At 48.1% G+C, this 57,671-nt stretch carries 52 protein-coding genes and 1 pseudogene (1 of these 53 running past the window's edge); 13 read left to right on the plus strand and 40 right to left on the minus strand.

All coding sequences use genetic code 11. The features are described 5' to 3' along the window. The first annotated feature begins 433 nt into the window (after positions 1 to 433). From EKM94_RS07590 to EKM94_RS07605, 4 genes are all read left to right on the plus strand, one after another. The gene (locus EKM94_RS07590) at positions 434 to 637 is read left to right on the plus strand and encodes a hypothetical protein (protein WP_125599913.1); all 204 of its coding nucleotides are present in this window, start codon (positions 434 to 436) and stop codon (positions 635 to 637) included. A 223-nt stretch (positions 638 to 860) separates the two neighbouring features. Next, a complete protein-coding gene (locus EKM94_RS07595) occupies positions 861 to 1,076 on the plus strand; it encodes a hypothetical protein (RefSeq protein ID WP_125599916.1) in 216 nt (71 codons plus the stop codon). Between the two features lie 186 nt (positions 1,077 to 1,262). Next, positions 1,263 to 2,357: a YibE/F family protein gene (locus tag EKM94_RS07600; protein ID WP_125599919.1), complete on the plus strand. Its 1,095-nt coding sequence runs from the start codon at positions 1,263 to 1,265 to the stop codon at positions 2,355 to 2,357. Next, positions 2,357 to 3,214: a YibE/F family protein gene (locus EKM94_RS07605; protein ID WP_125599922.1), complete on the plus strand. Its 858-nt coding sequence runs from the start codon at positions 2,357 to 2,359 to the stop codon at positions 3,212 to 3,214. The genes EKM94_RS07600 and EKM94_RS07605 overlap by 1 nt, the downstream gene beginning before the upstream one ends. A 228-nt stretch (positions 3,215 to 3,442) precedes the next feature. Here the strand turns inward: EKM94_RS07605 and sdaAA are convergent, their stop codons facing one another. The 7 genes from sdaAA to EKM94_RS07640 form a co-directional block, all read right to left on the minus strand. After that, positions 3,443 to 4,369, minus strand: coding sequence for an L-serine ammonia-lyase, iron-sulfur-dependent, subunit alpha (sdaAA, locus tag EKM94_RS07610; RefSeq protein ID WP_125599925.1), 927 nt, complete (start codon positions 4,367 to 4,369; stop codon positions 3,443 to 3,445). A 16-nt stretch (positions 4,370 to 4,385) separates the two neighbouring features. Continuing rightward, complete coding sequence (locus tag EKM94_RS07615) at positions 4,386 to 5,036, minus strand: serine dehydratase beta chain (protein WP_125599929.1); 651 nt, start codon at positions 5,034 to 5,036, stop codon at positions 4,386 to 4,388. 163 nt (positions 5,037 to 5,199) lie between these two features. Further along, on the minus strand, positions 5,200 to 5,619 hold the full coding sequence (locus EKM94_RS07620; RefSeq protein ID WP_125599933.1) for a PTS sugar transporter subunit IIB: 420 nt from the start codon (positions 5,617 to 5,619) through the stop codon (positions 5,200 to 5,202). Positions 5,620 to 5,723: 104 nt separating this feature from the next. Then, entirely contained in the window at positions 5,724 to 6,554 is an 831-nt protein-coding gene (locus EKM94_RS07625) for an aldo/keto reductase (protein ID WP_125599936.1), read from the minus strand. A 420-nt stretch (positions 6,555 to 6,974) separates the two neighbouring features. Next, the gene (locus tag EKM94_RS07630) at positions 6,975 to 7,241 is read right to left on the minus strand and encodes a hypothetical protein (RefSeq protein ID WP_125599939.1); all 267 of its coding nucleotides are present in this window, start codon (positions 7,239 to 7,241) and stop codon (positions 6,975 to 6,977) included. A gap of 162 nt (positions 7,242 to 7,403) precedes the next feature. Continuing rightward, positions 7,404 to 7,937, minus strand: coding sequence for a GNAT family N-acetyltransferase (locus tag EKM94_RS07635; RefSeq protein ID WP_125599941.1), 534 nt, complete (start codon positions 7,935 to 7,937; stop codon positions 7,404 to 7,406). A 161-nt stretch (positions 7,938 to 8,098) separates the two neighbouring features. Further along, positions 8,099 to 8,551 (minus strand): MarR family winged helix-turn-helix transcriptional regulator, encoded by a 453-nt coding sequence (locus tag EKM94_RS07640; protein ID WP_125599944.1) that lies wholly within the window; start codon positions 8,549 to 8,551, stop codon positions 8,099 to 8,101. Between the two features lie 333 nt (positions 8,552 to 8,884). On the opposite strand from EKM94_RS07640, the gene EKM94_RS07645 reads away from it, so the two are divergent. Continuing rightward, positions 8,885 to 10,279, plus strand: a complete 1,395-nt coding sequence (locus EKM94_RS07645; protein WP_125599947.1) for an FAD-binding oxidoreductase — start codon at positions 8,885 to 8,887, stop codon at positions 10,277 to 10,279. 170 nt (positions 10,280 to 10,449) lie between these two features. Here EKM94_RS07645 and EKM94_RS07650 read toward each other — a convergent pair whose 3' ends face one another. The 16 genes from EKM94_RS07650 to EKM94_RS07725 form a co-directional block, all read right to left on the minus strand. Then, entirely contained in the window at positions 10,450 to 11,103 is a 654-nt protein-coding gene (locus EKM94_RS07650) for a TMEM175 family protein (protein WP_125599950.1), read from the minus strand. 41 nt (positions 11,104 to 11,144) lie between these two features. Beyond that, a complete protein-coding gene (locus EKM94_RS07655) occupies positions 11,145 to 11,576 on the minus strand; it encodes a GNAT family N-acetyltransferase (RefSeq protein ID WP_125599953.1) in 432 nt (143 codons plus the stop codon). Between the two features lie 300 nt (positions 11,577 to 11,876). Then, positions 11,877 to 13,628 carry a hypothetical protein gene (locus EKM94_RS07660; protein ID WP_125599957.1) on the minus strand — a complete coding sequence of 584 codons (1,752 nt, stop codon included), beginning with the start codon at positions 13,626 to 13,628 and terminating at the stop codon, positions 11,877 to 11,879. Between the two features lie 354 nt (positions 13,629 to 13,982). After that, positions 13,983 to 14,996 (minus strand): hypothetical protein, encoded by a 1,014-nt coding sequence (locus tag EKM94_RS07665; protein WP_125599960.1) that lies wholly within the window; start codon positions 14,994 to 14,996, stop codon positions 13,983 to 13,985. Between the two features lie 48 nt (positions 14,997 to 15,044). Beyond that, positions 15,045 to 15,983, minus strand: a complete 939-nt coding sequence (locus EKM94_RS07670) for a sce7725 family protein (RefSeq protein WP_164511157.1) — start codon at positions 15,981 to 15,983, stop codon at positions 15,045 to 15,047. Further along, entirely contained in the window at positions 15,980 to 16,696 is a 717-nt protein-coding gene (locus EKM94_RS07675; protein WP_125599963.1) for a hypothetical protein, read from the minus strand. Before EKM94_RS07675 ends, EKM94_RS07670 begins: the two co-directional genes overlap by 4 nt. Before the next feature lie 56 nt (positions 16,697 to 16,752). Further along, positions 16,753 to 17,265 (minus strand): acyl-CoA thioesterase, encoded by a 513-nt coding sequence (locus tag EKM94_RS07680; protein ID WP_125599966.1) that lies wholly within the window; start codon positions 17,263 to 17,265, stop codon positions 16,753 to 16,755. Between the two features lie 147 nt (positions 17,266 to 17,412). Further along, a complete protein-coding gene (locus EKM94_RS07685; protein WP_125599969.1) occupies positions 17,413 to 18,747 on the minus strand; it encodes a replication-associated recombination protein A in 1,335 nt (444 codons plus the stop codon). 160 nt (positions 18,748 to 18,907) lie between these two features. Further along, a complete protein-coding gene (locus EKM94_RS07690) occupies positions 18,908 to 19,186 on the minus strand; it encodes a hypothetical protein (protein ID WP_125599973.1) in 279 nt (92 codons plus the stop codon). Positions 19,187 to 19,679: 493 nt separating this feature from the next. Continuing rightward, positions 19,680 to 20,522, minus strand: coding sequence for an SDR family oxidoreductase (locus tag EKM94_RS07695; protein ID WP_125599976.1), 843 nt, complete (start codon positions 20,520 to 20,522; stop codon positions 19,680 to 19,682). A gap of 193 nt (positions 20,523 to 20,715) precedes the next feature. After that, complete coding sequence (locus tag EKM94_RS07700) at positions 20,716 to 21,258, minus strand: hypothetical protein (protein WP_125599979.1); 543 nt, start codon at positions 21,256 to 21,258, stop codon at positions 20,716 to 20,718. Continuing rightward, entirely contained in the window at positions 21,251 to 22,441 is a 1,191-nt protein-coding gene (locus EKM94_RS07705) for an AAA family ATPase (RefSeq protein ID WP_225422185.1), read from the minus strand. The genes EKM94_RS07700 and EKM94_RS07705 overlap by 8 nt, the downstream gene beginning before the upstream one ends. Positions 22,442 to 22,574: 133 nt before the next feature. Continuing rightward, entirely contained in the window at positions 22,575 to 23,582 is a 1,008-nt protein-coding gene (gene asnA, locus EKM94_RS07710; protein WP_125599981.1) for an aspartate--ammonia ligase, read from the minus strand. A 405-nt stretch (positions 23,583 to 23,987) separates the two neighbouring features. Further along, positions 23,988 to 24,200: a hypothetical protein gene (locus EKM94_RS07715; RefSeq protein ID WP_125599982.1), complete on the minus strand. Its 213-nt coding sequence runs from the start codon at positions 24,198 to 24,200 to the stop codon at positions 23,988 to 23,990. 222 nt (positions 24,201 to 24,422) lie between these two features. After that, the gene (locus EKM94_RS07720; protein WP_125599983.1) at positions 24,423 to 24,713 is read right to left on the minus strand and encodes a hypothetical protein; all 291 of its coding nucleotides are present in this window, start codon (positions 24,711 to 24,713) and stop codon (positions 24,423 to 24,425) included. A gap of 39 nt (positions 24,714 to 24,752) precedes the next feature. Then, entirely contained in the window at positions 24,753 to 27,290 is a 2,538-nt protein-coding gene (locus tag EKM94_RS07725) for a M1 family metallopeptidase (RefSeq protein ID WP_125599984.1), read from the minus strand. Positions 27,291 to 27,600: 310 nt separating this feature from the next. Here EKM94_RS07725 and EKM94_RS07730 point away from each other — a divergent pair, with 310 nt between their 5' ends. Then, positions 27,601 to 29,817: a BspA family leucine-rich repeat surface protein gene (locus EKM94_RS07730; protein WP_125599985.1), complete on the plus strand. Its 2,217-nt coding sequence runs from the start codon at positions 27,601 to 27,603 to the stop codon at positions 29,815 to 29,817. A 137-nt stretch (positions 29,818 to 29,954) separates the two neighbouring features. Here EKM94_RS07730 and EKM94_RS07735 read toward each other — a convergent pair whose 3' ends face one another. The 7 genes and pseudogenes from EKM94_RS07735 to EKM94_RS07765 all read right to left on the minus strand — a co-directional run bounded on the left by EKM94_RS07735 (position 29,955) and on the right by EKM94_RS07765 (position 38,240). After that, entirely contained in the window at positions 29,955 to 30,950 is a 996-nt protein-coding gene (locus EKM94_RS07735; protein ID WP_125599988.1) for a LacI family DNA-binding transcriptional regulator, read from the minus strand. Between the two features lie 52 nt (positions 30,951 to 31,002). Continuing rightward, positions 31,003 to 31,869: an ROK family protein gene (locus EKM94_RS07740; protein WP_125599991.1), complete on the minus strand. Its 867-nt coding sequence runs from the start codon at positions 31,867 to 31,869 to the stop codon at positions 31,003 to 31,005. Further along, positions 31,866 to 33,350, minus strand: coding sequence for a glycoside hydrolase family 32 protein (locus EKM94_RS07745; protein WP_125599994.1), 1,485 nt, complete (start codon positions 33,348 to 33,350; stop codon positions 31,866 to 31,868). The genes EKM94_RS07740 and EKM94_RS07745 overlap by 4 nt, the downstream gene beginning before the upstream one ends. After that, positions 33,343 to 34,965 (minus strand): annotated as a pseudogene (locus EKM94_RS07750) (ABC transporter substrate-binding protein). The gene EKM94_RS07745 and the pseudogene EKM94_RS07750 overlap by 8 nt, the downstream one beginning before the upstream one ends. A gap of 22 nt (positions 34,966 to 34,987) precedes the next feature. Continuing rightward, positions 34,988 to 35,875, minus strand: coding sequence for a carbohydrate ABC transporter permease (locus EKM94_RS07755; protein ID WP_125599997.1), 888 nt, complete (start codon positions 35,873 to 35,875; stop codon positions 34,988 to 34,990). A gap of 10 nt (positions 35,876 to 35,885) precedes the next feature. Continuing rightward, on the minus strand, positions 35,886 to 36,797 hold the full coding sequence (locus tag EKM94_RS07760) for an ABC transporter permease (protein ID WP_225422187.1): 912 nt from the start codon (positions 36,795 to 36,797) through the stop codon (positions 35,886 to 35,888). 399 nt (positions 36,798 to 37,196) lie between these two features. Next, the gene (locus EKM94_RS07765; protein ID WP_125600001.1) at positions 37,197 to 38,240 is read right to left on the minus strand and encodes a zinc-dependent alcohol dehydrogenase family protein; all 1,044 of its coding nucleotides are present in this window, start codon (positions 38,238 to 38,240) and stop codon (positions 37,197 to 37,199) included. Positions 38,241 to 38,691: 451 nt separating this feature from the next. Between EKM94_RS07765 and EKM94_RS07770 the strand changes: the two genes are divergently transcribed. The 3 genes from EKM94_RS07770 (at position 38,692) to EKM94_RS07780 (ending at position 41,609) form a co-directional block, all read left to right on the plus strand. Next, positions 38,692 to 38,883 carry a hypothetical protein gene (locus EKM94_RS07770; protein WP_125600004.1) on the plus strand — a complete coding sequence of 64 codons (192 nt, stop codon included), beginning with the start codon at positions 38,692 to 38,694 and terminating at the stop codon, positions 38,881 to 38,883. A gap of 723 nt (positions 38,884 to 39,606) precedes the next feature. After that, the gene (locus EKM94_RS07775) at positions 39,607 to 41,373 is read left to right on the plus strand and encodes an oleate hydratase (RefSeq protein ID WP_125600007.1); all 1,767 of its coding nucleotides are present in this window, start codon (positions 39,607 to 39,609) and stop codon (positions 41,371 to 41,373) included. Positions 41,374 to 41,417: 44 nt separating this feature from the next. After that, entirely contained in the window at positions 41,418 to 41,609 is a 192-nt protein-coding gene (locus tag EKM94_RS07780) for a hypothetical protein (protein ID WP_125600010.1), read from the plus strand. A 165-nt stretch (positions 41,610 to 41,774) separates the two neighbouring features. Here EKM94_RS07780 and EKM94_RS07785 read toward each other — a convergent pair whose 3' ends face one another. The 3 genes from EKM94_RS07785 to EKM94_RS07795 form a co-directional block, all read right to left on the minus strand. Next, entirely contained in the window at positions 41,775 to 42,347 is a 573-nt protein-coding gene (locus tag EKM94_RS07785; protein ID WP_125600013.1) for a TetR/AcrR family transcriptional regulator C-terminal domain-containing protein, read from the minus strand. Between the two features lie 597 nt (positions 42,348 to 42,944). After that, positions 42,945 to 43,130, minus strand: a complete 186-nt coding sequence (locus tag EKM94_RS07790; RefSeq protein ID WP_125600016.1) for a hypothetical protein — start codon at positions 43,128 to 43,130, stop codon at positions 42,945 to 42,947. Positions 43,131 to 43,149: 19 nt separating this feature from the next. Continuing rightward, complete coding sequence (locus tag EKM94_RS07795; RefSeq protein ID WP_125600019.1) at positions 43,150 to 44,034, minus strand: LysR family transcriptional regulator; 885 nt, start codon at positions 44,032 to 44,034, stop codon at positions 43,150 to 43,152. 131 nt (positions 44,035 to 44,165) lie between these two features. Here EKM94_RS07795 and EKM94_RS07800 point away from each other — a divergent pair, with 131 nt between their 5' ends. Both EKM94_RS07800 and EKM94_RS12410 read left to right on the plus strand, forming a co-directional pair. Continuing rightward, positions 44,166 to 44,456 carry a hypothetical protein gene (locus EKM94_RS07800; RefSeq protein ID WP_125600022.1) on the plus strand — a complete coding sequence of 97 codons (291 nt, stop codon included), beginning with the start codon at positions 44,166 to 44,168 and terminating at the stop codon, positions 44,454 to 44,456. A 509-nt stretch (positions 44,457 to 44,965) separates the two neighbouring features. Beyond that, a complete protein-coding gene (locus tag EKM94_RS12410; RefSeq protein ID WP_164511158.1) occupies positions 44,966 to 45,136 on the plus strand; it encodes a hypothetical protein in 171 nt (56 codons plus the stop codon). 124 nt (positions 45,137 to 45,260) lie between these two features. On the opposite strand, the gene EKM94_RS07805 is transcribed toward EKM94_RS12410, so the two are convergent. Next, positions 45,261 to 45,488 carry a hypothetical protein gene (locus EKM94_RS07805; RefSeq protein WP_125600025.1) on the minus strand — a complete coding sequence of 76 codons (228 nt, stop codon included), beginning with the start codon at positions 45,486 to 45,488 and terminating at the stop codon, positions 45,261 to 45,263. 1,286 nt (positions 45,489 to 46,774) lie between these two features. On the opposite strand from EKM94_RS07805, the gene EKM94_RS07815 reads away from it, so the two are divergent. Continuing rightward, positions 46,775 to 47,539, plus strand: a complete 765-nt coding sequence (locus EKM94_RS07815; protein ID WP_225422186.1) for a hypothetical protein — start codon at positions 46,775 to 46,777, stop codon at positions 47,537 to 47,539. 391 nt (positions 47,540 to 47,930) lie between these two features. Here the strand turns inward: EKM94_RS07815 and EKM94_RS07820 are convergent, their stop codons facing one another. The 3 genes from EKM94_RS07820 to EKM94_RS07830 all read right to left on the minus strand — a co-directional run bounded on the left by EKM94_RS07820 (position 47,931) and on the right by EKM94_RS07830 (position 50,762). Continuing rightward, the gene (locus EKM94_RS07820; protein WP_125600032.1) at positions 47,931 to 49,205 is read right to left on the minus strand and encodes a tyrosine-type recombinase/integrase; all 1,275 of its coding nucleotides are present in this window, start codon (positions 49,203 to 49,205) and stop codon (positions 47,931 to 47,933) included. Then, positions 49,198 to 49,404 (minus strand): DUF3173 domain-containing protein, encoded by a 207-nt coding sequence (locus tag EKM94_RS07825; protein WP_003575700.1) that lies wholly within the window; start codon positions 49,402 to 49,404, stop codon positions 49,198 to 49,200. The genes EKM94_RS07820 and EKM94_RS07825 overlap by 8 nt, the downstream gene beginning before the upstream one ends. 77 nt (positions 49,405 to 49,481) lie before the next feature. Beyond that, on the minus strand, positions 49,482 to 50,762 hold the full coding sequence (locus EKM94_RS07830) for a replication initiation factor domain-containing protein (RefSeq protein WP_125600035.1): 1,281 nt from the start codon (positions 50,760 to 50,762) through the stop codon (positions 49,482 to 49,484). A gap of 747 nt (positions 50,763 to 51,509) precedes the next feature. Between EKM94_RS07830 and EKM94_RS07835 the strand changes: the two genes are divergently transcribed. Continuing rightward, entirely contained in the window at positions 51,510 to 52,877 is a 1,368-nt protein-coding gene (locus tag EKM94_RS07835) for an IS1380 family transposase (protein WP_021730603.1), read from the plus strand. Positions 52,878 to 52,958: 81 nt separating this feature from the next. On the opposite strand, the gene EKM94_RS07840 is transcribed toward EKM94_RS07835, so the two are convergent. The 3 genes in view from EKM94_RS07840 to EKM94_RS07850 are tightly spaced (at most 53 nt apart) and all read right to left on the minus strand, a layout consistent with a single transcriptional unit that may run on beyond the window. After that, positions 52,959 to 55,880 carry a TrlF family AAA-like ATPase gene (locus EKM94_RS07840; protein ID WP_125600040.1) on the minus strand — a complete coding sequence of 974 codons (2,922 nt, stop codon included), beginning with the start codon at positions 55,878 to 55,880 and terminating at the stop codon, positions 52,959 to 52,961. A 53-nt stretch (positions 55,881 to 55,933) separates the two neighbouring features. Further along, on the minus strand, positions 55,934 to 57,145 hold the full coding sequence (locus EKM94_RS07845) for a GIY-YIG nuclease family protein (protein WP_125600043.1): 1,212 nt from the start codon (positions 57,143 to 57,145) through the stop codon (positions 55,934 to 55,936). After that, positions 57,138 to 57,671: the 3' portion of a DEAD/DEAH box helicase gene (locus tag EKM94_RS07850; RefSeq protein WP_125600046.1), read on the minus strand. The gene runs 1,419 nt beyond the window's last position; 534 of the gene's 1,953 nt are visible here — the last part of the coding sequence; the start codon falls outside the window, past its right edge; its stop codon occupies positions 57,138 to 57,140. Before EKM94_RS07850 ends, EKM94_RS07845 begins: the two co-directional genes overlap by 8 nt.

Here is a 57,671-nt window from a genome sequence, read left to right on the forward strand (position 1 = left end):
TAGAGACCGACTCCTGACACTTATTTTTTTCGTCGAATTTAAGGTTACCAGAAGATGGTTTCTATGCCTACATAAAAAGCCCCAAAATTCCGAAAAAGTTCGGAATTTTGGGGCTTTTATTTTTGAAACTAGAATTGTGTCCTAGCCTCATTTCACCACTGAGCCGCGCAGTCCCAGCCGGTTACTAGGCAGAATTGAGCTTATCGGCAATCGAAGTTGGATATCTAATGAGGTGGTTTTGCAAGATTGAGGTCAAATAATTGCACTCTTTTAAGATGGTACGGCAATACCAACTGATTCAGATAATTATGTCTACCAATTTGAAAAGCATTGATATGGTTGTAACTATTCCAAACCAACTTTGGTTGAACCCGTCGCCCGCTTCAGATACTTCATCAGAACCATGTTTCCATTCATCAGGTGGACTGTAGTGATGCCACCAATTCAAGGCTGGCAACCCACTAACCATAGCCGTCAATTGCGCGGATCCCCATCAATTGGCGATAGCTTGCCAATTGGTGTGCGCGCTCAAATGACTGTTATAACATTGAGCGGCTATGACGTTAAAACGTGTTCCCTACCTATCCGGTTGCTGGACAGAATTGAGCCTATCCGCCATCAAGACGTAGCCATTTGACGAAGTGATTTTGCGAGCTAGAGGTCAACTAATTGCCCCTTTTGGATTGGGATGGCAATGCCAACGGGTTTGGATTTGTTGGCTGGTACAGTTTACATTGTTTTGGACATCTTTACCTGTTCCCTAAACAATCCTTAAGTGGAACTCGACCAATTCAGTTAGTTCACTGAGAACTAACTTTGTTCATCAGATAGACTGTACTGGTGTCACCAATGTAAAAATGATGACCACTAACCACGGCAGTCAATTGCGTGGTTCCCCATCAATTGGCGATAACTTGCCAAATGGCGTGAGTGCTCAAGCGGCCGTTAAAACGTTGAGTGGCTGGAGCGGAGAAATTCGGGGTGAGATCGCCGTGAAATTGGACTTAGTGGCTATGCCACTTAGACCAAGGCTCAGCTTTGAGATTTTCGGCGCCCTTCCGAAAAGCTCAAAGTGACGCCCACAGCGAGCTCACCCCGAATTTCGCAGCGCAAGCCGCGGCCATACTACTTTCGCCATCCAAGCATACATAGGTTCAGTTTTATCCCCAACTGCGAAGCGATGATTTGCAGGTACCCGCCAATTGGCGTATAACGAAATAATTAGAACGATTTACGAACGCTAGCTCAGATAGGACGCACAAATGAAATTAACCAAGAAGCAAACCATGTTGTTACTCATCGCCATTCTAGGAATCATCGCCACGTTTTGGGCCTACCAGCACCCACTGGGCCAGGGCACGTTAGCGCAAGTAAAGCGGGTCCAGTCAGTTAGTCACCAGGCGGAGACGGATCAATATCAGAACAAAGACACCCAATTCGAACAACGGCTGACACTCAGGATTCTCAATGGGTCCCATCAAGGTCGGACCTACCAAGTACTCAATGATTACGACGCCTCGCAATTGGTCAATCAGCGCTATTATCACAACCAGCGTGTCTATGTCCAATTTTCCCATCAGGGTAAAGCAACGATTCTCACCGCGAAACGAGATTGGGTCCTGATTCTGGCGCTGACTTTGACGGCCTTGATTTTAGTGGCGATCCTCGCGCAGAAAAGTTGGTTGATTCTGCTCTCAGTGCTGGCCAACTGTTTGCTGTTCTTCGTGACGCTTCGCTTAGATATTTGGCGTAATGGCACGGCCACGATTCTACTGTATAGTGGGGCGGCGATTGTTTTCGCCACGGTGACCTTCATCATTTATCAAGGCTGGCGGCGCAAAATGGCCATCATGCTGCTCAGCACGATCAGCGCGTTGCTGCTAGCTTTTGGACTCAGCTACGGAATCATGCAGGCAACCAAGGAACGCGGGATCACCTACATGGCCGTTGCTTATGCGACCCAAAGTCCACGTTCACTTTTCCTAGGGCAAACCTTATTGGGGGTGTTGGGCGCGGTCATGGATGAATCAACGGATATCGTCACCAGTTTGAGTGAGCTCTGGCAACATAATCCCCAACTCACGCGGCGACAACTTTGGCACAGTGGCCTGACAATTGGCCGGGAAATCATGGGACCGCTGATCAATGTGCTCTTCTTGATATTTATGGCCGCGGCGTTGCCGATGACCATTCTTTTCTTACGCGACAACAATTCAATCAGTTATACCTTTGAATTTACGCTGTCCCTCGGGGTGCTGCAAAGTTTGATTTCGGCGATCGGGATTGTTTTGACCGTGCCGCTGGCGACATTGGCGAGCTTTCTTTTGCGACCAATGACCAAGGAGGTGCAGGTTTAATGAGTACAATGACCGCACTGCTTCTGGTTTTGCTCGCCTTGATTGTATTGGTGGGTGGTACTGCCGGGCTCAAAAGTTACCTGAGTATCTTGATCAATTTCTGCCTGATTTTCATGGCGGCGTGGCTGATTGCTGGCGGCGCGAATATTTGGTTGATCGCGGCGATTTTCGTCCCCTTGAAATTGGCAACGATTGTATATTTGGGCACCAATGAACAAAAATTGGCCGATCAAGCCTTTCTCAGTTCGCTTTTGGTCACGGTGATCATTGTTCTGCTGATTTTCGCATTGACTTGGCTGGGTCAGGCCGTTGGTTTAGGAAATCAAGATGACGAGGATTTGATTGGGTTAGCGACGGCTCCTGGCATTGACTACTTACTGATCACAGCGCTGGTGGCAATCTTCAGCACACTTGGCGCGATTTCCGAAGCGGCGGTAGCAATGAACGCCGGCTTGCTGGAATTGCTGCGGCAAACGCCAACGATCACACCTGCCGCCTACCAGCACAGCGCCCAACAAATGGGACAGGATATCCTTGGCACTGCGATTAACACGATTTTGTTTGGCTTTTTCGGTAGCAACTTGGCGCTCTTCATTTGGTACTTGCGGCTAAATTACAGCCTCACCCAGTTGCTCAACGACAAATTATTCGTCCAAGAAGTCTTGGTGCTGCTGGAATCCATTATTGGAGTGTTGCTGATTGTGCCGCTGACCACCTGGCTGATCGGGTGGCGGAAAAACTATGAAGCGAAACGGCGAAACAATAAAACGACGCGGCAAAACAATAAAGCGACGCGGTCACAGCAACCGACGGTGACCTCAAAGCAACCGCCAGACACGCCCCATCAAGAACCGTGACGCTTGCCCTTGACTGTTTCGCAAGTCGCGACGATTTGAAAATCCCAGCCAAAGCACTAATGAAGGCCATGGCAAAACAGCCTTGTCCTCAGTAAAATCTGTAGACAAGGCTGTTTTTTTGAACTGACCATTGTAATTGGACACTGCTGACGACGCGCGAACTTGACTGGTTATCGGCAGTCTCCATTCGGCAGCAGGTCAACTTGGCGGCTGACTATGGTTGTTTCGCTAGCTTTCCCGGGCCGAATCATTGTTTTCATCATCAGGATGAATACTCACGTCTTGACCGAAAATTTTCATTTTCAAGGCGATCCCGGTCGGTGTCGCGGCCAAGCCACCTAATCCGGTCTCTCGCAAACTAGCGGGCAGATTCTGCCCGATCCGTTTCATGGCTAGGATCACTTCATCAGCCGGGATCTGGCTGGTCAACCCAGCCAGGGCCATATCGGCTGCCGTTAACGCATTGACCGCGCCCACCACATTCCGCTTGATGCAAGGCACTTCAACTAGGCCGGCGACGGGATCGCAGACTAGCCCCAGCAGGTTAGACATGGCCATGGCAAATGCCTGGGCCGCCTGTTCCGGGGTGCCGCCAGCAAGCTCCACGGCGGCCGCGGCACCCATGGCCGAGGCGCTACCCACTTCGGCCTGACAACCGCCAGTGGCCCCAGCAATCATCGCCTGATTAGCCACAATCATTCCAAACGCCGAGGCGCAGAAAAGAAAGCGGATCTGATCATCTCGCTGTAAGTGCAGCCGCTCGGTGACCACGCTAAGTACGCCAGGTAGCGTTCCCGCCGAACCAGCTGTAGGGGTGGCACAGATAATCCCCATCGCCGCGTTAACTTCATTGGTGGCCACCGCATTTTGCATGGCCAGCAGCATCGTGTCCCCAGACAAAGATTGGCCTTTCTCCCGATATTTCTTCAACAAAACCGCTTCGCCACCGCTGATCCCCGTGGCTGAAGTCACCCCCGCGCCACTGGCACCCTTGATGGCCGCCTCGTGCATGACTTCCAGGTTTTTGCCCATGGTCGCCCAAATAATTTCCCGGCTACTATGGCTCAATTTGATTTCCTGTTCAATAATCAATTCGGAAATCGGCTTTTGCTGAGCAGTCGCAGCCGCCAGCAAATCCGCAATCGTTTCATACATAATCTTTGCCCTATCCTTAAAGTGAAATCAAATCTTGACTGATCCGCCGCGCTTGTTCCAGTTGCTCTGGGAAAGGCTTGTCCAACAGATCTAGTTGATAAATATGGTGACGTCCGCGCATCAAGGTCACCCGGGGCAACCGATAATTCGCCCCGAAAATCTGATCCAACGCCTGACCAATTTCTTGTTCTGCCTCTACATAGATCAAGGGCAAGCTCCCCTGAGGCTCAAAAATCAGCCCATTGAAATCGATCTTCCGAATTTCAATCGCGCCGCCGCCGACAGAACAGCCCCACACGGTCAAATACTTCTCGCTATTGGCCAGAGTAATCGCTGCCGTATTTGGATGCCCAATCGGACTGGCATGCTGATCTTCAATAAAAGCAATCTCGATACCCTGCCGCCGCGCCAGATCCACCGCGTTAGGAACCCGCCGATCCGCCGGGTCAAAGCCTAAAACGCCAGCAATCACCGCATAATCGGTTCCATGGCCCCGATGGGTTTGCGCGAATGACTCGAAATAGCGAACCCGGACGGTTTTGATCGGCGCGTGAAACAACCGATTCGCCACGTGACCGATGGCCACCGCGCCGGCTGTATGCGAACTGGAGGGTCCGATCATGATCGGACCAATAATATCAAAGACACTGCGATAGCGATTGGTCATTGTTTTCCCACCTATTTCCGTCCATTTAACGATACTGCTATTCTACACTAAATCTCTTCCTGAGCTTAAATGAATTTACTGAATTTTGCAAAAAAGCCATTCGCGCAGAAAAAAAGAAAGTTGATTGCTCAACTTTCTGATTGTAACTAGTTTGAACCTGGCATTAACGCGGCGATTGGTCAACAACATCCAGGGCCGGCACGCGCGGCTTAGTGTTACGAATAATGGTTTGCAGCGCCAGTTCGCCGTTCATCGTCCCAAACATGCGCATATCCAAGTCAGCCACTGGAATACCAACAGGTGCCAATGTTTTCCGCAATACCGGCGTCCGATAGCGAACCTGCGGACAAACGAAGACCTGATCGACATGAGGTTGAAACATGGTCGCGACATTGCGCCAATCCACCAATTGCTCGCTACCATAGCCAATCAAAATCGGATAGCGCTGGCTTAGGCTATCATAATCTGCCAACAAAGTTTTCAAATCATCGAAATGAATGGTTTCTGGATCAGCCGCGTGAGCGATATGACTGCAAAACAGGCTTGAAGTTGCCCCACCAGCACAGCAAATAAAAATCAGCATGACCAAAACTCCCTTGCGTTCAATACGTTCATCTTAACGCAAATCACGGCAATAAACGAGAGCTAGGTCAGATTTCACTGTCAAACTTTGACAAGCCCCAGCATCTAAAACTCTTCATAGACGGCGGGATCCTGATTAGTGGTTCGCCCGTTGGCTCGCGTCAACCCGTCGATTGCCGCCATATCAGCGGCCTCAATCGTAAAATCAAAGACCTGTAGATTGCCAGCCTGTCGCTGGGGATTGGCTGATTTCGGAATCGGCAAAGTCCCATGTTGCAGTTGCCAGCGCAAAATCAGTTGACCGACATTTTTGCCGTATTTACTGGCCAAGGCCTGCAACTGCGGATCTTGTAACATGACACTAGCGCGACCTAAAGGACTCCAAGCCTCGGTCAAGATGCCATGAGCCTGATCATAAGCGCGCTGTTTCGCCTGATTGAAATAAGGATGCAACTCAATCTGATTAACTACCGGCAATTCACCGGTTTCCGCCTGCAACCGCTCCAAATGTTCAGGCAGAAAATTACAAACACCAATTGAGCGTACCAAGCCGAATTTCTTCGCTGTCAGCAAGGCCTGCCAAGCCTCTACGTACTGATCGCGACGCGGATTCGGCCAGTGTAGCAAATACAAGTCAAAGTAATCCAAATTACTGCGATACAGTGATTCCTGTAACGCCGTAATGGCAAGATCGGTTTTGTAATAACGCCCGGGCAGCTTCGAAGTTACCAGCACTTCCGACCGAGGTAGACCCGCGCGTTTGATCGCCGCCCCGACCGCGCCTTCATTCTCATAATTGTAGGCGGTATCCAACAAACGATACCCCTGCTGTAACGCTGAAACCATCGCCTGAACACCGGAAGCACCAGTCAGTTGATAAGTCCCAAAGCCCACTTGCGGTAGCCGCCACCCATCACGAAGCGTATAAAATTCCATCAAACCATCCCCTATAAAAATAGAGTGCGGAGCGAGGATGGGTGGCTGTGAGCATTAGCCTAGCAAAGGTTTTGGAAGCCGCTTTTGCTTCCGGAACCTTTGCGTAGCTAAGCGGAACAGCCAATCCTCGCGCAGCACGTTTCAATATCAGAGTGCGAACCAGCCCGGGTAGCTTCTGAGCATTAACCTAGCTAGGATTTTGGAGGCGGGTTATGCCTCCGAAAGCCTAGCGTAGTTAAGCGGAAGAAGCTGGGCTGGTGAGCACGTTTCAATATCAGAGTGCGGAGCGCAACGGGTTGACTTCGAGCATTAGCCTAGCAAAGGTTTTGGAAGCCGCTTTTGCTTCCGGAACCTTTGCGTAGCTAAGCACAGAAGTCAGTTGCGCGCAGCACGTTTCAATATCAGAGTGCCGAACCAGCGCTAAAGCGTGGGTTCCGGTTGCAGGTCGCGATAGCTGACCACGATATGCGAATTGTACTGTTCTTTCTGAAATTCAGACGTCCGGTCTGAATTTGAGATATCAATCAGGCAGGAATAGCGGTACTTCTTGGTGATTCGTCCCCGCACCACATGCCCCAACAATTCTGAATAGAACGGCAAAACCTGATTCTCATGGAATTGCTTATTTAAGTCATTTTCTTCGTATAACCCGATTTTATATAGCGGCTTATTCACTGGACTCGCCATAATCTCACCTTTCCCTAGTAGTCATTCCCAGCGCGATTATTGGTCTAGTCGCGCTACTAACAAATAATAGCTTACCTTCATTATACACTATTTGAGTCAAGCTCGCAGATGATGGCTGTTCAGGTTAGATCAAGGGGAATTGGTCCAGGTCAAAAACAACGATTATAATTGATTATCCCCACCGTCCAGTGATTTGAGTAAGACTAAATCGGTTTGCGCGTCATCGCCCAGTTGAAAGACATGTTGCCCCACTTGCTGGAAACCGATTTTCTGATAAAAGGCCCGGGCGGCATCATTATGCTCCCAGACACCCAGCCATAACGCCGTTTTGTTCAATTGTAACGCTTGCTTCTCCGCTTGTGCGATCAACTGACGGCCGTAACCGTGACGTTTATAACGCGGCAAAATGTAAATTCGCTCCACCTCCAAGGCATTGGCAGCAACTCGCTCGGTCTGGGCAGTCCCAATGTTGAGTTTCAAATAACCCACCGTGACGCCTTGCTCTTGCAAAAAATAGAAAAACGAATTCGGATTATTCAGTTCTGCCGTCAACGTCGCTGGCGCATAGGCGTGATCTAAATATTCCTTCAAATCTTCGGCCTGATTCGCCGCGCCAAAGGTATCCGCGAAGGTCACGCGACTTAAGTGTTGTAATTCCGCTAAATCTTTCAAGGTACATTGATGTAAATTTGCCATCTTTTTCCCACTTTCGTTTGTCGTAAATTGTCAATTGATTATCGGGCTCGCTCGCGCTCGCTTAGATAACTTTGAATAAATCATTCGTTGCTAAACCGGCCGCAAATCGGTGATTAAACGGTGCCAAAATTCAGGCAAGTTGCCACTAACCGATCGACTAACTAATAATCCCGCGTCTGTCCGCGCTTAGCGTTCTGCCAAAGTGGGCGAACGTTGGCCAGCAGCTGATCCAGGCTGGCTTCTAGCGCCGCCGTCTGCTCCGGAGAAAAATCCTGCAGAGCCGTTGTTTCAGACAGCAGATTTTCCCGCTGAATCAAAGCGGCCGCCTGCTGTCCAGACGCAGTGACAAACAGCTGCCGATTTTTCTGATTGGCGGCGTCCCTACGCTTTTCAACCAGTCCAATCTGGACTAATTTTTGAAGCGCGCGGGCGGCGGTGGTTCGATCAACTTTCACCTCTGCCGCTAGCCGTTCAAGGATAATGCCTGGCTGCTCCGCGATGCGCACCAAATACAGATATTGCCCGCGTGTGAGCGCCAACGACTTAAATTCCAAGTTCGCCACCGCATCAAAAATCCGCGCCACTTCACCGATTTTCCTGAGTACTGCTGTCATTGTCCCTACCACCTTTCCAAGCTAAAGCCAAGTTTAAAATATTTTTGTTGTAATTGCAACAAAAATAATCTTCTTTTTGGAAATTCTATCAGCCGGTAAACTACCACATAATCTTTTTTTGCAACGGACGTCGCAAAACTGACTTCCGCGCCTTGCTCGTCAGGACTCCTGTAACCGTAGCCCACCTCCATGATAACCGCTAGGCTAATGCTCAGGAGCTACCAGAGTCGGTTCGCACTCTGGTAATTCTTGACAATCGGTGTCAAGGTGCTAAAGTGACCATAACCAAATAATGATAAGCTGACAGAACCCTGCCTGGCTCAGGAGGATTTTATGGTTAAATTCAATGCTTACACGAGTGAAGAAATCATCAGTGATCTGCGCCAACACGTAACGGCCACCGCCGTTCATAGCGACGTTACCACATTAAAGGCTCACGAAAACGATCAATACGGCGTCCAGTTGGCTAGTGGCCTGCCCCTGGCTTACATCGAGGCGACTTCTGCCGCCGACGTTCAGGGCGTCTTGCAAACGGCTCGGCGTTTTCATATTGCTATTGTCCCGGAAACGACAGCGACTAGCACTGTCTCTGGCTCTGACGCGATTGCCGGGAGTTTCGTGTTGTCCCTGGCCAAAATGAACCGGATCAAAGAAATCAATCCCGTTGACCAAATCGCGATTGTTGAGCCCGGCGTGATCAACGGTGACTTGGACAAAGCCGCTCGGGCCCAAGGTCTCTTTTACGCCCCTGACCCTGGTTCCAAACCAATTTCATCGATTGGCGGCAATGTCTCGACCAACGCTGGTGGCATGAGTACCGTTCGTTATGGCGCAACAAAGGATTCCGTGCTGGGTCTAACCGTTATTCTGGCTGATGGGCGGGAATTGAAACTGGGCGGTCGCTCGTTAAAACAAGCTTTTGGCTACGATCTAACGCAGCTCTTTGTTGGCTCTGAGGGCACCTTGGGGATCATTACCGAAATCTCGGTACGGCTGTTTCCCATTCCCTTAGGCGGCGCCATCACCGGTCAGGCTTTCTTTAAAGATATGGGCGCATTGGCTGACGCGGTCGCTAAACTACGCGGATCTGGGGCCTACCCAGCAATGTTGGAAGCGCTGGATGCGCCAACCGTGGCAGCTTTAGACCGTTATGAAGGCACCTACTACGCAGAAAACAGTGGCGCCATGCTGATTCTACGACTAGACAGTTATAATGACCTGATTCTGGCCACCACAAAGCAGATTCTTGAGGAAAACGGCGCCCAAAACTTAGCGCTGACCACCGACGCCACCCAAGCCGCGCAAATCATGAAATTGCGCCGCGACATGTTGCCAGCGGTCTTCGCCAATGGGCAACACGTGATGGAAGACATGGCGGTTCCTTTATCGAAACTGGCCGAGATGATCGATTATATTCAACAAATCGCGACCCAATTAGACCTGACGATCTACACCGCCGGCCATGCTGGGGATGGCAATGTTCATCCGACAATTGTTTGGCCGGCTGATGAGCCTGAGGTGCCCGCCACCGTTATAACGGCGCTCCAGTTAATGTTTCGCAAAGCGTTGGCCTTGGGTGGCACCATTTCCGGTGAACATGCGGTGGGATTATTGAAGAATCAATGGAACAATGAGGAACTGGGTCCGGAAGTCGATTTGGTCCAGCACCAAATCAAAGCCCTGTTTGATCCGATGAACCTGCTTAACCCGCAACGAAAAATCAATTGATTTTGATAAGCGGCGGACCGTTAAACAGCGCGGAATACTTAATCTGTTCGAATAACCGTGAAGACAACAAAAGCGCAGTCAAAATATGACTGCGCTTTTTTGCGTTATAACGGCGTTACATCGTTTCGACGGACAGGCTTCGAGCAGTATCTCGTGACATCATTGCGACCTCACTTGACTCGGTCGCTGGGAAAAACGAACGAAATAATGGGCAACGCTAAATAGAAAATCATCGCCACTGTGGGCTGAATGAAGGCCACACCAATCAAAGCAATGTTCAAGAGAAAACCGCCGATGATCCGCCAACGGGTAATTTGGTCAAAGAACGCTCTGGCCGCGCCGGTCTTCCCAAACAATTCACGGTTGGTATGATTGACCATCAGCCGGCGCAACATATTGATCACCAGGTAATCCAGCCCCATATTGGCCACTGCTAAATTCGTCGGTTGTTGCATCAGCCACTTGGTTAAGAGCGGTAACAGAGATAGCGCCGCCAGAAACGCGAAATTCATTAACAAGAATTTCTTGTCAGCCCGGGGCAAAATGGCAAAGGTCTGATGATTTTCATACCAAAAGTTCGCCACCATAAAGAAACTAATCAGGAAGATCAAAATCGCGCGCATAAAGAGCCGGTAACTGCCGACGGTATTATTGGGTAGCGGCACTTCCAAGACCATCACAGTAATGATGATCGCGATCACCGCATCGTCGAAAACGTCCAAATGATCCTTCAACTTAGGCCCATCATCTTGATGCAATTCCTTGAGCTTGCGATGGACCTCCGCCATTTCTTGATCACTCGTATTTGATTGTTCCTTTTTCATGACTTCGCCCCCAAATAATGTTCATGATCATCAGGCCAAACTCATGGTCGAATTTTACGCCAGTGATCTGGGCTGATTTGTTGATAACCTTGCCGGGAGAATATCTGCTGCCCACCTGCTGGCTGGGATGTGTTGGCGGACCAAACCTTGATTTCTGGAATTTGCGCTTCAATCAAGCGCAGGACCTGTCCACCAATTCCCTGTCGCTGAAACGGCGGCAACAGCACTAAGGGGCGAATTTGCGCTCGTTGACCGGTTTTGTCTCGCTGAAGTTGACAATAACCGATTCGCTGCGACCCTCTTAGAATGAAGTAGTAACAATTCTGTGGGTGGCGAAAGCGCCAATGGATCTGCGCCAATGAATCCACGAATCGCAATTCAGCCTGACTTGGCGCGGCGAAAACTTGTTGTTGCATTTGCCAAACTGTTCCTAATTCCTCTTCCCGCACCATCCTCAAGGTGATTTCAACCATACCAGGCCCTCTTTTCTATCGCTAGTATAGCGCGGACACCGCCACAACCGATACTAAAAAGGCTTTTTGCCCCTGCAATCAGTAATGAGGTTGTACCTTGCTTAAGTTGACCTTTTCCGGAATCACTGCCAATCTTTCAGCCTTCGTTGAAGAGGCGCAAAAATAGCGCCACCGCCCTGTTTCACCATCGCAGCTGCGACTTCCGAGCGGTGACGCTATTTTTTTATTTCACCTTATTGGCTAGGTAGAAAACGATCAGCACCCGCAAACCTTTGCCGCAGGAGCGGTGGCTTAGCGTCATTATTTCTTTTTCCGTTTCTTAGACTTCTTTTTTTTGAAGGAAACAATCTTGTGTGGATTCGACTTTGGCTCAAACGCTGGTTGCCCTTCATCCTCGTCCTCAAAGTCATTTTGGAACAACCCGAGCTGGGCTTCATAATCTTGATAGGCCTGGGGATCATTGATATTTCCATAGTCCACAGGTACCAACATCAGAAACAATGTCGCTTTCATTCGCTGCTCATCGTCAGTTAAATAGGCCTTCAACTTAGTAGCGTCGCGCTTGATGATTTTCGCTATTTGGCGGCCGTGGGGATTAAAATCATTTGCTTCCAGAAAATCGTAAAACGCAGCCATAATTGGGCTAACTGCCTTTACCCCATCTGGGCTCAAATTGGCAACCGGCAACAAAACGCGGGAAAAGAAATTCCAACCAGTGGCATTCATTCCCGCTAAAGCCTCTGGGGTATAACGGTTAACTAAGGTGTCGAGCTGCTGAATCAGCGCAGGCGCCATGGAACGCTCCGTTTGTGTCAAACCGTTATCTGGAAGGAACAACAAGAATTCATCAATCAGATATTGACGGACCCAATAGCGGCGTTCGTCCTCAAGAGCCATGATTTTTGTTTCGAGTTTCTTCGGCATTTTTTTAAGCGTCATGCGTCCGTAACCATCATCCCTCACCTGTAAATGGTTATCAGCAATAAGTTTATCCAATTGATCGGTTAGTTGATCGATCATCAACTTCGGTGGGAAATTCGGTTGTAGCCTCTGCATTTCAAGATCATCATCGTCGTCTGTATCGTCCATATCATACTCGTCAAGTAATGAAGATACATCAACGTTCGTGAGAAGCTGGCTGTAGAAAAGTTGAATCATATCTAGGGAACTATCAGGTACGCCCTTGGTTTGCTTGAGCTCATAGGGGAACGGTTCCCTCCCAACCCCATTTTGCAAGTCTTTGAAGAACTGCTTGTCCCAATGAGCCCCCTGATCCGCTAGCACTGCGGCGACCGCCTGCGACCAATTGGCATAAACTTGGCGAATCAATGGCTTTTTTAAATTATAATTACGGCCAACTAGATAAAGCAACAGATACAATGCCCGACAAAATTTCTCTAATTTCGGCTGTGACTTTGCTGGAATTACAGCCAGAATTGCGGCCTCAACTTCGGCAGCACTGGCTTGAAAAGGCGTTTGCGCCGGACGCTGTGCGAAATATTGGAAAAACTGAGTTACATTCTTCTTAGCGTGAGTTCGCTCCGCTTCTGTCATCATGGTTTGCATCAACGAATCGTCATCAAACAGCGCCAACCACAACGGTAAATAATGTTTCGCCAGCTGGGCGCCTTGTTCAACGGAATCTGATGTGGTTTGCGCCTGCGTTGACGTCACCAACGCATCTAACTTGAGGTCCACCCCAGAGCTCTGACTCGCCGCCAGCAAATCCTTTTCACCTTTCAAACGCACCGTGAATTGATTGAGCGCCGGCCAGCGAATATAACGCAGGTAGGCCAACACTAAGCCAGGAAACGCCTTGGCATCCGCTTTCTTCGTTCCACCATCCGGAGCGTAATTGAAACAAAGCGCGTCCATTTCTTCAACGGAAAGAAGATCCAATTGCTCGTTGAATTTCAACATCGCCGTCAGCGATAGCGCGGCAATGATCTCCTCCGCCTCATGCTGCTCATACTTATAAAGGCCAGCATACTCAGAACTCTGGGCGAACGCTTCCCACTGATCGATGACTGTTTGAAAATCTGGTTTTAGCATAATATCCTCACTGATCCTTCGAATTATTTTGAAAAAACTTGAGGCATTCACATTATCACATAAACGGCTATTCCCAATTCGCCGCCTTAGCCTTGCTGGATTACTGACGTCTCCAGCTCAGTCAGTGCTCCTGCCTAGAAATCCGGTCAATCTCTCAATTGATGATCTGACAACTCACAAGCTTATGACTCCATCATACCGCAAAGATTTCTGAGTGCAAAGCAACTTAACGTGAAAACCGAATAACGACCGCCAAAAAAACACCGTCTGAACCGATATTTACGGAATTCAAACGGCGATGGGAATGGTGTCATGACAATCATTTGATTTCACAACGACTCTAGTTGCCTCACTTCAAAACGGTAACTCCTCATCACGAGTTTCCGCTGCCGCGAACAGCTCGGCATTATCTTCACCGCTTAAACGCCGTATTTCCGCGTCAACGTACTCGTCATCATCATGATCGGACCAATCAGCGCGACCCTCAATTCTCTTGACCGCGCGGGTAAAGGCCGTTCGAGGATTGGCAGGCAGGCGATGAAGGCCACCGCCCTGCGCCAAACCTACCTGAAGTTCGTGATAAAATTTGTTCCACCAAGTCCCGCCATGATCTTTCAAAACATGATTAACGGCTTCAGACCAGGCAGCTACCGCGCTGCTCATGGCTGACGCGGCCAAATTATAATTGTCATTGATCAAATAGAGGAACAAATACAGACTCAGACAAAACTGACGCCGGGTTTCAGCGGCGGCAGCCGGGTACATGTTCTCAATCACCGCGCTAACTTGCTGCTTGGGAGCTATCAAGGCGTTGCGCCTTGTCCGCCGCTGGATTTCTTGGAAGAAACGTTGCAGGTCATTGGTTGCTTGTTGTTGCTGGTCTACTAGGATCGCGGCAATCAGGGGATCTTGGGCGAATTGGGCCAGCCAATTCGGTAGATACGTAGTCACTAGTGGATCAACGTTCTGCTGGCGAACTCGAGCGGCCAAGCAGTCGCCTAACCGACGATCCACGGCTAAACTTTGACTGGCGGCTAGCTCCTGCTTATTAGTTTTGAGCCAATCACGGATCGGCACCAATAAGGGTGACTGCTGATAGCGCAACATCGCCCTGAGCACCTGGGGAAAAGCCTTGACCTGTTTGCGGAACAACGGCTGCGGTTGGAGGTTCAACGCTAATTCAAGTAGCTGTTCGAACGTTAACTCATCGAAAGCACAGCCAAACTTTTGCGGCGCGCCTTCAAATAGGAACGTCACGATTTGAGCAACTTGTTTTTGCTCGTTGCGATGTAGTTGGCGATAATCCAAACTTGCTGTGAACGCGGTTAGATAGTCGTCAAATTCTGATTGATTGAAGATGGCGGTCATTGGGTCCCAACTCCATTTCTGAATAAATAAAAGAGAACTGCCACATGTTCAGCCTAGCGGATTCACTTCATGTCGCGCACTTGTCAACAGCCGTCCCATCAGTTGCCAGTGATGCATCAAACTGAGTTGCTTAACGATGCCCAATCCAGGAAACTTTTGTTGGGTGTGGTAGGCTAGTAAAGCTGATAAGGCTGGTGTTTGATTCAACCCGCGCAAATGTTCCGGCGCCCAAACGGCCAGCTTGGCCAAGGCTTCAAAGAATTTTTGCTTTTGCCCGGACATGGTGGCGTTGCTGTCGGAAACAAAATGGTGGACGCGTAAGCTGCCATCTGCTGTGACGTAGACGAGATGGATGGCGATGGCGCGGGAAGGCATCCCCTTATCGAAATAGAAACTGCCGCTAATGCCGTAGTCACCGAAACCCCAACGTTCCGGAATCGTTTGCCACCAATTAGCCGGCGCGAAAAAAGCATCGGGCAAGCTAGCATAGTCCTCGACGCGACCGACAAACGGCATCGGGTCGGTCAGCGTCAAAGCCTTCGTCCCCGCCAGTCGCCGCAAGCGGGCTTCATCTGGCACCAAAATTCCACTGACTTGTTGAAACACATTAGTCGCCGCATACGCGCGCAACAATTCATAATTCGGCGCGATCAACAAACTCCGCTGGCCTGGACTAGTCTGCAAGAAGTCATGGCTAAAGTCCGGCGCCAAAATCGCGCTGGGGTAATAAAAGGGCAATTGGCTAAAATCGGGCAGCGGATATAGTTTCTCACTGTTCAAGCCGTAAACACTGACTTGCGGGTTGGCGACCACGCTGAAGGGGTGCTGGGCCGTGATCAAAGCCGTCACTGTTTGTTGCAACTCCCGGGAATCACGGACCGGTTCAATCAAGGGGACGATCTGCGGCGCTAGTTCGCCATTGGTGACCAGCGCTTTTAAGCCCCGCAAATCATACATGCGGCCGCGTAGATATGGAAAATATCTCATAGCCGCGCGCCGAGATCAGGATGTTGCAATTGGCGGTACTGCAACTGTAACGCTTGATATTCCGCGTTGCGCGCGTCCAACTCTTCTTGCAGCGCCGTCAATTTCTGATCCTCCAGTTCTTCGTTGAAACGATCGAACAAGTTGGCTTCGGGTTGGTAAACATCGTAGCCCACCTGGGATCGCTTGCGTAACTCCTTATACAACTGGTCATCAGAATAAAGTTGTAACCCCTTGGCCACCCGTTTGGCCTTGTCAACCTCGCGAAACAACGAACTGATGAAGTGACTGGTCAGCGCCTGTTCGTCAACTTGTAAGTCTTGATACTGGGCCTTTTTCACCACGGTTAAGAAGCCTGGTGCCCGTAATGTTTGCGGCGCCAGATCAACGGCCTGCTGGTCAAAAGCGCGATAGCTCAAGACGCCCACTTTGCTGGGAATCTCCGCGGCCACTTGCTCGTAAAGTTTTTGCGGGAGAACGAAGTAATTATAGTGACCGATGAAGGACAGCTTGGCTTGCGAATGGAAGTCTGCCTTGGTCACTTTCAATTCGTAGCAGCGCCACTGGACCTCGCCATTGGCCAACTGTTGATAACTTAGGGTGTCGACGATCCCTTGATCCGCGGGCATCGCCACTTCTTCCACCACATAAGCGCCCTGCTCCAAGCAAAATTGATACAGGGTCGCTTCTAATTGTAAAGTTAATTTTGTTTTCATTACAACGACCTCCAGTGTTGTCTGCCTAGTCACAATGCCAATTGCGTGCGCTAAATTTAACGCTGCCACGGCAGATCTAGACTGATTTGTTGACGGAAAGCCGCCTGCGCTTGTAAATGGACACGCCGTTCTGCTTGACGTTGCGCGTAGCCTTGGCAAAGCGCTTGATACTCCTGATTATCGCCGGTCACCACCAAGCGGGGTAAGACCAAATCACGTTCAGTCACCACAAAGGTCGCAAAGCAAGTTAGCCCTAAGAAGCGCTGGCCTGTTTGTAAATGTTCGCCGATGATTTTCGTGAAAACTTCAATCGAACGGTGACCGATCCCCGTCACATATGACTCCGCGCACAGCGAGTCTTGCAAGCGAAAGGGCTGAATGAAATCAACGCAATCAATGGCCGCCGTGACGGTTTCCACCCGGGCCACGCGTGAGGCGGGAATCGAGGCGTTGTCGTCAACGATCGCCAAGATCTTCCCGCCAAAAACGGTTTCGTGTTCGTTGAGATCCGCCGTGAAAACTCGGTGATTACTGATCGATAAAGTTTGGGCAACACTGATGGTCGTCATATTTTTCCCTCTGTTCTGAAATTGGTTGGCTGGCTTCGCTAATGATTTCCCTCGTCGGCACCTCAGCGTCCCAGCATACGACTAGTGGCGGTGCTTGATCGTCACCAGTGGTAACGACGGGACAGTTGCTTTCACGTTGTCGGTTGGTCACGTTGTCGGTTGGTCATGTTGTTGGTGCCACTGCTGGATATAGGCTAGCCGCTTTTTGAAACGGACCTCGTTACCTTGCTCCGTTGGCTCATAATAGTGGTGCCCTGCTAGTTCCGGCGGCATGGTTGTCATCGTCGTTAATTTATCGGCATTGTCGTGGGCGTACTGATAATGATCGCCGTAACCGAGATCCGCCATTAATTTCGTCGGCGCATTGCGGATCTGCAAAGGTACCGGCAGATTGCCTGTCCGCTTGATTTCTTTTTTCGCTTGGGCATTGGCGAGGTAAACCGCATTGGATTTCGGCGCGGTCGCTAAATAGATCACCGCTTCCGTCAAATGGACCTCGCATTCCGGCATGCCGATCTGCTGGCAAGCCTGAAAAACCGTCACGGCCAAGGTCAGCGCGTGGGTGTCCGCCAGCCCGATGTCCTCACTAGCAAAACGCACTAAACGGCGGGCAATATAAAGGGGGTCCTCACCGCCGGCCAGCATCCGCGTCAGCCAATAAATCGCGGCGTCCACATCACTGTTGCGCATTGATTTATGCAACGCCGAAATAATATTATAGTGTTCTTCGCCGTGCTTATCATAGCGCAAGGATTTCGTGTTGATCAACTGGTCTAACGCCGCGCTGTCCAACCGAACTTGTTGGTGACTCTGATCCGCGTTAAGCACAGCCATTTCTAACGTATTCAAAGCCACTCGCGCATCGCCATTGGCAAACTCCGCCAACATTTGTAAAGCCTCGGGCGCCACGCTTACGCTCAGGCCAGGAAAACTGGTCGGCTGAGCGATTACCCGTTCAAGTAATTGTTCAAGATCTGCTACCGTCAATGATTTCAGCACGAAAACCTTGCACCGAGACAACAGCGCCGCATTGATCTCAAAGGAAGGATTCTCCGTGGTCGCGCCGATCAAAATAATACTGCCCTTTTCCACGAATGGTAGAAAGGCATCTTGTTGGGCTTTATTGAAGCGATGGATCTCATCCACAAAGACGATTGTGCGCTGGCCGATCTCCCGATTGAGCTCCGCTTCTTCCATGATTTTACGAATATCCTTGATGCTGCTGGTAACCGCGCTGAAATTAATGAATTGCGAAGACGTTTGCCGGGCGATGATCCGCGCCAAAGTCGTTTTTCCCACACCGGGAGGCCCCCAGAAAATCATCGAACTCAGTTGATCCTCATCGATCAATTTACGCAACAGCTTACCGGGACCGAGTAATTGTTGCTGTCCCACGAAATCTGCCAATGTATCTGGGCGCACGCGATTGGCTAAGGGCGTATTGTTATCATTGGCGCCATCGAACAAGGAGGCTTGTTTCATTCTAATCACCTAACTTATCAAAACCTAACTGTTACTCAATCGCTACCATGATTGTAACATAATGTCGAACCGGTGTTTGCCTTAATGCGACGTGAATCCGGCTGTTTCTATGATGCTCGCAGCTTGCGCTGCGAAATTCGGGGTGAGCTCGCTGTGGGCGTCACTTTGAGCTTTTCGAAAAATCACCGAAAATCTCAAAGCTGAGCCTTGGTCTAAGTGGCAGAGCCACTAAGACCAATTTCACGGCGATCTCACCCCGAATTTCTCCGCTCCAGCCGCTCAACATTATAGCAGCCGCTTGAGCACTCACGCCAATTAGCAAGCTATCACCAATGGACGAAGAGGCACGCAATTGACGACCATGGTTAGCAGTTACAATTTTTAAATTGGCAACACCAGAGCAGTCTGTCTGATGAAAAAACGCAAGTTCTTGATGCATCAACCGAATCAGTCGGACTTAACTCAAGTATTGTCTAGGGAGCAGGTAAAGTCAGTCAACCTACACATGGTGGCCCGACCGACTAATCCAAATCAGTTGGTGTTGCTGTACCACCTCAAAAATGTGCGATTGTTTGACCTCTAGCTTGCAAAAGCACTTCGTCAAATCCTTCGCCTCGATTGCAGATAGACTCAATTCTGCCTAGCAACCGGTTCGGGCCATGCGGCTCAGCAGTGACGTTATTCTTAGCGGTTTACCGCTTAGAATAAGGCTCGATTTTGAGACAAGCCGCGGTTTTTGCGGATTGGCTCAAAACGATGCCCACTGCGTTCCAGCCGCACAAATGGCCCGAACCGGTTGCGCTCACGCGCAACACCCACTAAAACCTGCAATCAAGCGCAGGTTCAAAAAAGCATGGTCGCCAACTGCCGATCATGCTTTTTCGTATCTTGTTTATCCTGAGCTTTTGTTCCGCCATAAGGCAGCGGCCCGATTAATTCGTTGTTTCAGGTCGCAGGGGTCCGTAGAAATAAGCGGCGGTGGCGCCACCATCGATCAGGAAAGTGGCCCCGCTAATGAAAGCTCCCGCCTCGCTCATCAATAAATCGGCTACGTTCGCTACTTCATCAGCGGTTCCGGGACGACCCGCCGGCGATTTAGCAAACATATTTTTGTAAAAATCACCGCGTGGACCATTGAACTCATCCAAGGCCAGCGGTGTGACAATGATTCCCGGCGCGATGTCATTCAAGCGGGCGCCCCGTTGACCCCATTTGACAGCTTCGGCCATCACGCGTTTCTCATTGCAGCGTTTGGCCAATTGGTAAGCGTGCAAGGAATCGCGGACTTGCCCTGGCTGTAACAAAGGCAATCCCAAGAGCTCCTCGGTCGGCGTCAACGCGAGCTGCTCATCTTCCGCCGCCGTTAGCGCCGGCATGCGATGGCCCGATTGACTGGAGATCGTCACGCCAACACCGCCGGGAGCGATCACCTGACCAACTTCTTCCAGCAAGACCGCCGTGCCGTAAAGATCGACCTGTAAAATCGTCTCGATCGACGCTTGGCTCGGTGAAACACCGGCCGCGTTGACCAAGGACTTGATCACGCCAAACCCCTGGGCAGTCGCGATCAACTGTTTGATCGACGTTCTTGACCCCAGATCAAGTGCCACCGGCAGCGCATCAAAGCCCGCCTCGTTCAGGATTTTAGCCATCGCTTGGGCATGAGCCAACACCTTGTCGCCTAAAATAATTTTCTTGCCTACACCCATTCGCCGGGCAATCGCCAGTCCGATTTGACCAGCGCCAGTTACAATCATGACTTCTCTTGTTTTCATCTCATGTGCCTCCATCGTTTTTTCACCTTAACAATGAACTTAGGTTACTCCCTTAGAGTAAGACGAAGGCAAGCGCTTGGTAGAGAAAATTTTTAAATAAATAATGAAAGCCCACCGTCATTCATGCGCAAATGAAATCAGTGGGCCTTATTAGCTCTCGTTGAATTTGAGAATCACAGAAACAACAGCTGATCTATCTAGTCGCCCTAAGATCATCACGCAACAGCCTGACCAACGTTTTCTCAATTGGATCAGAGGTGATTTGCCCATAGCGAATAATTGTTTGAACTAATTCCTCTGGACGTTGTTGCCAATATTGATAGACCACAGGATAGCTCTTAATATTCCCATGATTCAATTTCAAGGTTTGCTTGACATATTCACTGGGCTTACCCGCTTGCTTCGCGAAACCACGATATTGACCCTGCTGAATAATATAAAGAATCTCGATCTCCGGACGAGTCCAAAGTGTCTCAATTTGCGATATTTTCTGCCGATAGGGAAATGAGAGATTGAAACGTTCCTGACGAGAATCGATAATCCGATACAGATGAATCTGCCGATCAAATTCGTGGTTCAAGTATTTATTCTGAAACTGTTTCGCTGACCGCGTTCGAATCACTGCATGTTCAAGTAACTGCTCACGTTCAAAAAAACAGCAATGCTGGTCGATCAAGACATCTAAAATCGCGTGTTCCGCAGCACCTTCAGCCAGAAGTGCGATCCATTCATTCATTTTGATGACCCTGTTTCATTTTTTCGCGTAAATCCAGATAAGCTTGATAATTCGGTGCTGTTCCACCCAGATAATCTGACATGACCACTTCCGCGCGATTGAGATCCTGTCGATCCGCAATCGTTGAATAGCGCGCCGCCGATATTTTACTTTGACGGCGGACCAAATAGATTTGATCTCCGCGGGCCAAATCATCAAGCAAGTCAGCATAATGCGTACTGAAAATCAAGGTTGCCTGATGCGGGTTAGCGTTGACATCTGTAAAAAATGAAATAAAGGCCCGCACGATCGCTAAATTAAAGTGATTTTCCAATTCATCAATGAAGATGATCCCACCGGTTTTAAGCGCCTGTTGGACATATTGAAACAGCGTTACTGCTTTTGCCGTACCCGACGAAAGATAATATTCAATCGTTGCAAAATTACTGTCGGTTATTTCATGGTCGCTCTCCTTGAATTTCAAGCGATAAAAAGCCTGACCACTCTGATTGCGCTCAATTCGCAAGTAATCAATGGTTGGATCCAAATAGGTTAACAGCGCACTGGGTACCTCATTACTCCCGTATGCCACCAAGTTGATATCCGTAAACATCAAGTTATCATAGATCGGCTGAACGCGATAATTCCGCTCAACGATCAATGAGCGCAAGATCGAATCATCCGGTGCCAACAAGGAAAGCGCAGACGCTTCTAAATTTTGCCGATCCAATAACGTCTTGGCTTGCTTGAAATCAAATAATGTTTTTCGGGATAATCCGCTCGTTGCTTTCTTGACAAAGATCTGTTCAGAGCGGATGATCCACGCTTGCGGCTGATCCAAATCCGGCGCCAAAACTAGCCGATCTAAAAAGAGCCGCTGATCGGTCCCGTAGAAATACACATCTAGCTGAATCGACTGCTCTCCTAATAGCACTTCTGGCAAGTGAGTCTGGGCGATTGATTGACGATTAAGCAGGAGCTTCAGTGTCCCCAGAATCAATTTCATCGTCAACGTCTTACCCGAGGCATTTCGACCAGTCAACGCCACCGCCCGATTTGCCCAGACACGACCAAATAAGTGACGCAGATCTTGTTGCTGATCTGCGGTCACGCGTTGCTCGTTAACAACTGAAAAAAGCGGACCGTCTTCGATCAGCGGATGATGATAAACGGCCATCTCTAAAAAGACTAACTGCGCTTGCAAAGCATCAACCCCTTTCTAAATTAGTATAACATAAAATAACCACTTCAAACGAATTGGGCGTTTGAAGTGGTTATTTTTTAGCGGTTCCCATTAAAATTCCGACCGCCAACGACACATACGCGTTCATAAATTTCTACAAGATCTGGATCCGCTTCGCCGCACATTGATCCAACATCGCTTGCGGCCAAATACTCGCTTGAACCTCGCCCACATGCGCTTTGCCCAGCAACAGCATGCACAACCGCGACTGCCCGATCCCGCCGCCGATGGTGTATGGTAATTGGTGGTTTAACACCATTTGATGATATGGGAATTCCAAGCGTTCTTCTAAATTCAGCTCCCGCAATTGTGACACCAGCGAATCCTGATCCACCCGAATGCCCATGCTGGAAATCTCCAAAGCCATTTGCAACGGCTCATACCAAAAGAGAATATCGCCATTCAATTGCCAGTCGTCATAATCCGGCGCGCGATCATCATGGCGTTCACCATTGCGCAGGCGACCGCCGATCTGCATGAGAAACACACACCCCAATTCGCGACAAATCGCATTTTCGCGTTCCTTATCATTGAAATCAGGATAGCGATCCGCCAATTCCTGCGTCGTCACGAAATGGATCTGCTCGGGCAAATGATGGACAGCTTGCGGATAGCGATACCAAACTTCGTGCTCCATATGCTTGATCACTTTAAAAATCGTCTGGACCGTTTCCTCCAGGGTGGTCAAAGTCCGCTCGTTTTTGGCGATGATTTTCTCCCAATCCCACTGGTCAACGTAAGCCGAATGAATATTATCCAGCTCCTCGTCCTTACGAATCGCGTTCATATTGGTGTACAAGCCTTCGTGCATTTTGAAACCATAACGCTTCAAGGCGACCCGTTTCCACTTCGCCAAAGAATGAACGATTTCGATCCGTCGATCCGGCAGATCCGCCATAGTAAAATGGACCGGCTCCTCCACACCGCTCAGATTATCGTTCAATCCTGTCGCCTGGTCAACGAACATCGGCGCCGATAACCGGGACAGATTCATTTCCCGACCAAACTCATCCTGGAAAGTCTCCCGAATAAAACGAATCGCTTTTTGCGTTTCTGGAATCGACAATTTGGGGTCATAGGCCGTGGGGATCACTAATTTCATTACATTTTCCTCCTCGATTTTTCCATAAAAAAAGTCTCTCATCCCTAAATCTAGGGACGAAAGACTTCGCGGTACCACCCAAGTTGCCTGTTCACGAACAGACCACCTCAATAGTGTACAAACATACACCACCGATGGTAACGTACCGGCAACGGCTCGACCTACTTTGATCCTCGGATCATTTTGACGAGCAACTAAGCAAGTGTTTTTCAAACGGGGCAGGCACTGGTTGGGTTTTCACTATTCCCAATTCACTGTCAGGCTGGCGAGTTTTACTTGTCTTGCTTCTTGTTTTTTGTTCTGTGAATTTAATCTTACCAGATTCGTCTGAATTGTAAAGCCCCTTCACCAAAAATAATCTGGCGCCGCGACAGAGTGTGAGCCGACCTGATCAGCTTCTGAGCATTAGCCTAGCAAAAGTAGCTTGGCCGCAGCTTGCGCTGCGAAATTCGGGGTGAGCTCGCTGTGGGCGTCACTTTGAGCTTCGCAAAACCCGCGAATCTCAAAGCTGAGCCTTGGCCTAAGCGGCAGAGCCGCTAAGGCCAATTTCACGGCGATCTCACCCCGAATTTCTCCGCTCCAGCCGCTCAACGTTTTAACAGCCGTTTGAGTACTCACGCCGGCTGGCAGGCTATGGTCAATTGATGGGGAGCCACGTAATTGACGACCGTGGTTAGTGGTTACAATTTTTAAATTGGTGACACCAGTGCAGTCTGCCTGATGAACTGAGGCAACTTCTTGATGAATCGGCCGAATCGGTCGTTTTCCATCCAGGGATTGTTAAAGAAATAAGCAGAGACTGTTCAGCCCACGTAAAATGTCCCGATCTCTTGATCCAATTCAGTTGGCATTGCCGTCCCACCTCAAAAGTGGGCGATTGTTTTGACCGCTAGCTTGCAAAACCACTTCGTCAGATACCCAACTTCGATTGCCGATAGGCTCAATTCTGCCTAGCAACCGGCTGGGACTGCGCGGCTCAGTGGTGAAATTGTCCTTGGCGGCTTTGCCGCTTAGGACAAGGCTCGATTTGAAGACAAGCCGCGCACTTTGCGGATTGGCTTCAAACGATGCCCACCACGTTCCAGTCCGCATCAGCAGTCCCAGCCGGTTGCGCTCACGCGCAACACCCACCAAAACCTGCAATCTAACCGGACACCAACTCACACAATGTTATTTAGCAACAACGGTCGCCACAGCAGCATTGACCGCTGCCTGTTCGTCTGCAATCAAGGCGACGCGACTTTCGATCACTTTGGTATCCATCTTGATTTCCCGCATCAAGCCGGACTCGTTGATTTTCGGCTCGAAGAAAGCCTTAAATTCAGCCAGCCGCTCTGGGGTACGGAAAGCGCCTGTGGTCACCATGATGTAGGTTGGGAATTCCATGTCGCCGCCAACGGTTTTTTCGAGCCAGGACCATTCGTTGCGTAACCAGTCCCAAGCTGCCTGTTGACCAGCCTTGTTATTCAAAACATTGCTGTACCAAGCTCGCAGGTCTTGCGGTTTGATGGTGTCCGCATCTTCAAAGGCGGTGACCAGCCGGGCGATCAAGTCCGGATCCGTCGTCTTGGTCAACGCGAAGCACAGGCTGCTCTTGTAGCTGGCGTCAGCGGAATGACGATAATCCGCTAACAAGCGGTCGAAGAGTGCCGTCGAGCCGTAATGGACCACTTCATTGGTCAAAATATACGGCCGTGTTTCTGCCGGCAAGGCACTTAAGTCAGCTGAATTGGCCGCGAAAATTTCGTGGGCCGCCACAATGGCTTGCGGATTTTGCGCGTATTGAGCCGCATCCAAAATAAATGGTCGGGTCATTTGGTCATCGATCGATTCACCTGCTTGAGCCGGCCAGCCTAAGCGCGCCATTTGTCCAGCGCTCAACTGATCAACAAACGCTTGTAAGTTTTTCTCAGCGGCGGAGTCTGGTTCAACGAATTTCTTGAGGTTGTTCACCACTCGGTATAAGGCCGCGTTGGTCAGGCTGGCAGCGCTGTTGGCGAATTTTGGCAAAAGGGGCACTAAGTCAGCGTAGGAAAGCTGACGTCCTTCCGCGAGTAACCGTAAGTCTTGCAAAATCTGTAATTGCGAGATTGGGTCCATGGCTGGCGCCTGTTGCAAAAGATCGGCCAATAACGTTTGACCATAGTTGACGATAAAGTGAGAATTGTTCCCCACATTCAACCGGAACGGCTGACCCGCCGCGGCGCGCAGGCTGGCATAATCGCCGAGCACAACTTGCTTTTCGGTCATGATCGTTGGTGCGGCGTCGTAATTGCTGTTCAATGGAATTTGCCATTGGCGGCCAGACGCTTGGCCAGCGCCAATGAAGAACTGTTGTTGACTAATGGTCAATTGTCCAGCAACCACGCTGGCGCTGACCACTGGATAGCCTGGTTGTTCCAGCCAAGACTGCATGATCGCGCCAACATCCATGCCTGAAGCCGCGCCTAAAGCTGCCCACAGATCGGCGCCAGTGGCGTTGCCATATTGATGCGCGGCGAAATAATTCTTCAAACCAGCCCGTAACGCCTCATCGCCTAACAGCGCTCGAACCATCACCAACATCCGCGCGCCCTTCGCGTAAACGATCGCGCTGTCGAATAAGGAATCGATCTCAGCTGGATCTTCCACCTTGACATGGACGGATTGCACACCATCCGTGGCATCCCGCGTCAAAGCAGCCGGCACATCGGATTTTTGGAACAATTCCCAAACATGCCAATCTGGTTCGATCGCGTCGATGGCCACGTATTCCATCATGTTGGCGAAACTTTCATTCAACCACAGATCGTCCCACCACTTCATCGTTACCAAATCGCCAAACCATTGATGGGCCAATTCGTGAGCGATCACAGTCGCCACCAATTGCTTCATCTGTAACGCGGTATTATCTGGATCGATCAACAAGTAGGCTTCCCGATAAGTCACCAGCCCCCAGTTTTCCATTGCGCCGGCGGAAAAGTCAGGTAGGGCTAACTGCCAAGAATGGGGTAGTGGATAAGGTGTTTGATAGAAGTCTTCGTAAAACTCGATCGACCGTTTGGCAATATCCAAAGCGAAATCCAGTTCTTTGGCCGCATGGGCTTTGGTGCCGAAAACGCCGACTTGAACGCCACTCTTGGTCGTCGTCAATTTACTTTGTAACTCACCAAACGCGAACGCAACCAAGTATGTCGACATTTTAACCGTGGTCGCAAAATAATGGACGCCATTTTCCACGCGCAGTTCCGGCATGTTGCTCAAGGTGGTCTCCCCTGGTCGCTCGTCGTATTTGATGGCCAAATCAAAAGTTGCTTTAGCTTCGGGTTCATCCACACAAGGGAACGCCTGCCGAGCGGCGTTGGTTTCAAATTGAGTGCCAATGATCTGTTCCTTGACGCCGTTCAATTCATAATAGGAAGGATAGATGCCCATCATCGTGTCGGTCAACGGCGCGGTATAGGTAATCGTCACAGACACAGCGCCGGCTTGCGGTAATTCGATCCGCAGAGCATCATTCTTTGGATCAAGGGTGAATGGGACTGCCGCGCCGTCTGCAGCAACAGTAGTCACCGCCAGATCCTTCTGATGGATCGCGATTTGCGCCGCGCTGGCCTGACCGCTGATCGTGGTTTTCCCGCTGATCACCTTCGTACCGCGATCGATGTCGAGATAAATTTGATAATGGTCCGGTTGAAATGCCTGATAAAAACGCGTTGTTTCTGCCATAATTGCCTCCAATAATTATATTTGATGAGAAAAATTAATAGATTCATTATACAACTTTCCACATGAAGTTACAGCAAATCAGACTACTTCTTTCGTGGGCCCTGTCAAGAAACCATAAGCGAAGCACACATTTGTCACTAATTCTAATCAAATGATCTCGTCCTGTGCTGTCAGCCCCGCCGCGCATTAATCTTTACTTTCAGCGCCGCGTTTGTTATCTTTACCTTGAAGGTATGATGTCTAGCCATGTTTCAGTCAAACATTTGGGGGAAAGTTCAGTCATCGGCTTGAGCACAAACAGGAGGAAACCATGAAAATTAAACAGCAACCACCACCCGCTGGCCGGCAAACGGTCGCCGTGAACAAACCACGACGATTGCTTTTTGTTGGCTGGTTTTATTTTTGCGGATTGGTGTTATCCAATTCGATCACTGTGCCAGCGGCCACGATTTTGGCGGCGACAGCCACGACGCCACCATCAGAAGTTGCAACAGTCAACACCCAGCCTCACAGCAACGCCATTTTACAATCAGTTGAATCTATCGCTGACAGCAATCAACTTGCGGCAACTCCGATGACAACGGACCCAGTTCCGATCACCTCGGTTACGGCGACAGCGGCAGACCTTGACGAACAAGCGCAGGTCGGTCAGGATGACAATGGCGCCACGGAGTCCACCGCTGTGCCGGCCACCGAAACGTCCACACCAGCGACTCCGGAAATAGACCAAATTTCACCAGCAGCAGGCCAAATTTCAAAAGCAGGAACCTTCGGAACGGTCGCTTGGCGTCTGGAGGATCAAGCCGGAACATTGGTGCTTGTCCTAGGTGCTGGTGAACTAGGCGAGATTGCTTTTGATTACAATAATACCAATCCATCCGAGCGTTCCCAATTACCTTGGCTAAGCTCCCAAACTGCTATTCAAAAAGTTGTTTTTGAGGGTCCCGTGACCGCCCATGCAACAGCTGATAGTACGGGTACCTTTCGCAGTTTGGCCGGCCTTTTCGATAATATGAAGTCTCTGACCGTCCTTGAAAATATTTCACATTTACAAACAACCCAAGTCAATGATCTGAGCTATCTCTTCAATGATTGCGCGTCACTGCCAGCAATCGACCTGACCCATTTTGAAACCAGTGCCGCTACCGATTTCTCACAAATGTTCTCGGGTTGTTCGCGCCTAACAAGTTTAGATGTCTCACCTTTGGATACTAGTGCCGCTACTTATATGCCTGGTATGTTCGCAGGGACCAAGACCTTAACCGAAATTGTTGGTTTAGACAAATTGAAAACTGCTCGGGTCACGAACTTCAGTGCCATGTTTGAAGGGTGTTTCAACTTAACAGAGTTAGATATCACGCAATTCGATTTCGGTCAGGCTGCGGCGATTTATAGCATGTTTACCAACTGCACCGAGCTCACAACACTGGACTTGAGTGCTTTTGACACCCTGTCTAACACACCGACGCAACCCTATTCATTGGATCAAATGTTCTCAGGGTGCTTAAGCTTGACCACATTAGATCTTCAACCCTTTGTGGATAAGCCGCTAGGTTATTTGTCATATACCTTCTCTGATTGCGCCAGCCTAACGACACTGGATCTCTCAATGCTAAAGACGGCTGCTGTGACTAGCTTTGAATCCACTTTTGCCAATTGCACCAGTTTGAAATCGATAAATTTGACCGGTCTGGATACGAGCAGTGCCACGACCATGGCAACGATGTTTTTAAACACCAATTCATTACACCGACTGAACCTCAGCCACTTCCAGACGGAAAATTTGACTACTGCGATGGGCATGTTCGCCTCACTAGATTTAGGCACAGGTGAACCCACTGGCCCGAGCCAACTGGAAGATTTGGACATTTCGGGGCTGACCACCACGCAATTAGACGACGATGGACTGGATATGATGCTGACTGGCCTCATTAATTTAAAAAAATTGAAGCTTGGCGCAGCCACCAAATTAACGCGCGCCGTTGACTTGCCGGAATCCTCGGGACGAGAAGGCAAATGGCAACAAATTGACGATGACGCGGCAGTTTTCGCCAATGTGGATTTGATGGACCTATACAACGACCCGCCACGGGCAGCGACCTATGTTCCTTGGGGGCAAGTGCCTGATGAAGGTGACGGTTCTGAGACTCCAGGTGGCGGCGGATCCGAAAACCCCGATGACGGTGACGATGAGAACAATAATGGCGAAAAACCTGACGACGGGGATGACGGCGACACGATCGCGCCCGAGCCTGATGATGATCAAGATACCGAGAATGATCCCGGTGATGACGGGACTGATCAGGACAATCAGGCTGATTCTGGCGATGACACGGTGGATCCCGAACGGCCAGTTTTACCAGCGACGGGGGCCGAATCCGGGGTGCGGGATCGACTGCCGCAGACTGCCGAGACCAGCAACAGGCGGGCTCAGCAACTGGGCATGCTGCTACTGAGCGGGGTCCTGTTAGGCTTAGGCGTCATGGTGTTACCGCGGAGAAATCACAGATCAACGCGCCCGCATTAGTCTCAAGCACAAAAGGGCAAGCGTAGTCTACTTGAAATAACGCTAGACCCTTTAATACGAGAGTAAAAGACCAGCTCAGATGAGCTGGTCTTTTGCTGGTGCTACTATTGATAACCGTAACCGTTGGCGCTTGCCCCTTACCTCAGGTCAATTTGCCGTGGTCTCGTTGTGCCCCCGTCCTCGAAATGCACCGGTAAGACCGTACGTTGCGGCACGGTTTGACCTTCGATCACCGCAATCAAGAGCGCCACCGCCTGCTCAGCCATTTCCTTGACTGGCTGCGCAATCGTCGAGACCAGATAATCAGCGCCATCATTGATCCGCTGACCATCAAAACCAATAACCTGAATATCTTCCGGGATTCGATAGCCCTGGCCGCGCAAAATCCTGATCACATCTAAGGCCATCCCATCATTGATCGTAAAGATTCCATCAATGGTTGGATGTTGCCGAATCAGCGCCTGCACTTGCTGCACCAAATTAGGCCAAGTAATCGGCTCTAGCATATCGAGGACCTGGTAACTGAGACCACGTTCGTTACACTCGATTTCAAAATATTTCCGCCGACTTTTCGTTTCGTTGGGCGTTTCCTGATAACCGCCGATATAAGCGATATTCTTACAACCACGCGCGACCAGCTCTGAAACCGCCATTCTGCCGCCAGTGGAATTGTCCGCTGTCACATAAATGACGTCCTCGGTAAAATAGCGATCGATACTCACAAATGGCAAGTTACTCGAAATGTATTTATCAATGTCAGAATAAGTGATGCCGATGATGCCATCAACTTTATTTTGCGCCACCAACTGAATATAATCTTTTTCCTTCTCGGCGTTCCCATCCGAATCGCACAAATACATTTTGTAATGCCGAGCTTCAAGACTTTTTTCGACCCGAAAGGCAAATTCAGCGAAGAAAGGGTGCCAGACACTGGGCAAAATCAAAGCAACGGTCTGCGTTCGGTTGGTTTTCAGCCCCCGGGCGTAAAAATCGGGTTGGTAGCCCAATTCCGCAATGGCTGCCTCAACTTTTTGTCTGGTGGTAGCCTTGACGGAGCCATTGTTCAACACTCGTGAAACAGTCCCGACGCCGACGCCAGCTAATCTGGCGACCTCTTTCATTGTTACTTTCATTACCGATCCCTCACATTCATAAACAAAGTATAATGTAAGGTTTGAAGATTAGCTAGCTTAAATCAACTTTTCCCATGGCTAAGACCAAGCAACCAAGGATTCCCTGTTGATCTGCCAAACGGGCCGGCTGCAGGTAGTCTGCTATGGCAATGGTGCGATAACCGTGATCCAGTTCCAGAAACTTCCGCCGAATGCCTGCGATGACCCGTGGCTGCTTCATCACGCCACCACCTAGGACGATTACTTCTGGATCCAACGTTAGACTGGCATTGTAGATGGCCTGACCTAAATAATTCTCAATCAAATCCCAAGCTGGATCAGTCGCCGGAATCGCTGCACCGGACCGCCCCGTTCTCTGCGAAAGCGCGGTGCCACTGGCCATTCCTTCCAGACAATTGCCGTGATAGGGACAACAACCAGCAAAAGTATCCCGAGGATCGATGGCCAGCGCAACATGACCCATTTCCGGATGTGCTAAGTTGCCGACGATTTGACCACGATTGATCGCACCGGCACCGATCCCCGTGCCAACTGTATAGTACAGGCAACTATTAAGCCCTTTAGCATTGCCAAAATAATATTCCCCGTAACACGAAACGTTGACGTCGGTCGTCACCATCACCGGTATCTGTAACGCCTCAGTTAAGGTTGCAACGATGGGATAATTGACCCACGCTTGCTTCGGTGTGTTCGTGATGTAGCCGTATGTTGGTGACTGCGGGTTCAGATCAACCGGGCCAAACGTTCCCAGCCCGATTGCCGCCAATTGATATTTTTGGAAGAACGCAATCGTCGCAGCCATTGTAATTGCCGGCACTTCGGTGGAAATCGTCAGCTGCTCAACGATTTGATACTTGTCATCGCCCACGGCCAGAACAAATTTAGTTCCGCCTGCCTCGATTGCCCCATATAATGTCATGATTTAACCCGTCCAATCTCAAATGAAATAATTCGTGCCTGACCAGTCGCAGTGAATTCAATATCTTCACCCCGCTCAATCTCGTAGAAAGTCATCGACATTGCCTGGAGTCCATTGATAAATACCTCGATAGAACTTGTATCGCGAAACGCTTCAATCACCAATTGGTCATTGATCAAAGGCACGACCACCGACCGACTATCATGGGCGCCGGGTTCATCGCCGGTAATCACATAACCCATCTGTTTTCGCGAAAGCGTAAAGGTGGTTGCTGCCCGATCATAGGTCATTTTCAAGCAGCCGCTGTGACTCTTGGCAAAGTCGATCTCAAAGCGCTGCGCCGCGGTCAAATCAATCACGGCCTGGAAATAAGTATTCTCTTGCACCAACTTATGAAAGGTCACCGGCTGTGTCGTCACTTCAATATTCTCTGAGCCGTAGCTATATTCAAGATCACGATAAATAGTCGTTAACGGCTTTTGTAATAAGCGTTGATCGCGAATATGCAGTTCGCGCGGTAGTGTCATGGACCCCGACCAATGATGATCCAGCTCGGCGGTGGGCATCGTTCGTCCCCACATTTGCATCCAAGCCATCATGATCCGCTGGCCACGACTATCAACCAAGGTTTGGGCCGCATAGAAGTCCAAACCATGGTCCACCTCATGATAAGTTTGCGGACTAAATTGACCGCTGGCCCAATCCATCGCGCCAATAAAAGCAACGGTCGAACTAATATTCTGATACTCTTGGCCCTGAGCCTTGATTTGGACTGGTGAGACCAATAATACCGTCTGACCATCCAAGTCGAAGAAGTCCGGGCACTCCCACATCACACCCTGGTCAGCATTACCCGCTAACAAAACACTCTGATAGTCCCATTTCAGTAGATCCGTTGAGGTGAAAAGCAAGACCTGCCCCCGTTGATCTGCTGTCTTTGATGCAACCAGCGCGTAAAAGCGATGATCATGAATAACGACCTTTGGATCACGAAAATCATGAAGATCACCGACTGATCCTAATTCCGTCCCACTGATCACTGGATTGCTAGTCAACTTCTCAAAGTGAACCCCGTCTTCAGAAACGGCGAGACATTGCGTTTGATAGGCTACCCCAGCTTCCACGCGGTGACCGGTGTACATCAGATATAGCCGTTGCTCATACTCAAAGGCACTGCCTGAGAAGCAACCATCCTTGTCGTACCATTGATCTGGCGCCAGCGCAATGGGTAAGTGTTCCCAATGGATCAGGTCCTTAGATTTCGCGTGTCCCCAATACATCGGGCCCCATTCAGCCGAATAAGGATGATACTGATAAAACATGTGGTATTCATTGCGATAATAGATAAAACCATTGGGGTCATTGATCCAGCCGACTGGCGCCATCAAGTGATAGTGATTCCGATATCGGGGATTGACCTTATTGCGCTGATGTTCGACGAAGCTGTTAGCTTGGGCCAGCAAATTATGCTGCTCAATCATTGGCACTGGCCCCCTTCACAAATTTATCATAACCTTTCTGTTTGATCTGCAACCAATCATCAAGCCCAACTCGTTTCAGTTCCTTGAGATACGCTGGCCATTCCTTATCGATCTTGCCATTGGTGATTCATTCAGCCCGCTTACGATAAATATAATCCCACATATCCGTTTCGATTTTTGCCAAACGGTCGGTATCCTTCTTATCTAAGAAAACCTTAGGGTAAGTATTGTCATTGGTGATATATGGCGTGTAAGTCTGATGCATCAAGTTCAGGCGCCATTGGGCATCATCTGGCATTGTGGTCACTTTACCATAGTAACTGTTCAGCACAGCCAACGGACCAGCGCCTTCAGTCTTTTGCCGCAATTCGCCGGGTGCCGTACCATTGAGGGGCAAATGATGTAACATCCCATCCTTCAATTCGAAGATATTGGCCTGCTTCTTATCGCCATATGTGCCCCAGTTATTCTGAACGGATTGTAACGGTTCATACATTTTGTCGACCCATCGTGCGGTCAATTCTTGATTCTTATTGGCGCTGGTGATCACAAATCGATCCCGTGAGAAGCCCATCCCATTCGTCCGCGTCACATGCTTTTCCCCACTCGGGCCAGCCAAGACTGGCAACACATCATAATCATCATTATCCCCCGTGATATTGGTCTTATCCCAGGTGAAATAAACCCCCAGCTTCTGAGCCTTACCCTTGGCTACGTAAGTATTCCAATCTTGTTCAAATGCTTCCGAGTCGATCAGGCCCGCTTGGTACATCTCGTGAAAATACTTAATTGCCGCTTGATAACCAGGTTTATCCGCCGTAAAGATTGCCTTCCCCTTATTATCCACGATCAAATGGTCATCATTGTCCCCTAGACCAAAGGCCGCAAATAAGAATTTCAGATCCTCATTGCCACCATTATTGATAAAGGAGAACGGAATTTCATCGGCTTTCCCATTGCCGTTAGGGTCCTTGGTCTTGAAAGCCTGCAAAACCGTCATCAATTCGGCTGTCGTGGTCGGCATTTTCAAGCCTAATTTCTTTAGCCAACTTGTATTGATCCAGGCCATGTCATTGACCGTATGGATCGATTCCTTATCTTTACCCAATTCCTCGATCCAAGGGAATGAATAAATATGACCATCTGGCGCAGTGGACAACTGTTTATATTCCGGATTCTCGGCGAATATTTTCTTCAGATTAGGCATATATTTGTCGATCAGGCCTTCTACCGGCACAATGACATCGCTATCCGCCCAATTCAACAGATCATAATCACTTGCCCCAGCGTTAAAGATGGCGTCAGGCAAATCACCACTGGCAATGTCCAAGTTTCGTTTTTCTGCAAAATCCGCATTGTAATTGGTCCAGTCGATATGCACATTCGTATCTTTTTCCAAGCGTTTGAAGATCAGTTTACTATTAGGATCTTTAGGGGCCAACGCTGCTCCTTGGGAAATCATTTTCAACGTTACTTTCTTCTTCAATGGTAATTTGACCTTAGTCAATTCATAATCTGGACTGGATTTTGACGCAGCAGCCCCAGATTTACCACATGCTGTCAGGGTCAGCGCCGTAACAACAAGTAATGATAACGCAAGAATACTTTTCTTCATTTTTCTCTCTCCTTTTTTTGGTCTAGCCCTTGATCGAGCCAACCAAAATGCCCTTATCAAAATATTTCTGGAAGAATGGATACATCACGATCAACGGTAAACTGGAAATAACGATCGTTGAATACTTGATCAACTCCGCAATTTGTTTCATTTCGGCCATAGCCGTATTCGCGCCGATCATATCCTGGGAAGGCTGATTTTGGATCAGAATATTTCTTAACACCAGTTGCAAAGGTTGCAAGTCGGGATTCTTTAAGTAAATCATGGCGTCGAAGTAGGCGTTCCACTGCCCAACAAACGCGTACAAGAACAAGACGAACATGATCGGCTTAGCTAGGGGCAACATGATCTTGAAAAGGATTTGCAGATCATTCGCCCCATCGATCGTCGCCGCCTCCGACAACTCTTTCGGCAACCCGTTGAAATAAGTCCGTGCTAGAATGATATTCCAAACATTAACGGCCCCAGGAACGATCAAGGCCCAAGGTGTATCCAGCATACCCAGATCTTTGATGATCAAGTAGGTTGGAATCAAACCGCCCCCAACAAACATTGTGATGACAAAGAACATCGTGATCACATTGCGGCCAACAAGGTCCTTTTTGGACAACGGATAGGCCGTCAGCATCGTCACTAAGACCGTCAAGAAACTAAAAGTGAACGAGTAGAACAGCGAGTTCATAAAGCCACGCAGAATCGATGAGTCGGCGAAAACCCGACGGTACCCTTGAGTGGTCCAATCACGCGGATTGAAACTGATGCCCTTGTTGATCAGCGTCGCCGGATCCATAAAAGAGGCAATCACAACGTAAATCAACGGGATGATCGTGATCAGAACCAAGAAGGCGATAATGATGCGGTTGACCCGCATGATGCGTTTATCAAATTTGGTATACGTTTGCATATCCATGTGCGTTCACCTAGAGTCCTTCCCCGTCGTTTAATTTCTTAGTAATGCCGTTGACGATGACCAACAAGACAACATTGATCACCATATTGAACAAGCCCACTGCTGCTGAATACGCGTAATCCCCGGATTGCAGCCCGATTTTGTAAACATAAGTGGAAATGATCTCAGAGGTGGGAATATTCATTGAGGTCTGCATCAAAAACGCCTTTTCATATCCGACATTCATAATGTTGCCTGCCGAAAGAATAAAGTTAATGACCATGATCGGTCTTAATGCAGGTAAATCAATGTGCCAGATCCGTTGAAGAATATTAGCCCCATCCAAATTGGCTGCTTCGTAAAGATCCGAATTGACCCCCGCCAAGGTTGCCGTGTACAGAATTGATGACCAGCCAATGCCTTGCCAAATTCCGGAAAGAATATAGATCGACCGGAAATAGCCAGGATTCGACATGAACAAGATCGGATGCCCCGTTATCTTCGTGATCAAGCTATTGATCGGACCGTTCGCGGACAAGAACAAGAACAGCATCCCCACGATGATGACCACCGAGATAAAGTTGGGGGCATAGAGAATCAGTTGCAGTTTCTGGCGAATCTTCTTACTGATGATCTGATTCAGCGAAATCGCCAAAATGATTGGCGGCAAAAAGCCCAATAATAGCCCATAAATACTGATTTTCAAGGTGTTGGTCAATAACATACTGAAATTTGGTGAAAAAATGAAATCTTTGAAGTGTTGCAAGCCGACCCAAGGACTAGCCGTGATTCCTAACATCGGATTGTAATCTTTGAATGCAATAATGGCGCCATACATTGGAAAGTACTTAAAGATGATTGTCAGAATCACGCCGGGCAATAACAAGACGTATAACCATTTATCGCGTTTAAGTCGATTCTTCGTCTTGGTCCATTTACTGATTCTGACCCCAGACGTCGCCTTGAGCGATTGCTGATTCTGAATTTCTGAACTGTTTTCCAATAGTTCCTCCTCCTTTTAGAAACGTTTCCACTTTAACCCAATAAAAAAGTGGAAATCTTGATACCACTGGAAGTCTGCTGTGATCGATTGATTTTGGAAACGTTTCCGTTTTCATTTATAGAATAAACCCTTACGGCCAGGTTGTCAACGCTTTCTCGAAATTTATTTCAGTCGTACTGGTCAAGCCAGCATTTTCGCGAGGCAAAGCTGGTCTTTCAGCGGTAATCGGTTTTTGCTAGGCCGCAAGACGGCCATGGATACAAAAAGTCAGCACGCGTTCGACGTGCTGACCGGAAGATAATGTGATTGAGATTGAACCCAGCGAATCTCGCTGGATCGTTACGCTTCGCTAATGACCAACAAGGATTTGATTGCCTGACGTTGATCCATGGCTTGATAGGCAGCTTGGATCTGATCCAAGTCGAAGCGTTGGGTGAAGACTTTGCCGGGCCCGATTTTTCCAGTTAGCACCGCCTCCAGCAAGACGGCTTTGTCATCGCTGGTCACGGAAGCGATCCCGCCGCGCAACCCAACATTACGCCAGAACAAATCATTGGTATTCATCTCGGCTTGCTGGGGAACACCGACACGACCAACAACAGCGCCGGGACGCGCGACCTTGACCGCGGTCGCAACAGACTGTTCGGTCCCCACACATTCCAAAACCGCATCCGCGCCAGCGTTGGCAGTCAGGGCCAGCACCTTAGCAACTGCCGCATCGCCCCGTTCAGGCACAATGTCCGTCGCGCCAAATTCCCGGGCCAATTTTTGACGATCTTCGTGGCGGCTCATGGCGATGATCCGCTTAGCGCCCAACAATTTCGCCGCAATCACACCGGATAACCCTACGGCGCCATCGCCCATCACAACCACCGTATCGCCAGCCTTGACTTCGGCGGAAGTGGCGGCGTGGTAACCCGTAGCCATCACATCAGCCAGGGTCAAAAGCGAATTCAATTGTGCGTCCGTATAATCGGCGGGTTGGCCGGGCACCTTGACCAGCGCCCAATTCGCGTTAGTGAAGCGGAGATATTCGCCTTGATAACCACCATTGCCACCAGCTTCACGGTTCAAACAATCCCCATCAAAACCAGCCAGACAGGCGGCACAATGCCCACACCCATGAGTAAACGGCGCGATCACAAAATCACCAGGCTGAACGTCCTTGACCGCTGACCCGACTGACTCGACGATGCCGATCGCCTCATGACCGATCAACGAATTGGCGGCCCGTTGCGAGATCCCGCGATACCACCACAGATCCGACCCACAAACACAAGCCCGCAAGACGCGGATGATCGCGTCGGTTGGCTTTTCCAATTCGGGTTTGGCCACCTCCGCAACTGCAACTTGACCAGGTTTAACAAAAATTCCTGCTTTCATCTGAGACACTCCTTTTCGATAAATGGACGCCGACCTAACCGCTAAGATGGGTGAGCGCTGATTTTAAATGTGCGCCGCGCAACTGACTTTTCCGCTTAACTACGCCTGATCTTCGGAAGCGAAACCCGCTTCCAAAGGTCAGGCTAGGTTAATGCTCAAAGTCAAACCGTTGCGCTCTGCACTCTGATTTTAAACGTGCTCGCCACCCCAGTGCTTTCCGCTTAACTACGCAATTATTGATTAAACCAACTAATCACGGTTATCCATTGCATGGAGCTTCTCAATTGGACAGATATCGTCAGTCGGCGTGAGCACCTGAATGAATAGGATACCGTAAGCTGCGGGCAACATACGATTGACTAACTTCATGGACAACCCAGACCACATTCACGAAACAAGCTTTGCCTGTGTCGCCAATTTTAAGATAATAACCACTAGCCACGGCAGTTAATTGCGTGGTTCCTCAGCAATTGGCCATAGTTTGCCAGTTAGCGTGAGTGCTCAAACGACTATTAAAACGTTGAGCGGCTGGAGCGGAGAGAATCGGGGTGAGATCGCCGTGAAATTGGTCTTAGTGGCTTTGCCACTTAGACCAAGGCTCAGCTTTGAGATTTTCGGCGTCCTTCCGAAAAGCTCAAAGTGACGCCCACAGCGAGCTCACCCCGATTCTCGCAGTGCAAGCCGTGGGCATTATTGAAACGTGCTCGCCACCCTAGCTTCTTCCGCTTAACTACGCTAGGATTCCGGAAGCGAAACCCGCTTCCATAATCCTAGCTAGGTTAATGCTCAGAAGCTGTGCAGGTCGGCTCGCACTCTGATTTTAAACGTGCTCGCCACCCCAGTGCTTTCCGCTTAGCTACGCAACTGTTCCGGAAGTAAAACCACTTCCAAAACAGTTGCTAGGCTAATGCTCAAGCACTACCCGGGGTGGCTCGCACTCTGATTTTAAACGTGTTCGCCGACCTAGCTTCCTCCGCTTAACTACGCTAGGATTCCGGAAGCGAAACCCGCTTCCATAATCCTAGCTAGGTTAATGCTCAGAAGCTGTGCAGGTCGCCTCACACTCTGATTTTAGTCTACAACGTTGTAGTAGGTAGAAGGCAAGTGTTTTTTCAAATTTTCTTTGTCGATTTACGGGCTTGGCTTAGGGACTCGTTTTCTGATCGGATTCGCTGCTTGAACTGGGCGTTATGGGGTATTTTTTAATTGAGATCTCGTTGTGGTGGCGGTCTTCATTGGTGTGGTGATTAGAGCTGCTGCCCTGCTGATTTTTGGACAAACATGCTGAGTTGTCCATTGTTGCTGCTGGGAAATCGCTCTAGACTAGAGGCAAGTGGTTCGAGGAATCACACTAAGGAGGCAACATATGTACTATTCAAATGGTAATTATGAAGCTTTTGCACGGCCGAGAAAGCCGGAAAATGTCGATCAAAAATCGGCTTATTTAGTTGGATCTGGTCTGGCGTCACTGGCCGCTGCGGTTTTTCTGGTTCGTGATGGTCAAATGGCAGGAAAGAAGATCCACGTTCTAGAAGAGCTCAGCCTACCCGGCGGGAGCATGGATGGTATTCTGAACAGCCGCGGCTACATCATTCGTGGCGGTCGGGAAATGGAACCCCATTTTGAAACTCTGTGGGATCTGTTCCGTTCGATCCCGACCTTGGAGAACCCGAAAGTTTCCGTTCTGGACGAGTTTTATTGGCTCAACAAAGAGGATCCTAGCAAGTCCGCCTGCCGGGTCATTGAAAATCGCGGTCAACGTTTGGCTAGCGATGGTCAGTTGACCTTATCCAAACAAGCCATCAAGGAAATCATCGATTTGGTGATGACGCCGGAAGCTGATCTCCAAGATGTTAAAATCAACGATGTTTTTGGTCCGGAGTTCTTCAAAAGTAACTTCTGGCTGTACTGGTCGACCATGTTCGCCTTCGAACCATGGGCCAGCGCCACGGAAATGCGCCGTTATCTGATGCGTTTCGTTCATCACGTCGCAACGCTACAAGACATGTCTGCCTTGAAGTTCACGAAATATAATCAATATGAATCGCTGGTCAAGCCTATGATCAAGTACCTGCAAGATCGCGGCGTGGACTTCCAATTTGACACCGTGGTCAACAACATTGAATTGAATCACGACCAGCACGGCCTGACTGCCACTCAAATCGACTTGACCGTAGCTGGTAAAGCGACGACGATTCCGTTGACCCCAAACGATCTGGTTTTCGTCACCAACGGTTCGATCACTGAGAGTACCACTTACGGCGACAACGATCATCCGGCGCCAATGGAACACGAAGTCGGCGCCAGCTGGCAATTGTGGGAAAACTTAGCCAAACAAGAACCAGCGTTAGGTCATCCAGAGAAGTTTTATCGGAACATTCCGGCGGCTAACTGGGTCATGTCCGCCACTTGTACCTTCAGCGACGATCGCATCGTTCCTTACATCCAGAAAATCACTGGCAAGGATCCCCACAGTGGCTCGATCGTCACCAGTGATCCCTTGACGATTCGCGATTCTAATTGGCTGTTAGGCATCTCCATCAGCCGCCAACCCCATTTTCAACAACAAAAAGACAACGAATTGATTGTTTGGTTATATGGTCTGTTCTCTGACCAACCTGGTAATTATGTTCATAAGAAAATCACCGAATGTACCGGTCAGGAAATCTGTCAGGAATTTCTGTACCACATCGGCGTACCAACCGATGAGATCGCCGACATCGCCGCCGATGCCAATTCGATTCCCCAACACATGCCTTACATCACCAGCTACTTCATGCCACGGTCCACAGGTGACCGGCCGCTGGTTGTGCCAACTGGGTCAACCAACCTGGCCTTTATTGGTAACTTTGCGGAAACGGAACGCGATACTGTTTTCACGACCGAGTATTCCGTTCGGACCGCGATGGAAGCCGTTTATCAATTATTGAATGTGGATCGGGGCGTGCCCGAAGTCTTCGATTCATCCTTCGACGTGCGAGTCTTGATGCGAGCCGTTTATTATTTGAACGACCACAAATCTCTGCAAGAATTGCCGTTAAATTCAGCGGAACAACTGGGCGTCAGTGCCCTTTTGAAGAAAATCAAGGGCACCTATATTGAACAATTATTGCATGACGCGAAATTGATTTAGACTGATCAACATCTAGCTGTATTGATTTTGAAGGAGGTTTTCTCATGAAACATAAGAATTTGATCCTGGTCCCCATCGTGTTGGCCGCTGGTATTTATGTTGGCCATCGTTTCGGTCACTCCATCGCCGCCGCGATCCATGAACACTGCGGTGATGCCCCGGCAACCGACAATGCGGCGGCCGCTGATCAACCCGTTTATCTTCGCGAAACCTTAACTAATGGTCAAGGTCTCTAAACCGTAATAACCGACAGAATTGGCACCTAAATTAAAAGCAGATCGAGTGAACGACGCACTCGACCTGCTTTTTTGATAGGCAATTTATTGTGCGCGAACCGCAGAAAACACGGATACAGGCAGTGTTCGCACCAGTGCAACCTCCGAGGCAACTACACGGCATTGCTAATGATCCGCCGCCGAATCATTTTCATGAAGCGACTTCTGCACGATCAATTCGATTGTCCCCTGCAACATCAACTTGGCCCGCGCCAACATTTGCGCTTCGGTCTCGCGCAATTGATCATCCAACCACCGCAGCAATTGCGCCGCCAAAGCGCCCGCATAAAAATCGACGATGGCGTCAGCGACGGCGGGCGCCAAGTGATCATCAATATCCTTGACCACCGGCCGCACCACTAAAACCCCAACTGAATAGAGAAAGTTTTCCAAAAAATGCCGACCAACTGAATTCGCTGCCGCTAAGCAAAAGTCGCGGTTATCCTGAACATAAGTCAACATTTGTTGATACTTCTCCTGCCAATTCGCGGCGGACAAATTGGTTTGGATCTGGGTGACGATCTCCTGATCGAAGGTCCACTCCAACAATTGATAAATATCCTCGAAATGATAATAGAACGTATTGCGGTTGACATGCGCTCGCTTGGTCAGCGCGTCGATCGTGATATGCGCCAATGGCTGCTGCGTCATCATGATCTTCAAATTATCGGCCATCACTCGCTTCGTCGTTTTGGTCATCGTTGACCTCCATTCTCAGCTCACAGCAAAAAAATCGATAAATTAACTATAGCACTTACCGGCTAATTTAGGCTGAAATTCAGCTAGACTTGAAATGAGGTTGTTGCGATAACTGCTTGCGATGTGGTACCGCCGTGGCGTTGGTGGTTGGCAGATGTGGTGGGGCTCCAGGTCGGGCTGGGGGTGGTGGAAACGTGTTCCACGCAATTGCTTTCTGCGCCGATACGCAATTTCACTGGATTGATTGCATCAATCCAGCAAAATCGCTAGTCGTACTCAAAAGCAACCCATTGCGTTCCACACTCTGTTTCGAACGCTGCGGGCACGACTTGAAGCTTTTCGAAAAACCACCGAAAATCTTCAAGCTCGGCCTTATTCTAGGCGGCAGAGCCGCCAAGAATAATATCGCGGCTGACTCACCCCCAGTCCGACCTTCCGCCGGACGGATAAACTGCCCACCAACGCCAAAGAACCTGTTTATTTATTTCTTGACCACATCTGTCATAACTACCCCCTTGGGCCAGATTCTGATCAATCGCGTCGACTATCTTGTGGGTCAAGGTTCTTCAAGTTAGGCCAGCTCAGCCACCGTTAAATTCAGGACAAAAGCACCGACCGCGTCATCAAGATACTTAGCTTTGCTTTTAGTCCCCACAATAATGGGCGCCATGACTCCTTGCCCCCACTGCCACGCAATGCGATTTGAGCCAGCGTCACTTGCTGTTTCTCCGCTAATTCATGGACCTGTTCCGTAATTTCCAACTCATCGGCCTTAGTAGCCAACCATTTGTTAATTCCGTTGTTAGTTTGAAACCTTTGTTGCCTGACCATATTCACGCAACCGCTCCAAAAACACTTCAGTGGCTTTGGGATGGGGTCGTCTTGCTCGCCATGCTACGATTGAATCCAAAGACAGTTTGGGCTTTAACGAAACAAACCGCATGCCGGAGAACTCTTGAGGCAATTTCAAGCACACGATTACGCCGTCAGTTTGTCGCGCTAGCGTGATTGCACTTGACAATAGGTTGTATCTCGCCCAACTAGCCATTTGCGCTGCGTACTGACCCGACCAACTGGCCAATTCACGTTGAACAACTTCATCCAGAATCGTGATCACTGGCGTACCAATCAAATCTCCAGGAACAATCTCCGAATACGTTGCGAAAGGGGAGGTTTCCGCAACTAAAACACCCCATTCTTCAACTTGGCTCATTCGCACAAATTCATAGTTTTTAACATCCATGGGTTCCAACATCAGTGCTAAATCAATTGATCCACGCTCCAGCCAAAATTGTAATTCTTGGTTATTACCACTGTGGAGCGCGAAATGAACTGGGGGATGCATGAGGTGGAATTCGGCAATTAATTGTGACAGTTCCGTTAAGCTTTGTAGTTCACTCACCCCAACAGCAATTTCCCCAGCCAGAATACCACTCTGTGTGAGCTCCTCCTTGGCTCGTCTTTCTATACTGATAAGATCGCGGGCCCGTTGTTGAAATAAAATAACCGCATCTGTTAGTTTGATCCGATGATGGGCTCTTAGAAATAATTGCACGCCCAGCTCATCTTCAAGCCCTTTTAACTGGCGAGATAAAGTCGGTTGCGTGATATGCAATAAGCTTGCCGCCTTGGTAATATTTGCCTCACTCGCAGCTAACAAAAAATAGTTTAATACACGTGTATCCACTCTTCAGAATCCATCTAGTCGCCTCAGTGGTATAATTGGCTTATTAAATCAACATCTCGTGATTCTTATCTGTTAAGAATTACAAAATTACCGCTAATCGCAAATTCAAATCAAGCTCAGGAGGTTGCCCGATGAACGATGAAAATGATTTTTTAATGCGTCAAATCAAGAGCTTCGCCGAAGGACTGGGCTACATGCTAGCCAAGAAAAAAGGCGCCGGAGCCGACGATGTCACGATCGTCTTTCCCGACGCCGAAACTAGTCTTGTTTCCTATCAACAAGCTCTCCTCCAAGAAATCAAAACAAACAATTTTGACGCTGCTTACCAACTTCTGGAATCTTGGCGCGCTAATCGCATCAGTCAGCGCCAGTATTTACGGCTGGCTAGTTGGCTACAGGAGCGGCGCTTTGATGGAGAATGACAGCAATCAAGCATGAGGTTTTTAATGAACGAAGAATTGGTCTTGGGTACATCCAAAACTTCAAACTGGTTTTCTCACAATAAACAGACTGCAAAAATTCACGCTCAACAGATTGCCGAGCTGTCCATAGTTCCGTCCTTGAATATTTAGCAAAAAGAAGCGCCGATCGGTTCCATTGTGCGAACTCTTTCGGAGCAATATTTCAAAAATTTTTGGTAATTTAGTAGTCTAATAACAGCCAAAGCAAACTTTGATTAGCTACCCACCTGGTACAACTATTTTCCCAGCCGAGCTTGTATAGACAACTCAAAAACCGTTATGATAATGATAACAATGATGGTATTAATTCGAACGCAGAGCTTCAGAAGAATGATGACATCGATCCAGGCCATAACTGGGGCGGGTGCTACTATCATGCCGAGGATTTTCCACGTAGCCTTCGCTTCGATCGCACTTAACAACGCCACTTTGACAGCAACATATTTTGACGCAAACGAGGAGATCAGCCCATGGACAAAGAACAACTACTCATCAAAATCGCTAAAAGTAGCTTGATGGTTCTTTTATTTTATCTTGTTCTAAACTATCATTTCGCAGGGTATGTTCAGCTCCTAATGTGGGTATCCATGGTGGCCCTTATTTGGACGCCGAATAGCTTCGCAAACCGTCAAAGAAAATAAGAAATGCCAAAAACCTTGTCAGCCGGTAATCTGACAAGGTTTTTTGATGGGGACATATTCAGATATGGCAAGTCTGCTGGTTTTTCTTCCGTGAGCGGCTATTGGCAACCGGCCGAAGTGAGCGTCAAGCCGCGCCCACTTCTGGGAATTGGCTCCGAATGCTCGTCGCCAATACGCGCTTGAGCTCATCAGCCTCGTCGGCACCATGATAACGCAACAAGGTCCCGATCCCCGCAAACACAAAACGGAGTCGCAAGCGAACGGATGGCGTATCGGGCAATTGTTTGGTGGCCAGGACCGCTTCAGTCAAGGCATCGCTGAACGCCTTCATCCCGCCTTGATAAGAAAACATTTGTCAACTCGTATATCGTAACTTGATTCGGTTCACTTACTTTTAAAGCCGATAGTCGAAACTCCGATTTTCTCACGCAAGTGTTTCTGTAAATCTACATCTTTCGAAATTCGTCCCAAAGCAAATTTCGAATATCCGGATTGCAACCACATATTCGCAAGACCGTCCACAACTTGACCTTTAAGCGTACACAGTACACGTAAACCTTCAAAATCATGCTCATCAAGCACCTGGTTCAGATGCATTTGACATGTTTCGACAATTATTTTCGGCTGAATCGCACCTGAAATGTTATCAACTCTACTAATAATATCCGCTGTTGTCTTTACTTCTTTGGAATCTATAAACTGCGAACGTAGCGCCGAGTCAACAATGTTCTTTATATATGATTAATGAAAAACATAATAACTAAAAATAACCAACCGATCAAAGAAATTACTCAACAGGATATTCACAAGTTAAAAAACTGCTTAGAGCAACTAGCTTCGTGGCAAGAGCCGCTTAAACAAATGCATAATTTCTTTGATAATCGAGCAATTCCTTCGAATAAGAAAAAAATCATAAGAGAGTTTCACGCACAAGCTAGAATTTTCAAGATGTTCTATATGAACTTCATATTGAGTACAGATGCTTTAGAAGAGAAAGTTACAGATTTAGAAGGAAAAGAAAAAAATGAAAACGTGAAGAATCCATTATGGAAGTAATATTTTACAGGAAGATAGCTATCCCATAATTATGAATATTTAACTATCTACAGCTTATTTCAGATAAATAATGAGGTGATTCTTTTGCTTAAAACCAAACAACATAAATCCTTTTTTTATTAGTGAGAACAAAGCCTTTGAAATAGATAATATTTTTTAGGTAGGCTACTATTTCTTATAATTGACTAATTATTCAAAACTATAAAGTGTGGTAAAATTATATGAATTATTATTAAAAGGGAGCTTTTGAATGAGTACAAGAGAGCAAGCCATTTTATATTGGATTCTAATTTCACTTTTCCTTATTATCATATTCGGAAGAAAAAATAATTTGTTGAATTCTTTAAAGGACAGCATTAAATCCATGATAGAATTTTTATTAAACCCTATTATTATAGTGATGATAGTAATCAATTTAATCTATTTAATTATAATCTATTATTTTGTATATATGGATAATTTGCAAATTTCATTATGGTACATAAAAGACTACTTAATTGTTTCATTTTTTTCAGTATTTCCAATTGTTGGGTATTTAAAAAAACAGAATTTTAGCGAATTAATTCTTGAAAAAAAACCGAATTGTTTAGTTTTGTGGCTATTCCGCTTTTCATAAATTCAACCTATACTTTGCCTGTTATCTGGGAAATGGTATTGATATTTATTATAACGATTCTTTCTGTATTTATAGCAGTTGCAAATCAAAAAGAAGACACAAAAATTGTTGCTAAGTTTTTTAACTTCTTTTTGATAAGTATAGGCTTGTTTATGCTAGTTACTGCGATAAATCAATTTTTGAAAAATATTAATGATATTTTTTCATTAGATTTTTGGCTGTCATTTGGAATAGAACCTCTGGTTTGGGTATTAAATGTTCCTGTACTCTATTTAGCGAGAGAAATGATTTTTATTGAAAAGAAAGTAATATTTAGTCAATATAAAAATAGAGTATATTATTATGTAAAATACTCTGCGAAATTATTAGTAAGAAAATTAAAATTTAGAAGGTATGAACACCTTGATTCTGATGTATCAAACTATATTCAAGAAGCAAGAGAACTTTCCGCCATTGGAGGGAATAGGATATATATTAAGTTGAATAAAAAAGATATATCAAATGAAATTTTAATAGCTATCGCTAGTGATGCAATTTTAGGGAGGAATAAGTTTACTAACATAAATAATCAAAGAGAGAAATATCCTAATGTAGTTGAAATGATAAACGTAGATAATGAATTGTGTGTATTCTGGCAAGATAATTTTGTATCTACTGATTATAGAGATACTAGAATAGACAAAATGAAAACCATTGAATTGATAGAAGAAATTAAATTAGTTCAAAAATAAAGTTCTATTGGTTGCAAAATGTTGAGGGCAGCCACCAGATGTTACCACCTTCTGCCAAGCATGTTACCATTCATAAATCAAGCAACCTCCGATATACTTTGGATACGCGTATAGAAAGCGCGTACATCAAATATATTGGAGGTTTTTCTTATGGCTATTCAGTATCGTAGGATTCTGGAGCTTTCACCAGATCATAGCCAACGGAGCATTGCCGCAAGCACTGGCCACTCTCGCCGGAAAGTCAAAGAGGTCATCGAGCGTGCTTTCGCTGATCACTTAACAACTGCCTTTGGATACTATTGAAAATATTCGGCTCAATTTGTTGTGCTGACACAATCATTCCCATTCAAGCGTATCTTCAGCGGCGCTAACCTGCGTCATCACTGGCTTCCTATGCCTCAACTGTCGTTTTGGCGGGGAGTTTGGCGGGGGTTAATTTATCGTACTTCACCGCCTGATTACCCACGAACCGCACCTGATTCTGACCCGCTGTCTTGATCGTAATATTACCCGCAATCTGTTCGGCGATGTCGGCATCCAGCCCGCCCCACAAGTGCGAGTAGTGCTTCAGCGTAATCTCAGGTGACGAATGCCCTAAGCGCTTAGACAACACCAGCACTGAGACATTGAACTCATTGATGAGATACGACGCGTGACTGTGGCGCAGCCCTTTGCTTTCGACTGGATGCACCTTCGCTAACTTGGCGTAGCGGTGGATAATTCGCGAGATCGTGGACTTGGTCATCGGCAAGCCGTCGTAGGTCATGATGAAGTCATCAATCCCGCCCAAACCGAAACTCGTCTGCACCTCGCGCCAGCGCCGCAGAATCCCCACGGTGTCATCGTCGAGCGTCAAGATGCGCTTGCCGCTGTCTGTCTTCGTGTAGTCGTGGCGCTCCCAGTCATGCCGGTTCTTCATCACCAGCATGTGGTCAACGTGCAGCTGCTTCTTAGAGAGGTCAACATCCCGCCACCACAGCGCCGTGCCTTCGTTGACCCGCACGCCAGTCAGGAAGTACAGCCACAACATCACAAAGTTAAGGTGCCCGTAGATATCATCAATGCAGATTTGCGCGATAACTTGTTCAAACTCAGCTTTCGTCCAAAATGGTACGCTGCTTTTGGCCTTGGGGATCGCCTTAACGCGCTTCGACACATTGCTGGACAGATACTGCATCTGCACCGCGTGGTCAAGGGACTTGCGGAAACCGCCGAACACCAATCCAGCATAGCCTTGCGAGTAGCCCGCACCGCCGTCTTTCTCATCTGTGAGCAACCACGTGCGGAAGTTCTGCACGTCGGTGATATCGATGTCACGCAGCAGCAAGTCGCCAAACCGCGCGATACAGATATCAAAGCTGCGATTACGGACAGCGAAGGTGCTTTCCTCCACGTCGGTTTTGTACGCTGGGATATACGAGTCTTTCATGAATTGGCGGTAAGTCATGCGGAAGTTCGTAAACCCATGCGCCTCATGATATTCACGCTTCACCCGCGTCAGCTCCTTGTTCGCGGCAAACGCGGTACTGAATGGCATTCCTTGACTGTCCTTCCGCCCTTTCTTGCGGACGCGCTTGCCACTCATCTTGTCGGTGCCTAACTCGGTTTCATAGTAGAAGTTACCTTTGGCGTCTATGAATACGCCTGGATATTTGGTTTTACTCATTCTCAACAGCTCCATTCATCGGTGATCCGAGAATGGACTCAACGACAGAACGCGGCACGCGCCCTAAGTTTCGGTTGAGATACAAGGGATACCCTTTTTGTACCATCCTTTGCTTCGCTTGTCTAATGATATCGCGCGCGGTGTGCTGCTTAAACCCTAATGCCATCAGATCTTGGTAGCAGACAAAACTCTTATCCAATTACGTCACTTCCTTCTCATTGATTGGAGTGAGATAATCAAACCAGATAGGACCCAAATCTTATCTGTGAAGGGTGACTACTTGCTTTGGTCGGCATAGTCGCTCTTTTTTGATGTCTCACTTGGTTCTGCATCCGTCAAAACGCCATTACGGTGGTGCTGATAGTGATGAATCAAATCCCAGTGCCGTTGGGTTAACTTGCCGCCATCAATGATTGCCTTCAGTTCAGCGGTGCCGTTGTACTGATCAATCAGCTGCAACATCTTCAGCGACGGCGCGACCTGTTTCTTCAGCCAGCGGGTAATGTGTGCATAACTCAATGGTTCAGGATTGGTAGAAAGTCGCAGCTTATCGCGATTATTGCCAATGAAAGCATCCCAACGCGGATCTGTCGCCCACTGACTCTTCGCTTTATGACTTGGCGTCAAGAAACGCAGGTAACGGTTGATGATGCCGAACACCACTTTCTCCGGATCACGCTCCGCCAACAGATTCTTAATTGCAGCAGCGGCGCGTTTGCGACGTAACCGGACTTCAAAGCGTGTCCGTATCGGCTGATCTTCAATCGCAATCTCAGGGTGCTTCTGGTGTTGCTCAAAGGCCTTGTCATAAATACAGAAGTAAACTTCACTTTGCGGCGATCCCAGATACAAAGTTCTTCCCGATACCTCCCACTGCTTGGTGCGATTATCTCGGAAGCCGTGAAAACGCGAGGTGAATTCATCGCGGTCACACTTCTCAATCAAGGTCGGCACATCGAGCAAACCATTACGATCATTGATGGCGAGGTCAACACGGGTGAAATGACCATCAAGGGCAATGCAGGTCTCTAAGAAGTCGTACCAGGTGCGATCCTGCTGGCGCAAGTACGATTCAACGTAGCGGCAGCCTTGACCTTTCAACTCAATCATCGTGCCACTATCCTCACTAGGATCATAACCGTCTGCATTTACATCTTGATATGGCGACAGCAACACGTCGATTTCGCCACATTTGAAGGTCGCACTGTAACCATAGCGCGCGCCTTCCTTAAGACTGAAGTGATTGAGGTTGAACTGGAACAACTCCGCCACCAGCTCTTCATAGTCGTGTGACTTGAAGGTGACGCCCAAATAATCAATACAGACGTCAATATTGTTCTGACCGGTCAGCGATCGCAGTGCCAACGTCAATCGCAATCGCGCTTGCTTGTTAATCGGACTCTTCCCTGTCAGCAACTGGTTCAAATGCGACCGACTATAATCAGCCGTCTTCGCTAATTGACCCTGAGTAATCTTGTGCATGCGCATCTCATCATGAAACTGGTTTAGCCAGTCGATATTCGTCATCCCGCCGACTAAGTTCAAATCTTTCAGCATGTTAGCTCCTTTCGAAGCAACCTGACAGCAAAGCCACCTATCTGCCCACGCAAAGTGGCTTGCCACCGGCGCTTTCGTCCTACTTACGTGTATTTTGTCTCTAATATTTGCCCCCCTATTAGAGACCGGGGGCTTGTGGCGGCCGGCTAACGCCGACCGCCGCCGCTCACGCTAGCGGCTTTCGCGCTGCACGCCGCGCGCGGCGGCGTTGCGTTGCGAGACCCTTCCGGAAGGTCTGTGAGAACTTTCGCTCTCACCATATACAGACGGTTTGTAGGACGCGTTTTGAAACTGAAAGTTGAACTGTAACAGGATTTTAATGTTACTGGCTAACGGACTTGACGATACAGCTGGCGATACTGGCTCCAAGAAAAGAAATATTGATTCAATTTCTAAGCTCTTCTGCAAATTAAAATACCCATATCATCGACGGTATGGGCCGAGATATGGGCTTTGAAGTTGCTGAATAGAATTGATGGTGATGACGAAATCGGAAATGGGTGTCGCGACAGAACTTCTAAAGAGATTTTCCAATAATTCTTGGCTGCTCACCTGGCTACATTAATCATCCCTTCTTCTTACTCGAACAACGAGTAACGTCGGTCACGTAGATCAAATGCCGGCTTAGTCCCTTCAAGGACATCAACAATTTGCGTATTAATCCTGGATTATTCATAGAATTTCAAAAAAGCAGCGCAATCCCATGATTCACACGGGACTGCGCTGCTTTGGTGTTTCACCCATTGGGTGCGCCTATATGCTAAGGTTGAGTCAACGAAAACCATCACGAAAGCGAGGCTTCACACCATCTCAACTTTAACCAGCTTATCCCTGCAATGCAATACCAATGTGACTGTGACCGCCGACGGCGGTCAACTTTCAAATGACGCCGGGCTCGTTTTGTTCCAAGAGTTTCTTCATCGTATCAACTTTAGGCAACTTGCCAATCAGTGCCTCAAGTTACCAGACCAACGACGATTCTGGAAGGCCTCGATGATCGACATCTTCTTGGAAAAATTGTTGCTCGACGTTGCCGGGTATTTACATGACAGTAGTGCCAATGACTGGCAACGTGATCCCGTACTGGCGGCCACCTTGGGTAGCTCTCGGCTAGTCTCACAGCCCTCACTTTCACGGTTTTTCAAGCGCCTTGAAGACGCCGACCTAGATGACTTTCGGAAGCTTATCTGGCAAGTAGCCGCCTTGGCTTTCCGTCTTAGTGGTCAATCCCGCTTCGTGCTGGATATAGACTCAACGCATTGTGATACTTTCGGTAATCAAGAACGGTCCGCCTTCAACGCTCACTATATGGCCTATGGATATCACCCTCAGGTTGTATTTGATCAAGAGTCCGGGTTGCTCTTAGACGCCTTGATGCGCCCTGGCAATGAGTACACCGGCAAGGAAGCCGATAAGTTCGTCGAGACAACTTTTTCGCGCCTATCGGCGCTCCCTCAAAGCACCAGCGTCATCATTCGAGGCGATTCGGGGTTTGCTGCGCCAAAATTTTACGAGATGTGCGACACACATGGCGTCGACTTTTTGGTTCGACTCAAGGCAAATTCAAAGCTTGGGAAGCTGGCAGAAACGGCCTTAGTGGATTGTCCTCCAAAATATGAAGAGAGCAAATGCGTCTACCACGAATTCAAGTATCAGGCCGCGTCATGGGGTAAAGCTCGTCGTGTTATCGTATGTTCTACTCATACGGCAGATGAGCTAGTTCCCTGGAACCACGCATTCGTAGTGACCAGCCTGGCCTCCGAGGCTCCAGAGACTTTGTTCAAGACCTATAGACAGCGGGGCAATGCTGAGAACCAAATTAAGGAGCTGAAATGCGGGTTTGGCTTTGACAAAACAGACAGCTCAACTTTTGCACGGAACACTGCACGAGCCTTGATCACCGGTATTGCCTATAACCTGGTTCAGCTCTTTAAACAGCTCTTTGTCTCGGAAGACCGTCGTTCAACGATCTCCTCGCTACGGTTCAGTCTCTTTCACATCGCCGGTAGGATTACTTGGCACGCCCGTCGTGTGGTGATTCATCTTGCTTCTAACTATGTTTACAAGAACTGGTTTAGTCGGCTCATGGACGAAGTCCATCAGTTGGCGACCTGAACTGAATAACTGAATAGGTCGTGCGTCAAGCCGAAAACTGGGTCGGTCTGTTCGTGGTGCATCGATCACCAACTTCTCCGCTCAGTCAGTATTCGCAACGCTCCAAACGTTGCTTTCAGACCGGCCAGATGCGATTTCATGTCCCAAATACCGAGGTGAATAATCCAGGTTAATATCTTTATCCTCAAGAGCTCCGCTGATAAATCCAAACGTATTTGTGTTTTTGTCCATGGTGGCAACAATCACTTGATCGGCATCCGCCGCAATGGCAATGTTTGGATTATGCGTAACAACAATTATTTGTCGTTGCGTTTTCGCATATCGTAAATACGGTACCAAATGCTTAAATATGGATTGATTATCTAAGTTATCCTCTGGCTGGTCAATCACAAGCGGATATTCACGCCGCGATAGCCCCAGATAGAAAATAAGAAGCACTAGTCCTTTCTCCCCAGCAGACAGCGCCTGTAATGGACGCTTGTTGTACATGAGCCGTAGTTCCGCGTCTAAAAATTCGAGACCAAACAAATAATCGTACGTAGTGGCCCGATCTCGAAAGATTCCTTCTAAGCCATCAAAGTCTGGTCGACTAGTTTTTGGGTCGTTCTGATAAAGAACTGCTTCAATGAAATCAATCACTTGATTCGAGATGGAAACGTCAGTTTTATCCAACTCTGAATTAATAAAATCTGCGGCTTCACTAGATCCTCGGAGTTTTCCAGCTTTTCTGCCGTCAACATTACTGAGTATGGTCTGGACAAATCCTGATACTGGCTGAATGGATCCAACAAATTCAACACCACTATCTCGCTCTGTGTTAATACCGTTTTGTTGATCCACATTGTTCAGCACATCAATGTACTGCTTAGCGTCAAGATACAGTCCGTCTAATTGCCTCCCTTTTTCTTTAATCAGATTCAGAATCTGCTCAACAAGAGAACGACGTTTCTTATACAGATCAGCAATTTGATTGGGAATCTTTTCAGTGCAATTCTGAATTTCCTCTAGAACCGATTTTTCAGAATCAGTATCTAACCCTTCATCTCCTATTTTTAGAAGAGATAGTTTTGAGTTCCAAGCTTCTAAAGCATCATGGTATTGTGCCTGTTGCTTACCCTGGATACTCATCTTACTATCCCGTCGATCGATTTCTTTATTAGATGTTTCGATTTCCTTTGCTGTCTCATCAATCGCTTTTTGGAGTTGGCTCTTTTTGTTTTCAGCGGCAGCCTGATTCTTTGAGAGACTCGATTGACGGTTTGACGAGATATTGGCCGTAATTTGCATAGTCTCAGTAAGTTCTGTAATTTCAGTCAAATTTGGTAAAAGTGTACTATACTTTTCCACAAATTCTTTGACGGCTTTGTTATATTCATTAATCGTGTTAACTACTTTGTCAGCGTTATTTTGCAATTCATTCAAATCTAATATGAATTGTGAAATATTTCCTTGTTCCTTTTCCTCAGTCTCCTTTAACCTCTTGTTAGTCTTCATCTTATCCACTAAGCTTTGCCTTTTCTCGCTTTCATCCGATTCTGGATTTTCAATTAGCGGCTTCTTCGGTGGATTTGATTCCATACTCTTAATTTGGGCTTGAATAGTACGAAGTTTCTCTTGTCTCTCCTCAAGGTAACTGACTTTTAATTTTGATTCGAATTGCAGAATGTCTATATTCACTTTGTGCAATCTAGTTCGGGCATCCTGAATGCTAGTTGTGTACTTTTGCTCTAGTTTTTCAATCAGAGCTGCCCAAGAACGCTGTCCCAGACGTTTACTTTTCGGAAGCGCCTCAAACACAATCTTCTGGATTTCTTTAGACAGTTCTTCGTCGCTAACGGATGAGGCTATTTTTTCGATATAACTCTGTGGTAAGAATTCAACTTTCCCGTTCGTACTCGACGGCTTCTGATCTAACTTTAACCAATCGTCTTCGGTCCCATCGCACCATCGAAGGCGGGAGCTAAACCTTGAACCATACCTTGATTTGTCGTTAAATCGATGCTTTGACAAGAACGAAGCATCGTTCAAATTACGTGATCTACCATCAAGCCCGAGTACATCAGCAAGCGCACTTTTACCAGCTCCTTTGTTTCCAATGATTGTAACTAGACCTGGGTTTAACGGTAACTGCAATGAATTTCCGTACCAATCTGATTTTCCATCGTCACTCCGTACATCAATTTCGGAGATGGTCGAATTTTTCCTCAACCCTTGGTCCTGCAGTTCCTTCGGAATAACCTTAAACGAGATTCGACCAGCTGGTTGAGAAAATGCTTCTCTAAGTCCATCAAAAGTCAGTTCCGCTTTAATCCATGTCACCGCTTCAGCTTGATATGCTTTTGGCGAATGAATATCACTGTTTACTGTGACTGGTAGTCCGTCCAAATCTCCCGTGCATATGTATGCCACCAAGGCTTCCGCAGACTGCTCCGAATTAGTGTCTAGAAAGTCAACCTGCGACCTGAAGTCATGTCTCAGTAAAGTCTTAAAATCTCGATTGGGATCATCCTTAGAACCGCTTAATCCAGTCGCCTTTCCCAAGCCATTACTCTTCTTCCCATCATGCACCGATATTAGCCCATGCTGTTCGTCACGTACAAATTTAACAATATCTGGCAATGAAACATATGCGGTCTGTGGATTATCTATCAAATTATGGCGACGAGCAAAGGCTCGAAAATCTTCTGCAAGCGCATGCATATCCGACATTTCAGAAAATATCCCAATTACATGCAAATTCGAGCTAGCCGTGTCGGTCCTCAGTTCCACACCCGGAAACACCGTAATGTTTAAATTCCGGTCTGAAATAATCTTCCGGATGTTTGCAATCCGCTCTTCGTCGATTACTCCATGATCCGTTATTGCTGCTGCAGAGATTCCATGCTTTACCCAAGCTGAGACCAATTTAATGTCATGATCCGATGCATTATACTTAGAATCATATGAACTTGCAGTATGCACATGTAAATCCCACTTATGCCAGATTGATCCAATCGCTGACATACAACTACCCCTTTTCATCATTCCATAAACATAAATTACTTACCGCTAGCTATTTAATCTTGCTCAGCTTTCAATCGAATCATGATCGACTGTACGGCTGCTTGAATGGTTGCAATATCAACTATGAACCACTCACGCGGTTTAATAATTCGCCCGTTAGCTGCGGTAATATCTACATCTAATTGATATTCTGCTAATGCATGGTGCAGCGCAGTTTCCAGTGCTTCAGCTTTCAAGTTCACCACTTTAATTTCGCCGACCAGTCGTACTGGACCATATAGATATGTTGACTCATTCTCAGCATTGGCAATTCTTGCCTGCACTAATCCAGTAGTGAAGCCAACCTTGTACAGTGGATGCTCAGCTTGTATTCGCTTAATCTGAGGGTTGTTGCTCAAAGATTCCAGTATATATATGAACCCCGTCACGTGGTCATCACTGGTCAGTTCAATCCCGTGCTCAACTTCCGTAACAATCCTACCTTGACGCCCATACAGAGATGAAGCAAGCCCATTTCGCGTCGGGTTGTTTTCAGTCCCGTTATCGTAGATTACATGCATCCTTGCGTCGGTTTTCCGGTTGCTATTGTCATTAAGCTCAACTTCTTCGCCAATCTCATCAATATACAGTAACTGTCCCTTAAGAACGTAGAAGTGCTTGCTCAGCAACTCGTAATTCTTGAACGGGCGAAGCTGCCGCTGACCAGAAGCAAGTTCAGCCTGAACCTTGTGGAACATCGCCTCATACTGACTGAATTCCTTCATCGGTTTACGCTGAGAGATCACTTCCGGACGATTTTCTTGCTCACGCTGAATTTCGTTGAGCTTCTTGGTATCGAACAACTTACTACCGGCAGCCTGCTGATCACTTTTCTTAAACAGAATGGAATCATCGCTAAGAATATCGTCCAACGATGAGAAATCCCGCTTTTCGTTTTTCACAACTTCATTCAACGCCGGACCGTCTTCATGAACAGTCAGCAACCCTGCGGTATCATACGGCATTAACAGATTCCGACGTTCTGGATCTTCACGGATACCTTTTAATCGACTTGCCAACTTGCGCTGTTTCATCTGTGATGGATCTCGCAGCTTCTGTGGCTCGTTACCATCATGAGCAATCACCCAGTCAGTAATCTCTTGAAATCCTTCTACCGTGGGGTCATAGCTTACGGGAGTATGTTTGGGTTTGCTAGCGAGCAAAGACGTTGCGTCCGGATCATTAAAAATGTCATCCAGCGACCGAATCAAGCTTTGATTATCCATTCTGCTGCCTCCGTGCCTGCATATCCCTTAATTTAGCAAGCGCATACGCCATCTTTACCTCAAGCTCGTCGCGACTTCCTTTATCTGGTTCCCGACCGTTATCAGCGATGAATTGCTTGGTCTGATTGTACAAGTAGACGAGTTCAGCTTCATCAAAGTCAAACTTCTTAGCGTCAATAGAACGCTGAATTGTTCGCAAAACGTCACTGTCAATATTCTGGGACAGCACTTCATATGCCCGCTGGAACGGATTGATGGAATCAATCAAGTTGATATCCAACTCGTCGACGTTGATGAACTTATCAGCCATTCGTAAGAACTCGTTGGTGTTGCCGTGCTTGTCTGTAGTTTGATCAACGACAGCATGCCGCAGCACAGTGTCTGCTACCGCGTACTGACGGACTTCTTCGACTTCCTCATTATTTAGCCCTGGGTAGCGGGTCATAATGACTTTAGGAATCAGTACCTTGTTCATTGTCTCAGCGTCTACATTAGCCGCAATACCATTCTTCACCGCGTTATCTTG

Source organism: Lapidilactobacillus achengensis, assembly GCF_003946655.1.
GTDB classification, from domain to species: Bacteria; Bacillota; Bacilli; order Lactobacillales; family Lactobacillaceae; genus Lapidilactobacillus; species Lapidilactobacillus achengensis.

Coding starts and splice junctions, on each gene's coding strand:
- EKM94_RS07765 (WP_125600001.1), bottom strand. CDS start 38,240: ATGAAAGCAGGAATTTTTGTTAAACCTGGTCAAGTTGCAGTTGCGGAG.
- EKM94_RS07600 (WP_125599919.1), top strand. CDS start 1,263: ATGAAATTAACCAAGAAGCAAACCATGTTGTTACTCATCGCCATTCTA.
- EKM94_RS07670 (WP_164511157.1), bottom strand. CDS start 15,983: ATGAGATATTTTCCATATCTACGCGGCCGCATGTATGATTTGCGGGGC.
- EKM94_RS07595 (WP_125599916.1), top strand. CDS start 861: ATGACCACTAACCACGGCAGTCAATTGCGTGGTTCCCCATCAATTGGC.
- EKM94_RS07675 (WP_125599963.1), bottom strand. CDS start 16,696: ATGAAAACAAAATTAACTTTACAATTAGAAGCGACCCTGTATCAATTT.
- EKM94_RS07625 (WP_125599936.1), bottom strand. CDS start 6,554: ATGGAATTTTATACGCTTCGTGATGGGTGGCGGCTACCGCAAGTGGGC.
- EKM94_RS07830 (WP_125600035.1), bottom strand. CDS start 50,762: ATGCTGAAAGATTTGAACTTAGTCGGCGGGATGACGAATATCGACTGG.
- EKM94_RS07735 (WP_125599988.1), bottom strand. CDS start 30,950: ATGAAAGTAACAATGAAAGAGGTCGCCAGATTAGCTGGCGTCGGCGTC.
- sdaAA (WP_125599925.1), bottom strand. CDS start 4,369: ATGTATGAAACGATTGCGGATTTGCTGGCGGCTGCGACTGCTCAGCAA.
- EKM94_RS07685 (WP_125599969.1), bottom strand. CDS start 18,747: ATGAAACAAGCCTCCTTGTTCGATGGCGCCAATGATAACAATACGCCC.
- EKM94_RS07660 (WP_125599957.1), bottom strand. CDS start 13,628: ATGCTAAAACCAGATTTTCAAACAGTCATCGATCAGTGGGAAGCGTTC.
- EKM94_RS07805 (WP_125600025.1), bottom strand. CDS start 45,488: ATGTTTTCTTATCAAGGCGGGATGAAGGCGTTCAGCGATGCCTTGACT.
- EKM94_RS07640 (WP_125599944.1), bottom strand. CDS start 8,551: ATGACAGCAGTACTCAGGAAAATCGGTGAAGTGGCGCGGATTTTTGAT.
- EKM94_RS07615 (WP_125599929.1), bottom strand. CDS start 5,036: ATGACCAATCGCTATCGCAGTGTCTTTGATATTATTGGTCCGATCATG.
- EKM94_RS07605 (WP_125599922.1), top strand. CDS start 2,357: ATGAGTACAATGACCGCACTGCTTCTGGTTTTGCTCGCCTTGATTGTA.
- EKM94_RS07820 (WP_125600032.1), bottom strand. CDS start 49,205: ATGAGTAAAACCAAATATCCAGGCGTATTCATAGACGCCAAAGGTAAC.
- EKM94_RS07590 (WP_125599913.1), top strand. CDS start 434: ATGCCACCAATTCAAGGCTGGCAACCCACTAACCATAGCCGTCAATTG.
- EKM94_RS07730 (WP_125599985.1), top strand. CDS start 27,601: ATGAAAATTAAACAGCAACCACCACCCGCTGGCCGGCAAACGGTCGCC.
- EKM94_RS07725 (WP_125599984.1), bottom strand. CDS start 27,290: ATGGCAGAAACAACGCGTTTTTATCAGGCATTTCAACCGGACCATTAT.
- EKM94_RS07620 (WP_125599933.1), bottom strand. CDS start 5,619: ATGCTGATTTTTATTTGCTGTGCTGGTGGGGCAACTTCAAGCCTGTTT.
- EKM94_RS12410 (WP_164511158.1), top strand. CDS start 44,966: ATGGACAAAGAACAACTACTCATCAAAATCGCTAAAAGTAGCTTGATG.
- EKM94_RS07700 (WP_125599979.1), bottom strand. CDS start 21,258: ATGAATGAATGGATCGCACTTCTGGCTGAAGGTGCTGCGGAACACGCG.
- EKM94_RS07755 (WP_125599997.1), bottom strand. CDS start 35,875: ATGGATATGCAAACGTATACCAAATTTGATAAACGCATCATGCGGGTC.
- EKM94_RS07745 (WP_125599994.1), bottom strand. CDS start 33,350: ATGATTGAGCAGCATAATTTGCTGGCCCAAGCTAACAGCTTCGTCGAA.
- EKM94_RS07635 (WP_125599941.1), bottom strand. CDS start 7,937: ATGGCAAATTTACATCAATGTACCTTGAAAGATTTAGCGGAATTACAA.
- EKM94_RS07680 (WP_125599966.1), bottom strand. CDS start 17,265: ATGACGACCATCAGTGTTGCCCAAACTTTATCGATCAGTAATCACCGA.
- EKM94_RS07650 (WP_125599950.1), bottom strand. CDS start 11,103: ATGAAAAAGGAACAATCAAATACGAGTGATCAAGAAATGGCGGAGGTC.
- asnA (WP_125599981.1), bottom strand. CDS start 23,582: ATGAAATTAGTGATCCCCACGGCCTATGACCCCAAATTGTCGATTCCA.
- EKM94_RS07780 (WP_125600010.1), top strand. CDS start 41,418: ATGAAACATAAGAATTTGATCCTGGTCCCCATCGTGTTGGCCGCTGGT.
- EKM94_RS07645 (WP_125599947.1), top strand. CDS start 8,885: ATGGTTAAATTCAATGCTTACACGAGTGAAGAAATCATCAGTGATCTG.
- EKM94_RS07740 (WP_125599991.1), bottom strand. CDS start 31,869: ATGACATTATATGGGGCAATCGAGGCAGGCGGAACTAAATTTGTTCTG.
- EKM94_RS07840 (WP_125600040.1), bottom strand. CDS start 55,880: ATGTCAGCGATTGGATCAATCTGGCATAAGTGGGATTTACATGTGCAT.
- EKM94_RS07655 (WP_125599953.1), bottom strand. CDS start 11,576: ATGGTTGAAATCACCTTGAGGATGGTGCGGGAAGAGGAATTAGGAACA.
- EKM94_RS07630 (WP_125599939.1), bottom strand. CDS start 7,241: ATGGCGAGTCCAGTGAATAAGCCGCTATATAAAATCGGGTTATACGAA.
- EKM94_RS07785 (WP_125600013.1), bottom strand. CDS start 42,347: ATGACCAAAACGACGAAGCGAGTGATGGCCGATAATTTGAAGATCATG.
- EKM94_RS07800 (WP_125600022.1), top strand. CDS start 44,166: ATGAACGATGAAAATGATTTTTTAATGCGTCAAATCAAGAGCTTCGCC.
- EKM94_RS07775 (WP_125600007.1), top strand. CDS start 39,607: ATGTACTATTCAAATGGTAATTATGAAGCTTTTGCACGGCCGAGAAAG.
- EKM94_RS07695 (WP_125599976.1), bottom strand. CDS start 20,522: ATGAAAACAAGAGAAGTCATGATTGTAACTGGCGCTGGTCAAATCGGA.
- EKM94_RS07690 (WP_125599973.1), bottom strand. CDS start 19,186: ATGCATCAAGAACTTGCGTTTTTTCATCAGACAGACTGCTCTGGTGTT.
- EKM94_RS07665 (WP_125599960.1), bottom strand. CDS start 14,996: ATGACCGCCATCTTCAATCAATCAGAATTTGACGACTATCTAACCGCG.
- EKM94_RS07845 (WP_125600043.1), bottom strand. CDS start 57,145: ATGGATAATCAAAGCTTGATTCGGTCGCTGGATGACATTTTTAATGAT.